Source organism: Achromobacter sp. ACM03 (genome assembly GCF_014851665.1).
In the GTDB taxonomy this organism is placed as follows: Bacteria; Pseudomonadota; Gammaproteobacteria; order Burkholderiales; family Burkholderiaceae_B; genus Achromobacter; species Achromobacter aegrifaciens.
On sequence record NZ_JACVAD010000001.1, the window covers coordinates 1,300,820 to 1,356,047 of the forward strand.

The following is a 55,228-nucleotide window of genomic DNA, read 5'->3' on the forward strand; positions in this document are numbered from 1 at the left end:
GCGATGGCCCGCGACAGCACCGAGGCCGCGCATACGCCCAGCGCCTGCACCACCCTGCCCGCCACCAGCAGCGGCAAGGTCGACGCCCACACGCACACCAGGCTGCCGGCGATGAACAGGACCAGTCCACCCACCACCGGAGCGCGCCGTCCCCAGCGGTCCGACAGCGGCCCGACGAACAATTGCCCGATGGCGAAGGCCAGGAAAAAGCTCGACAGCACCAGTCCCATATCGCGGGCGTCCACGCCCAGTTCGGTTGCCATGCTGGGAAACGCCGGCAGGATAATGTTGGTGGACAGCGCGCCCAAGGCCGCCATGCCGGCAAGCACGGCCAGCAGGCGCCCGGTCAGGCGCGCAGGCGCCGCACTGCCCGGCGCCGCAGCGGAGATGGCGGTGTCCATGGTTCAGACCGCGGCCGTGTAGCGTTGTGCAACGGCGCTGCTGGACAGATGGGGCGCCATGGCCAGGCGCGCGGCCTCGTAGGCGTCCCATTCCTCGCCAGCATGCAGCGAGGGAATGGTGACCTTCTCGCCGCGCGCGAAGCCCAGCAAGGCGGCGTCGACCAGGTCTTCGGCGCGCATCACGATGCGCTGGTCCAATGTTTCCACCGGCCGCCCGCCGATGGCCCAGAAGTCCGTGGCCGTGGCGCCGGGCAGCACAGCCTGGACCTGCACGCCAGTCCCGGCCAGCTCGTGTTGCAGCGACTGGCTGAACGCCAGCACGAATGCCTTGCTGCCGCCATAGACGCCATTAAGGACTTCGGGCGCAAGCGCCACGACGGAAGCGATATTGATGATGGCGCCCCGGCCTCGCGCGACAAAGCCCGGAACCGCCGCATAGGTCAGCCGCATCGGCGCGGTGACGTTCAGGTCGACCATGCGCGTCATCTGCTCCACGTCGCTTTGCAGCAGCGGCGTATGCGTGCCGATGCCGGCGTTGTTCACCAGCAAGGTAATGCTGGCGTCCTGGCGCAGTTGCTCTTCGACGCGGGCCAGCGACGCGCGGTCGCCCAGGTCCGCCGCCAATACCTCCACCGCGCGGCCGCTGCGGGTGCTGATGACGCTGGCCAGCGCGTTCAGGCGTTCGCGGTTGCGCGCGACCAGGATCAGGTCGTAGCCCTGCTGCGCGAGCTTTTCCGCGTACAGCGCGCCGATGCCGCTGGATGCGCCCGTAACGAGGGCAGTGCCGGGTTGGGTTTGTGCCATGGTGAGACTCCGTAGGGGTGATTGCGATGGAAGCCATATTGCGGCTTGCAGCCCATGGCGTAAATGACGTATATAGTCATAAATAAGGACATTGACGCAGGACATACGCGGGGCCATAGCCCGCAAGGACGCTCCCATGCACCGCATCGGTTACATACTTCCCGAAGGCTTCCAGATCATCGGCCTGGGCACGCAGGCCGTGTTCGAACTCGCCAATGTGGTGGCGCGCGAGCCCTTCTACGCTATGGAGAGCTACGCCCTGGATGGCGCGGTGCGCGCCTCGGCTGGCCTGACGGTACAGGCCCGTCCGCTCACCGTCCGCAGCCAGGCCGACACCTGGCTGGTGGCCGGCGTGCTTTCGCCCCTGTCCAGGCCCGTCGCGCCCGAACTCCCCCGGCTGCTGGAAAAACTCGCGCCCCGCTCGCGCCGCGTCGCCGGCCTGTGCACCGGCGCGTTCCTGCTGGCCGACGCCGGCCTGCTGGACGACCGGCGCGCCACCACGCACTGGTACTGGGCCGACGCCTTGCAGCAGCGCCATCCGCGCGCGCGGGTCGAGGCCGACCGCATCTACATCGCCGACGGGACGGTCTGGACCTCCGCCGGCATGACCGCGGAAATGGACCTGGCCTTGGCGCTGGTGGAAAAAGACCTGGGCGCGGATATCGCGCGCGCGGTGGCGCACCGGCTGGTCATGCATCAGCGCCGCTCGGGCGGCCAGTCGCAGCACTCGGAAATGCTCAGGCTCGCGCCCAAGTCCGACCGCATCCAGCAGGCGCTGGAACATGCCCGCCGCAACCTCGCCCGCCCCTTGAGCGTGGAGGATCTGGCCCAGGCCGCCAGCCTGAGCCCGCGCCAGTTCAGCCGCGTATTCACGGCCGAGACCGGCCAGTCGCCCGCCAAGGCCATCGAGGGGCTGCGGCTGGAAGCTGCCCGGCTGATGATAGAAAGCAGCCGGCATCCGCTGGAAGTCGTGGCCAGGGAAACCGGTTTTCGCGACCGCCGCCACCTGCGCGAGGCTTTTCTGCGCGGGTTCGGCATGCCGCCCCAGGCAGTGCGGCGCGACGCGCGGACCAGCCCTCCCGGCCCCTGACCGGCGCCAGATACCCCGCGGCCCCCTGCCTGCGGTCCAGTACAATTCGCGTTTGGCGACGTTGTGCTCGCCCATTTATCTGGACCAAAGATGTTGCGACTGTCTGAAATCAAGCTGCCGTTGAATCACGCGCCCGAAGAATTGCCCGCCGCGATTCTCAAGAAACTGGGTGTAGCGGCCAGCGATCTGCGCGGCCATACCGTTGCCTCCCGCAGCTATGACGCGCGCAAGAAGCACAACATCCTGCTGATCTACACGCTGGACGTCGACGTCGAAAACGAAGCGGCGCTGCTCAAGCGCTTTCACGACGACCGCAACGTCAAGCCCACTCCCGACACCGAATACAAGTTCGTCGCCCAGGCGCCCGCCAACCTGGCCAAGCGCCCCATTGTCATCGGCACCGGCCCCTGTGGCCTGTTCGCCGGGCTGGTCCTGGCGCAGATGGGCTTCAAACCCATCATCCTGGAGCGCGGCAAGGCCGTGCGCGAACGCACCAAGGACACCTGGGGCCTGTGGCGCAAGCGCATCCTGAACCCCGATTCGAACGTCCAGTTCGGCGAAGGCGGCGCCGGCACCTTCTCCGACGGCAAGCTGTACAGCCAGATCAAGGACCCCAAGCACTACGGCGAAAAAGTGCTCAAGGAATTCGTGCTGGCTGGCGCGCCCGAAGAAATCCTGTACGTCAGCAAGCCGCACATCGGCACGTTCCGCCTGGTCGGCATGGTGGAAGTCATGCGCGACACCATCACAAAGCTGGGCGGCGAAGTCCGCTTCTCCAGCAGGGTGGAAACGCTGCATCGGGAAAACGGCCGCGTCACCGGCGTGACCCTGGCCGGCGGCGAGCACATCGAGGCCGACCACGTCGTGCTGGCCATCGGCCACAGCGCGCGCGACACCTTCCAGATGCTGCGCGACCAGGGCGTGTTCATGGAAGCCAAGCCCTTCTCTATCGGCTTCCGCATCGAACATCCGCAGTCGCTGATCGACCGCGCGCGCTTCGGTCCCAACGCCGGCCACCCCATCCTGGGCGCGGCGGACTACAAGCTGGTGCACCATGCCAGCAACGGACGCTCGGTCTACAGCTTTTGCATGTGCCCGGGCGGCACGGTGGTGGCAGCCACCTCCGAACCCGACCGTGTCGTCACCAACGGCATGAGCCAGTACTCACGTAACGAGCGCAATGCCAACGCGGGCATCGTGGTCGGGATCTCGCCCGAGGTCGATTACCCCGAACATGTGCTGGCGGGCGTGGACTTCCAGCGCAAATGGGAATCCCAGGCCTTTGAGCTGGGCGGCCGCAACTACAGCGCGCCAGGCCAGTTGGTCGGCGACTTCATCGCCGGCAAGGCATCGACCGAATTCGGCTCCGTGCTGCCGTCATACACGCCGGGCGTGCACCTGACCGACCTGGCCACCGCGCTCCCCGAATTCGCCATCACTGCCATCCGCGAGGCGCTGCCCGTCTTCGACAAGACCATCAAGGGTTTCGGCATGCACGACGCGGTGCTGACCGGCGTCGAAACCCGCACCTCATCGCCCATCCGCATCAAGCGCGACAACGAAACCTTGCAGAGCCTCAACACCCAGGGACTGTTCCCGGCGGGTGAAGGCGCGGGCTACGCCGGCGGCATCCTGTCGGCGGGCGTGGACGGCATCAAGATCGCCGAGGCGGTGGCCTTGAGCATCATGAGCCGGCAGGCGTAAACAGTCGCACCTGCGGCGCCCGGGTTGAAGTGCCTGTGGCCGTCGCCAGGCCGGAGGTCGTTCTCAATCCAGCTTGGGATCAGGAAACGGCAGCTTATCCTGGGAAACGCTGGGCTGCGCTTTCCACTTGCCGTCCTGCTTGTAGAAATCCATCTGGTTCTCGCTGACCGCGGCCCCCAGGGTCACCGCGACCGTGCAGGCGACCTGGCCCGGATACGTGGCCTCCACCGCCGGGATGCAGGTTCCGAGCTTGACCTTGGACGGCCGGGGCATGCCCGTGTCCGCCAGCATGTCGACGATCGCATCCGTCGCTTCGGGAATGGAAGGCAGGACCAGATCCTGGGCCCGGGCCATGCCGCCCATTCCCAACAATGCAACCATCGACGCCACGGAAATCAAGGGCTTGAACATGCGCCAGCTCCATCAGAATTGAGACTCGCGGAGCTTAAAGGAAGCGCCCCTTTGTCACCGTAACAGAGCGCTACGCGTCTATTCCTAAGGCAGCATCCGAGGGTTGTAGACCACTTCCCACAAATGCCCGTCCGGATCCATGAAGTAGCCCGCGTAGCCGCCATAGAAGGTATCGCCTGCGGCCTTGACCACGGGTAAGCAACGCCTCAGTAATCCCTGGCCTCGTCGAACCAGCGCTGCGTCTGCGCTTCGCTTACTCCCAGCCGTTCGACCTGGGCAAGCTGGCTGAACTGCCACACCGCCTCGCCTATGTCTTCGCGCTCGCTGGTCTCGATCCCCTTCATGCTGTTGAAGTGGCGGGTAAAGACAGAGATTGCGGCTTGGACCTCAACGGTATTGTTTGCGCTTTCCAGCGCCGACCTGGCCGTGTCGTAGGCCGTATTCGCCGACTTCGCCATGCGGCTGTTCCAGCCCGAGAAAGGCCGGCCGTATTCGCTTTGCCACCACTCCCGCTTGCGCAGCTGGGAGACGGAGTTGTAACCGCCCCATGCGCGGACCTTCTCCCTTGCCTTCATCTGCGCCTTCAAGCGCTTGCCCGCGGCTTCGTCGACGTTGTAGGCGATGAACCTGTCCAGCGCGGGCCAACTGGCCAGTTCCGGCAAGCCATCCAGATCGGGCGTGAATCGGATCTCCAGACTAGTCAGGCGCGGCAGGCGGGCAAGCGCCTCCCAACCGCTGAAGCCGCCCCAGAGCGACAGGCTCTCCAACTCCGGAAAGCGATCGATTCCCTGCAGCGAAATGGGCTGCCCCAGCGGCGCGCCATGCAGCGCCAGCGCGCGCACGCCCCGCAGCGGGCCGAGATCGGGCAAGGCGTAAGACGCCACGCCAGTCCGGCGCCCCAGCGCCGGCCGCAGCGACAGCATATCGGGCAGTTCGCCCGCCACGGCAATGTGCGTCAGGTCGCCAAACAACTCCAGGTCACGGACCTGAGGCAACCTGGCTTCAAGATGCCCCGACACCTGGTCCAGCCGGATGCGCAGCGTCTGGATTCTTGCCGCGCCCGCGTCGATGGCGCGCCTGCCTGAGTATGCCGGCGCCCAGCTGAACTGCTCGATTTCGCGGCCCTGCGACCAGCCGAAAAAACCGCTGTCGTTGCCGTAATAATCGATATGCCGCGGCCACGGCGAGCCGGCAGGCGTGGAGAACGGTTCAAATGCAGCCCAGTTGATGGCCTCGTCGCCAGCCACGTGCAGATCAGCCTTCTTGCCCATGCTGGCCGGGCCGATGATCAGATTGCCGCGCCCTGCTTCGCGTGCGAAGACGTGGCTGCCCGCCGCGGTCAGGCTCACCTGATAATGCCCTGCCTCGCTCACCGAGCCCGCGGGATCGCCGGACACGTCTATGGGTACGGACATGCAACTCTCCTTTTGCTTGGCGGGATCCACTGATGGCGGTTCCGCCGATTCATTGACGCCTACGCAGGCTCGCCGTCCACGCGGAAGAACAGCGCAGTCTGCCCCTTCAGGCCGCCATCCAGGAACTCGAACTCGACGCGCCTGCCCGGTTCAACCACGTCGCCCAGGTATTCGACCCGATACATCACGCCGCCGATGCGGTAGTTGTGGACCAGCGAGACGATCGAGGAGTTGGGGCTGCGCAATCGATAGACCACGGCCTCTTCGACCACGCCCCGCACGCCATGTTTGTACAGCCCCCGCTGCAGTTTGCGGCTGCGCATGCCAAACAGCATTCCCAGGATTGCAAAGATCGCTGCGACGAACAGCAGCGGCGGCAGAAACAGCCCCCCCACCAGCGGCACAAGGGCAAAGATCAGCATGAACTTGCGCGCGTCCAACTCTTCCCTGCGCACGGCCGCACGGTCGGCATCGCTGATTTCCTCGACAGCGACCAGGGATTCCGCGCTCATGGGGTACTCCACCCGCAACAGCACGGGAGGCGAGTCTGGCTGCAAGGTCAGCAGGTGCAGGCGCACGGGCAGATTTGTCAGACCCACGGCCGTCGCGGGCCCGTGTCCGCTACGAGTGTCGCTGGCGATCTCGTTCCAGAACGGCAGGGCGGCGTCCACGCGCTGCTCGCCGAATCCGTAGCACACGCCCGGCGTCGAGGAAGCCGGACCAAATGACGTCAGCCGGCCTGAAACGATCTGCTTGGCCAGCCGCCCCTTCAGCGCCCGGTCGAGGCTGCGCCAGCCTGGCGGCATGCGCAGCAGCTTGCGTCCGAAAAACACCGCCAGCGCTCCCATCACCGCAATGCCCGCCAGCAGCACCGCGCCCACGCCGACGTCCAGCGCGCGCCACTCGGACAGACCAAGCACGACAAAGGTCAACACGGAAAGCGCCAGCAGCAGCACCACGAAGACGCCGAACACGGCCATCAACAGTCTGCCGCGGGAGCATCTGCGCAGCAGCAGGATGTCATCCTCGGTGAGCGGGGCATCCTCGATTTGCAGGGTCTGGCTCATGCGGTGGTCGTCGCCTCCCGGGCTCAATAGGTTCCGATGGGAACCTCGATCTTCAGCGGCGCGCCGCCCTTGGCCGGACGCAGGCTGTACGTGTACAGGCCGCCATCGTCATCAGCCAGCGTCGAATCCTTGCGCTCCACCGCGTAGCGCTGTCCATCGATTTCCAGCGAGCGGGCGGCGACGGCGTCGGCATGGTCGGGGACCAGCAGACCGCCCACGCCGTCGCCAGCATCGGCGAACTCGTAGTCGCGCAACTCGCCATCCACGCGCAGCAATTGCACCCGCGGCCGGTAAGGCGCCGCGTCCAGGTTCCAGCCATTGGTCAGATCGGTGATCCAGGGGCCCGGAATGTCGTACACGCTGCCCAGTTGCTCTTCCGACACTTCCGGCCCTTCCACCACCAGGCAGCACACCACCTTCCCCGCGCGGGAGTCGTACACCGCCCAGTTGCTGCCGATGGCCGCCACGCCGGGCAGCATCGAGAAATGGAATTGCCGGTTGAACTGGCTATCCGACACCTGGCGCCAGCCTCCAATATTGGGCGCGGCCGCAGGCGGTTGCGCCTGGCTGGCCGTTGCCATCAGGACGCCTGCGGCCAGGGCGCCTGCTCGGAACAATAAACGGTTCATCTCGGTGCCTGTCGTGGGCTTGTTGGGATCAGCGGACTTGGGCCTTGCGCCGGCATAGTACCAGTGCCGGCGCGGCGATCATGGCCTGCGCGCCGCCGCCCTGCCGGCTGCGAGCAAACTTCGCTACTATCGACGCATGGCTCATCTCGTTCCCCCCTCAATCGCCCCCCAGGTCGCAGCGGCCAGCAGCCTCATCGAACGGCATCTGGGCGCTGGCCTTGTCGCCATCCATCTGTTCGGCTCCGCCGTGGACGGCGGGCTGCAGCCCCATAGCGATATCGACCTGCTCGTTACCGTGACCCAGCCGCCGGACGAAGCCGTGCTGCGCGCGCTGGCCGCGGCGCTATTGGCGATCTCCGCGCCGCCCGGCTCATCACCCGATTTGCGCGCGCTCGAAGTCACCGTGCTGGCGCTGGAACACGTCGTGCCTTGGCGCCACCCGGCCAGACGCGAACTCCAGTTCGGCGAATGGCTGCGGACCGATCTGATGGCGGGCGTCGTGGAACCGCCCATGATGGACCACGATCTGGCCATACTGCTCACCAAGGTCCGTGGACACAGCATTCCCATCTTGGGGCCGCAGGCCGATCAGTTGCTCCAGGCCGTCCCCCGCGAAGACCTGAGGCGGGCGCTACTGGACACTGTCGCGCAGTGGAACACGCCCGAGGACTGGGCCGGCGATGAAAAGCACATCATCCTCGCGCTGGCGCGCATCTGGTACACGGCCGTCTCCGGGGGCATCGCATCCAAGGACCAGGCGGCGGCATGGCTGCTCGAGAGGTTGGAAGCGCCCTACCGCCCCGTCCTCGCCAAGGCGCGCGCGATCTATCTGGGACAGGAAGAAGACGACCTGGCGCAACGGCACGATGCCGAAACCGCAGCGTTCATTGCCCACGCCCGCGCCACTATTGAAGGACTGGCCGGCAGCCGATAACCCGGGGACACGTGAACGGCCTGCTTGCCTGCGCGGATGCAGCGGGCAGCCTTTCAGCCATCACGGCTTCAGGTCGATTTCCATGCGCACGAAATCGCCGCGATACGTCACTTCGCCCAGGTAGATGACGCGGCGGTCCGGCCCGGTGAATACGCGCCGGACTTCCGCCACGGGCGCGTTCACGTTGATGCCCAAATGCCGCGCCACCTCGACGTCAGCGGTCGAAATGGTCAGCACCTGACGGGCAGAGACAATATCCACCGAGGACATCCCCATCAGAATGGGAATGACGGTCTCCTTGCGAAAGCGCGCAGGGTGCTTGGCAAAGATGGCGGCGTCCAGGTAGATGTTGATGACGCAATACGGCTGCCCGTTGCGGGCATGGATGCGCCGCATGAACACGTACTTTTCCGCGGCGACGCCGTCCGACTCGTTCAGCAACGGCGTGCGCGTGGACTCGTCGATATTGAGTATGGTCGGGTGCGTATCCCGATAGACGCTGGACAGGTTCTCGAGCGTGGTCTCGACACGGAACCAACGGTTGTCCTGGGGCGCTCCCGTCACGAAGGTGCCGCGCCCCCGCTGCGGTGAAAGCAGTCCGTCGCGGGTAAGCCTTTCGATTGCCTGGCGCACCGTGACCTTGGCCACGTGGAACTCCTCTGCCAGCGCGTCGAGCGAGGGCAATTTTTCGCCGTTCTTCCACACACCCTTCAGGATCCGCTGCCGGAACAGATCCGAAAGTTGAACGTAGAGAGGGGCTTGGGCGGTGTCGAGAATCATGGCGTCAAAGTGTCCGCGACTATATCACGCGCTTGCGGCCGGGCAGCGCCGCGCGCGTCTTCCAGGATCAGCGCGGCGCCCTTCTCGCCGATCATGATCGCGGCGGCGTTGGTGTTCGTCGACACCATGCGGGGCATGACCGAAGCGTCGACGACGCGCAAGCGCTCCACCCCGCGCACGCGCAAGCGCGCGTCGACCACCGACCCGGCGTCGCCGCCCATGCGGCAGGTGCCGGCAGGATGGAACACCGTGCCGCCCTTGTCGCGCGCGAATTGCTCCAGCGCGGCGGCTGTCGTGACATCGTTTCCCGGCAGGTACTCAACTCCGGTTACCAGGTCGCGGAACGACGGCTGGGCATAGATGTCGCGCAACATGCGCAAGCCCGCGACCAAGACCTTCGCATCGCGCGGTTCGGTCAGGTAGTTCGAGACGATGCGCGGCGATGCGAACGGATCCGTGCCCACGATCTCGACGGTGCCGCGCGAATCGGGCCTGCATTGCGTCGCCGACGCGGAAAAGCCGGAAAACCGGTGCAGCGCGTCGCCTGGCTTGTCCACGGATAGCGGCATGACATTGAAAAGTATGTCCGCACGGCCGCCCACCGCGTGCTCGGTCGCCGCCAGCCCGCCTACCTGGCCCGCGCCCACCGTGAGCGGTCCCCTGCCCTGGAACAGCCACTGCGCCCCCATGCCTGCGAGGCTGAACGGATTGCGCACCGCGTCGTTGAGCGACATGCGCCGTTTAAGCTTGACGATCACGCGCGCCTGGTAATGATCTTGCAGGTTGCGGCCGACTTCCGGCGAATGCGCGGCGACGGCGATGCCGTGCCTGGCAAGCAGCGCTGCGTCGCCCACGCCCGAAAGCTGCAGTACCTGGGGCGATTGCAGCGCACCCGCAGCAAGTACCACCTCGACATCCGCCATCGCGCGCTTCAAATGGCCCTCTTGCACCCACTCCACGCCCAGCGCCCGGCCGCTTTCGATAAGGATGCGCGTGACATGGGCGCCGGTCTCGATCACCAGGTTCGGACGCGACCTGACCGGATAAAGAAACGCGGTCGCGGCGTCGCAACGCCAACGGCTGCCCAGCGTCAGCTGGTAGGGACCCACGCCCTCCGATTCGGCGCCGTTGAAGTCGTCATTGCGCCGGCAGCCGGCCTCGACTGCCGCTTCCACCCAAGCAGCCGTGTAAGGATGTTCATTGCGCAGGTTGGAGACACGGAGTTCACCGGAAGCGCCGTGATACTCGGACTCGCCCCCGTCGTAGCGCTCGGATTTCTTGAAGTACGGCAGTACGTCCCGATAGGCCCATCCCGTTGCGCCCAGATCGGCCCAGTCGTCGTAGTCCTCATGCTGACCACGGATGTACAACAAGCCGTTGATCACGCTTGAACCGCCCAACGCCTTGCCGCGCGGCCACAGGATGGCGCGATTGCCGGTTTCGGCCTGGGCTTCGACCGGGAACAGCCGAGCAAACCGCGGATCGTAAATGGTCTTGAAGTAGCCCACCGGCAGCTTGAGCCAGAAATTGTGCGCAGCCGCGCCCGCCTCCAGCAGCAGCACGCGCACCGCAGGATCGCGGCTGAGCCGGTTGGCCAGCACGCATCCGGCGGAGCCGCCGCCGACGACGATGTAATCAAAGCCCGCGCCAGCCGGAATGCTCATGCCTTGATCGCCTCCAGATAGGCCGAGGGATCGAAGTAGCGCGAAGCGGGAACCGGATTCGGAATATTCCCGGCCTGCGCGAAGAAATCGGTCACCTGCTGCAGCCAGCGTGTCACTGAGCCGTCCTCGTACTTGGTGCGCCATTCCGCCGTGGAGAAATACTTGGCCTGCTTGAACTGCGCCTTGAACTCGGCCAGCGGCACGTCCTTGTATTGCGTCTTCTGCAGCGTCTCCACCGCCGCGTCCGGAGTTTTTACGATTGCATCGTTGGCCTCGCCCCAGGCAGCGATGAGGCTGCGGATGGCCGGCTTCTGGGCCTCGTAGAAATCGTTCCTGGCCGCCCATCCGCCCATGATCGCCGCCTCCGGATAGAACGCGGACGCGTCGATCAGCATGCGCGCACTGGACACCTTGGACCGGACGATCGTGTCAAACGGAACCCAGAGCGCAACCGCGCTGACCGCGCCGGACACGAACGAGGTAACGGCATCGGCCATGCGCTGGTTGACGATCTGCACGTCCTTGCCCGGATCGAGCTTGGCGGCGCGCAAGGCCCGGTCCAGGAACACATGGGCGGTCGTACCCGTGGTCGTGGAGATCTGCTTGCCCTTCAGATCGGCCACGGTCTTGATCGACTCGTCGCGGACCCAAAGCTGGGCAGTACCGTACTCGATGTCGTTCACAAGAAAAACCTTGCCCTGCCCGCGCGCTGGAAAGTTCGACACAACCGCGCCGGTGGCCAGCACATCCAGGCTGCCGCCTATCATGGCCTGGAAGATCTCCAGCCCCGTGGTGAAGACAATGGGCTCCAGTTCCAAACCATGCTTGGCGTAGCTGCCCATCTGCAAGCCCAGCCACAGGTGGCCGTCGACGGCGGGCGTATGCAAGTAGCCTACGCGCAGTTTCTTGCGCGCCTGGCCGATGGCAGGCGCCGCGATTGCTGCGATGGAAGCGGCCATGCCGGCCTTGAGTAGGGTTCTGCGGTCGAGTTTCATGGAGTCTCCTTGTGGTGGGGCTGCTGACGCTGGCTCAATCCGTCGGGCGCACGGATTGGCGGGCCTGGGCTTCGTACTCGAACATGACCAGCTCCCGTATCTCGCGGCTCAACTCGACGAAGCGAGGGTCCTCGTGGACCCGCTCCGAACGGGGGTAGCCGAAAGGCACCTCTATCACCTTCCGGACCTTTGAAGGCCGGGCGGTGACCACGACGATCTTTGACGACAGGTAGACGGCTTCCTCCACCGAGTGGGTGATCAGCATCACCGTCTTGCCTTCGGTCTGCAACACTTCGAGCAGCAGGTCCTGCATGGCGGTCCGGGTCTGCGCATCCAGCGCGCCGAAGGGCTCGTCCATCAACAGGAACTGGGGCTTGACGGCGTAGGCGCGCGCAATCGCCAGCCGCTGCCGCATGCCGCCGGACAGATGCTTCGGAAAGTGATCGGCGAAGTCGCTCAGGCCCATCAGCTTCATGTAGCGCTGGCAGATCTCGGCGCGCTCCCGCGGGCTCGTCTTGTTGGCCGCGAGCTTCATGCCGAACTCGATGTTGCCGCGCACCGTCAGCCACGGGAACACGCCGTATTCCTGGAAGATCACGCCGCGGTCGGGCCCGGGCGCCGTGATGGGCCGGCCGTCCAGCGTCACGGAGCCGGCGGTGGGTTGCACAAACCCGCCGACGATATTCATCAAGGTCGTCTTGCCGCAGCCTGAAGGGCCGATGATGGAGACGAACTCCCCATCCCGGATGTCCAGGGTCACGCCATCCACCACCCTCATCGGGCCTGTGGCCGTGGGAAAGTCCACGGTGACGTTATCGAACCTGATCCTGACTTCCGGTTCCTGGGAAGGCTTAGGCGTAGCGGTGTCCACGCTGCGCAGTTGAGTGCTGATGGTCATGGTCTTGTATGTCCGGAACGGTCTCAGGCGATGCGGTCTTGCCACGCGACCAGGCGCCGGCTCACGGCCCGCAGCGCCAGGTCCATCAGCATGGCGATGAGGCCGATGCAGATGATCCCCACGTAGATCACGTCCAGCTGGAAGAACGACGATGCATTCTGGATAAGCGCCCCGAGCCCCTGCTGGGCCGCGATGAGCTCGGACGCCACCAGCGTGGCCCAGGCCACGCCCAACGCCACTCGGATGGCCGTCAGGATGTGCGGCACGGTAAGCGGCACGATGACCTTGGCGAAGATCTCCACGTCGTTGGCCCCCAGCGTGCGGGCGACGCGCACGAAGATCGGGCTGATCTGGGCGATGCCTTCGTACATCACGATGACGCCCGCAAAGAACGAGGCGTAGAACAGGATGACGGTCTTGGCCGATTCGCCGATGCCGAAATAGACGATCACCAGCGGAATCAACGCGATCGGCGGGAGCGCGCGAAAGAAGTTGATGACGGGATCGATGAAGACCCGCAGCCCGCGATACCAGCCCAGGCAAAAACCCACAGGCACTGCCACCAGGATGCCCAGCGCGACGCCCGTGAAGACGCGCCGGGCCGACATCCAGATGTCCAGCCACAGGCGGTCCTTGGAGAGCTCGATGAACTTTTCGACGACCGCGGCCGGCGAAGGCACAAGCGCGGGGCTGACGAGTCCGCTGGCGCGCACCGCCAGCCACAGCAAGAGGATGCATAGCCATGGCGCCGCGATGAGCAGCGGGCGCGAGATGAAGGACGGAAGGCGCATGGTGTGTATAGAGGGTTAGACCTGAGTTGCAATCCGTAAGTGCTAAACATACTATAGACCAGCACTTAATATCTTCATGCCATGACAAACCCTAATACGACTCAAGCCTGGTCCATCAAACCATTCACGCTGACGCGTATCGAGGCCTACGTCCTGCGATGGCCGGTCAAGCGTCCGGTACAAACCTCGTTCGGCACCATGCATGACCGCCCCGCCCTGCTCGTGCGGGTAGAGGACACGGATGGCGCAGTGGGCTGGGGCGAGGTCTGGTGCAACTTTCCCGGCTGCGGCGCGGAACACCGCGCCCGTCTGCTTGAAACCGTTGTCGCGCCGCTGGTCGTCGGTCAGCCTTACGCCTCGGCCCAAGCCGCGTTTGCCCACATGAGCGCGCGCACCGCGGTGCTCGCCATCCAGTCGGGCGAACCTGGCCCCACCGCACAGGTGATCGCCGGCATCGACCTGGCCTTGTGGGACATGCTGTCGCGCCGGGCGGGTGAGCCGCTATGGCAATTCCTGGGCGGCGTCTCGGACGTGATCCGCGTCTATGCAAGCGGCATCAACCCTGACCGCCCCGAAGATACGGTGCTCGCAAAACACGCGGAGGGCTATCGCGCTTTCAAGCTCAAGGTGGGCTTTGGCGAAGAGCGGGACCTCGCCAATGTCAGAACGGTGCACGCCCGGCTGCCTTCGGGCAACGAGCTCATGCTGGACGCCAATCAGGCCTGGGATCTGGCGGGTGCGCAGCGCATGGCCAGCCACTTCAGCGAGTTCGCGCCGCGCTGGCTGGAAGAGCCGCTGCGCGCGGATCGCCCACTATCGGAATGGGCGCAGTTGGCTGCTCAAACGGACATCCCCCTGGCAGCCGGGGAGAACCTCATTGGTTCAGATGCCTTCGAGACCATGATCAATAGCAGGACGCTTAAGGTCGTGCAGCCGGATCTGGCCAAATGGGGCGGCATATCCGGCTGCCTGCCCGTCATCGACAGGATTCACGAGGCTGGACTGCGCTACTGTCCGCATTTCCTTGGCGCGGGTGTCGGCCAGCTTGCGTCGGCGCACATTCTGGCGGCGCGAGGACGAGCCGGCGGCATGCTTGAAATCGATGCCAACGAGAACCCGCTGCGCGCGGCCCTCAGCCCGGCGTTGGGCGTCATCATCGAAGGAGAGGCCAAGCTCGGAAACGCGGCGGGCCTGGGCGTGGAGCCGGATCTCGCGCAATTGCGCGAGATCTGTGGTTTACGTTCATAACATCCCAGAAAGAAGGCCCGCAATTGTCCTGGCTGTAGGGTCAACAGGCCTTGACGTCAGCCGGCCGCGCTTGTCGCAAGACGCATCTGGAGAAAATCGAGGAATACCTGGACCTTTTTGGAGTGCCTGCGATTCGGTAGATACGCCGCATGGACGCACACACTCTGCTCTTGAGGATTGACCTCGTAGTCCTCGAAGAACCGGCGCAGCCGCCCGGCCCGCACGTCCTCCCGGATCAGCCATTCCGCCAGCAACGCGATGCCCTGTCCATCCAGCACAGCTTCGCGCAGCATGTCCGAGTTGTTGGCGGCCAGACGCCCCTGCACCTCCACATGCTGCACCTTGTCATCGCCCCGAAGAAACGACCAGCGCTGCGGCCCGGCCTGGTGGGCGAATCGCAGACAGTCGTGCTGTGTCAATTCCTCCGGCGCAGTGGGCGTGCCGTGCCGCTCCAGGTATTCGTGGCTGGCCACCACATAGCGCCGATGCTCGGCCAATTTGCGCACGATCAATTGCGGCTGCAAGTCCGGTGTGCCAATGCGGACGGCGACATCGATCCGCTCCGCCGCCAGGTCCACATACGCATCGGATAGCACCAGATCCAGTGACACGCGCGGATTCTCGCGCAGGAAACCCGAGATATAGGGTCCCAGGCACAAGCGCGCGAAGGTCACAGGCAAGGAAACTCGCAAGGGTCCGACCGCGACCGCGCCAACGTCCGACACGCTGCCGTCGGCCTCCTCCAGATCCGACACAACCCTGGACACCTGCTCCAGGTAAGTCACTCCTGCGTCGGTCAACGTTACCCGGCGCGTCGACCGGGTCAGCAGCGCGGTACCGAGAGACGCCTCCAAGGTATCGATCAGCCGCGTGACGGAAGACGTGGCGACCCCCAGGCGCCGCGCGGTTCTGGAGAATCCTCCTGACTCGGCCACGTCCAGGAAGACGCGCAAGGCTTGCAGTTTATCCATGGTTATCTTTGCGAAATACGCAATCCTACGTTGCGATACAGACCGATTCATTGATTTTTACGCAAAGACTAATCTGGCGTTCCTCTCAACGCAAGGAGCCACGCCGTGAAATCCCTGTGCATCGGCGATTCTCTCGTCAGCGGTGCGCAACCGCCCGCGGCGTTCCTGCAAGCCCTTCAACAGGCCGCCGTGGCGGCCGCCAACTGAGCCCCTGGAACACACCAATATGCCTTCCACGCAAATTACCGCCGCCGCCAAGGATCAGGATCCAGCCCCCCAATCGGGGCTGCCACTACGCTTGACCTTCATGCTGGCCGGCAGCGCCGGCCTGTCGGTCGCATCCCTGTACTACAGCCAGCCCATGCTGGGAGTGCTGGCGCCGGACATCGGCGCCTCTCCCCAGTCAGTCGGACTGCTGCCAACACTGACCCAGTTGGGCTATGCCCTGGGCATCCTCTTCCTGGCGCCGCTGGGTGACCGGCATGACCGGCGCAGGATCATCCTCACCAAGGCCGCCATCCTGTTCGCCGCGCTGCTGCTCGCGGCCCTGTCGCCCTCTTTGCCGACGCTGCTGGCCGCCAGCCTGGCCGTCGGCGTGTCCGCAACGATGGCACAGGACATCGTTCCGGCAGCCGCAACATTGGCGCCAGCCGCGCATCGCGGCAAAATCGTCGGCACGGTGATGACAGGCCTGCTGCTGGGCATCCTGCTGTCCCGGGTAGTCAGCGGCTTCGTTGCCGAGAACTGGGGTTGGCGCGCCATGTTCGCGGCCGCCGCCGCCAGCATCGCGCTCGTAGGCCTGGCCGCAAAGCGCCAGCTCCCGCGCTTCGAAGCCAGCACGCAACTGCCTTACTTTGCGCTGCTGCGATCGCTGGCCGCGCTATGGCAGCAACATGCCGCACTACGTCGCGCCACTTGGGCCCAAGGCCTGCTGTCGATCGGCTTCAGCGCCTTCTGGTCCACCCTGGCCGTCATGCTGCATGGCGAACCCTTCAACCTGGGCGCAGCCGCCGCCGGCGCCTTCGGACTGGCCGGCGCGGCAGGGGCCATGGCCGCTCCCATCGCCGGACGCATCGCCGACCGCCACGGCGCCGCGCTAGTCACCCGCCTGGGCGCAGCTCTGGTCGTCGTGTCCTTCGCCGTGATGGGTTTGACCCCGTTCCTGGCGCCCGGCGCGCAGCTGGGATTGCTGGTCGCCAGCGCCATCGGCTTCGACCTGGGCATACAGGCAGCGCTGATCGCGCACCAAACCATCATCTACGGTATCGATGCGAACGCCCGCAGCCGGCTCAACGCGGTGCTGTTCACCGGCATGTTCATCGGAATGGCCGTCGGGTCGGCGTTGGCAGCCTTGCTGTATGCACAGTTCGGATGGATGGCGGTGACGATGCTGTCCACTGCCACGGCGCTCGGAGCATTCTTGGTGCGATTGAGGGGATGACGGCAGCGCTTTCATCTCCCAACTCAAAATGAAAGAGGCGCCGAAGCGCCTCTTTCATTCACCGCACGACAACAGCGGGATCACTCCCACTCAATCGTCGCAGGCGGCTTGCTCGACACGTCGTAAACAACGCGATTAATGCCACGCACCTCATTGATGATCCGCGACGACACCCGCGCCAGCAGCGGATGCGGCAGCGGCGCCCAATCGGCGGTCATGAAGTCGAAGGTCTGCACCGCACGCAACGCCACCACGTATTCGTAGGTGCGCCCATCGCCCATCACCCCCACCGACTTCACCGGCAGGAACACGGCAAACGCTTGCGAGGTCAGCTCGTACCAGGTCAGGCCGCTGGCCTCGTCCTTGGTGTTGCGCAGCTCTTCGATGAAGATCGCATCGGCGCGGCGCAGCAGTTCGGCGTACTCATGCTTCACTTCGCCCAGGATGCGCACGCCCAGGCCAGGGCCGGGGAACGGGTGGCGGTAGACCATCTGCGGCGGCAGACCCAGGGCCACGCCGAGTTCGCGGACTTCGTCCTTGAACAGTTCGCGCAGCGGCTCCAGCAGTTGCAGGTTCAGCGTGTCCGGCAGGCCGCCCACGTTGTGGTGCGACTTGATGGAGGTGGCCTTGCCGGTCTTGGCGCCAGCGGATTCGATGACGTCGGGGTAGATCGTGCCCTGGGCCAGCCACTTGGCGCTCTTCTGCTTGCCCGCCTGTTCCTGGAACACTTCGACGAATTCACGGCCGATGATCTTGCGCTTGGCTTCGGGGTCGGCCACGCCGGCCAGCTTGCCCATGAATTGGGCAGTGGCGTCGACGTGGATGATCTTCACGCCCATGTTTTCAGCGAAGGTCTGCATGACCTGCTTGCCTTCGTCCAGGCGCAAGAGGCCGTGGTCGACGAACACGCAGGTGAGCTGGTCGCCGATGGCCTTGTGGATCAGCGCTGCGGCGACCGAGGAGTCCACGCCGCCGGACAGGCCCAGGATGACTTCGTCCGTGCCGACCTGCTCGCGGATGCGGGCGACGGCTTCGGCCACGTAGTCGGGCATGTTCCAGTCGCCTTCGCAGCCGCAGATCTCGTTGACGAAGCGGGCCAGCATGGCCTTGCCCTGGACGGTGTGCGTGACTTCGGGATGGAACTGGACGGCGTAGAACTTGCGGTCTTCGTCGGCCATGCCGGCGATGGGGCAGGACGGCGTGGAAGCCATCAGCTTGAAGCCCGGGGGCAGCTCGGTGACCTTGTCGCCGTGGCTCATCCAGACCTTGAGCATGCCGTGGCCTTCGGCCGTGGAAAAGTCTTCCAGGCCTTCCAGCAGCTTGGTGTGGCCGTGGGCGCGGACTTCGGCGTAGCCGAATTCGCGGTGGTCGGAATAGCTGACCACACCGCCCAACTGCTGCGCCATGGACTGCATGCCGTAGCAGATGCCGAGCACGGGCACGCCCAGTTCGAACACCGCATGCGGCACGCGCATGGAGCCTTCTTCGTAGGCGGAAGCGTGGCTGCCGGACAGGATGATGCCCTTCAGGCCTTGCGCCATCTGGTCGCGCACGAAGGCGTCGTCGACGTCGCCGGGGTGCACTTCGGAGTAGACGCCGGCTTCGCGGACGCGGCGGGCGATCAGCTGGGTGACTTGCGAACCGTAGTCGAGAATGAGGATGCGCTGGTGCATGGAGACTCTACCGGTAAAGAATAAAACCGCAGTAAATAAAACCGCACCGGCAGAACCGCTGATTCAGGTTGCGGTTCTGCCGGTGCGCGATGCATGACATTGTAGTTGACTGTACGGATCAGTCGGCGCGGTAGTTGGGCGCTTCCTTGGTGATCTGTACGTCGTGCACGTGGGACTCGCGCACGCCCGCGGAGGTGATCTCCACGAATTCGGTCTTGGTGCGCATGTCGTCGATGGTGGCGCAGCCGCAGTAGCCCATCGAGGCGCGGATGCCGCCGACCAGTTGGTAAATGATGGCCAGCACGCTGCCCTTGTAGGGGACACGGCCTTCGATGCCTTCGGGAACCAGCTTGTCGGCGTTGTTGGACGGATCCTGGAAGTAACGGTCGGCGGAGCCGTCCGTCATGGCGCCCAGGCTGCCCATGCCGCGGTAGGACTTGTACGAACGGCCCTGGAACAGCACGACTTCGCCAGGAGCTTCTTCGGTGCCGGCGAACATGCCGCCCATCATGCAGGCGAAAGCGCCGGCCGCCAGGGCCTTGGCAACGTCGCCCGAATAACGGATACCGCCGTCGGCGATCAGGGGCACGCCCGTGCCTTCCAGCGCCTTGGCGACTTCGGAGATGGCATGGATCTGCGGCACGCCCACGCCCGCGACGATGCGGGTGGTGCAGATGGAGCCCGGCCCGATGCCGACCTTGACGCCGTCGGCGCCGTACTCGACCAGCGCGCGCGCGGCGGCGGCGGTGGCGATGTTGCCGCCGATGACTTCAACCTTGGGGTAGTTCTGCTTGACCCAGCGCACGCCTTCCAGCACGCCCTTGGAATGGCCGTGGGCGGTGTCGACGATCAGGACGTCAACGCCAGCCGCAACCAGCTTTTCCACGCGTTCTTCGGTGCCGGCGCCCACGCCCACAGCCGCGCCCACGCGCAGCTGGCCCTGGGCGTCCTTGCTGGCCATCGGGTGTTCGGTGTTCTTGACGATGTCCTTGACGGTGGCCAGGCCACGCAGTTCAAAGCCGTCGTTGACGATCAGCACTCGCTCCAGGCGGTGCTTGTGCATCAGGGACTGCGCCTCTTCCAGCGTGGCGCCTTCCTTCATGGTGACCAGGCGTTCCTGCGGCGTCATGATGTTGCGCAGGGGCTGGTCCAGGTTTTCTTCGAAGCGCAGGTCGCGGTTGGTGACGATGCCGACCAGCTTGCGTCCTTCGACCACCGGCAGGCCCGAGATGCCATGCTGGCGCTGCAACGCGATGGCGTCGCGCACCTTCATTTGCGGGGTGACCGTGACCGGATCGATAACGATGCCGAATTCATGGCGCTTGACGCGGGCGACCTCGCGGGCCTGGGCTTCAGCCGACAGATTCTTGTGGATGATCCCGATGCCGCCCTCTTGCGCCATGGCGATGGCCAGGCGCGATTCGGTCACGGTGTCCATGGCGGCGGACACGAGCGGGATGTTCAGGGTGATGTTGCGAGTGAGGCGCGTAGCCAGGGAAGTGTCGCGAGGCAGGACCTCGGAATACGCAGGCACCAGCAACACATCGTCGAAGGTGAGCGCTTTTTGTACGAGACGCATGGGTAACTCCGGGCGCAAAGCAAGATTATACGCCGCTTGCGTGTTTTGCCTAGGTGTTGACCCTAGGTTCTCGGGGATATTTCTGCGCCGCGAAGCAGACTGCCGGCATCTCGCAATATTTTTACCCGGATGTATTGACGAATATTTTTATCCGGATCATAATTTGCCTGCAATTTTCACCCGGACAAAATAATGAATCAACCCTCCGCACCCCACCCCACCGACCCGCACACCGCCTTCGCCGGCCACCGCATGCTTGCCGCCGGCGCCCTGGCCGACGTGGCGCTCGCCGTGAAACGGGCCATGGATGCTGGCAGCGACGCCGCCATCCTGGTGTTCGACGATCAGACCGGCAAGCAGGTCGACCTGGACCTGAGAGGCGACGATGCCGCCGTTGCGCAACGCCACGGCGCCCGGGCCGAGCTCCCGGCCTCCGATACCCCTGCCGAAGCGGCAGCCGACGAGGCGCAACCGCGCGGCCGGGGCCGTCCCAAGCTGGGCGTGGTGGCGCGCGAAGTGACCCTGCTGCCCCGCCACTGGGACTGGCTGGGCGCGCAGCCCGGCGGCGCTTCGGTCGCCCTGCGCAAGCTGGTGGAACAGGCGCGCCGCGACAACGAGGCGCAGGACCGCCGGCGCGAACGCCAGGAGGCTGCCTACCGCTTCATGTCCAGCATGGGCGGGAACCTGCCAGGTTTCGAGGAAGCGACGCGGGCGCTGTATGCCGGCGACCGTGAACGTTTTGCGCGGCAGATCGCGGCCTGGCCCGAAGATGTGCGCGGCTACGCCATGCAATTGGCGTGGCACGGATCCGGCGAGGCCGCGGCGAGCTGACACCATCAACGCAGCATCGGCCACAGCGTCAGCGCCAGCAACACGCCCATGCCGATGTTGAACCACTTCAGGCGTCCGGGCTGCGCGAGGAATCCGCGCAGCGCCACGCCGAAGCCGGCCCACAGCGATACGCTGGGCAAGTTCACCAGCGCGAACACCAGGCACATCCAGCCCAGCGAAATCCAGGGCGCGGCAGCGTCGACATAGACCGCCACCGAGGCCAGCGCCACGATCCACGCCTTGGGGTTGATCCACTGGAACAGGGCCGACTCCATGAAGGTCAGCGGCCTGGCCGAGGCCTGCCCCGCGCCGATCGAGCGCGACAGCGCGATGCGCCATGCCAGGTACAGCAGATAGGCCGCGCCGCCGATCTTCAGCGCCACGGACAGCGGCGGCCAGGCCTGGAACAGCGCCCCCAGGCCCAGCCCTACCCCCAGCAGCAGCGTGGTGAAGCCGACGGTGATCCCCAGCACCTGGGGCAGCGTCCGGCCAAAGCCGAAGTTCGCGCCCGAGGTCATCAGCATGACGTTGCTGGGGCCCGGCGAAACGGAAGTCACAAAGGCGAACACCGCCAGGGCAAGCAGATTTTCAATGAACAAGACACCACTCCGGTAATGCGCCGCGCACGGTTGCGTCAGCGATCAGACAGCGGCATTGTGGGTCCGGGCCAGCCTTATTAATATTGGCGGTTTTGACATCTTTGATAGCGTTCTTGCCATGAAGATCCAGATCCTGGCCCTGGAGGGCGTGTTCGATACCGGCCTGTCGGCCATCCTGGACGTGTTCACCACGGCCAACGAGCTGGCGCCGCTGCTGCCCGAACCGGTCCGGCCGTTCGACGCGCGGATCGTCGGCATGCGCCGCAAGGTGCGTACCGGACAGGGATTTGGCGTGCCCGTCTCGGGCAGCCCGGACCCGTCGGCCCCGGACTGGCTCGTGATCCCGGCCATTGCCTGCAAGATGCCCGAAACCCTGCTGCCCGCGCTGGACCGCGCCGACGTGCGCGACGCCGGCCGCATACTGCGGCAGCGCGCGCCCGGCGCGAACACCGCCGCAGCCTGCATCGGCACCTTTGTGCTGGCGGAATCCGGCCTGCTGGACGGCCACAAGGCCACCACCACCTGGTGGCTGGCCCCGCTGTTCAGGCAGCGCTATCCGGCGGTGGACCTGGAGGACGAACGCATGCTGGTGCGTTCGTCGTCGCTGCTGACCGCGGGCGCGGCGCTCAGCCACATGGACATGGCGCTGTGGCTGGTGCGCCAGGCCAGCCCGGAGCTGGCCGCGCTGGTGGCGCGCTATCTGATCGTGGACCAGCGGCCCTCGCAGTCGGCCTATGTCATTACCGATCACCTGACGCATGCCGAGCCGATGGTACAGGCCTTCGAGCGCTGGGCCCGCGCGCATCTTGCGCAGGGGTTCTCGCTGGACGCCGCGGCGCAGGCGCTGGGCGCCAGCAAGCGCACGCTGGCGCGCCGCATGCAGGAGGTCCTTGGCAAGAGCCCGCTGTCGTTCTTCCAGGACCTGCGCGTAGAGCGCGCGGCCCATTTGCTGAAGACCAGCAACCAATCGCTGGAGCAGATCGCGGCGCAAGTCGGCTATGCCGACGGCGTCACGCTGCGCAACCTGCTGCGCCGGCGCCTGGGCCACGGCGTGCGCCAGATGCGCTGAAACCCGCGCCGCGATGCGGGCGGTGGGCGCTTGCCGCGATATGCGTTTTAATCGGATGTAAGAGGCAGGCGCGCCTTTCGCGCCCGCGCATTTCCACACGGTGCATCATGGCCATCGCAAAGAACTTCCTGCTCTACGACGGAGACTGCCCTTTCTGCTCGAACTACGTGCGGATGCTGCAACTGCAAAAGGCCGTCGGTCCCATCGATCTGCTGAACATGCGCGACCACCCCGACCTGGCGGTGGCCTACAAGGCGCAAGGCTACGATCTGAACCAGGGCATGCTGCTGCACCTGGACGGGCAGGACTACTGGGGCGCGGACTGCATCAACCGCCTGGCGCTGATCAGTACCGGCAACGACCTGTTCAACAGCGTCAACGCGGCCGTGTTCCGCAACCCCTGCCTGTCGACGGCGCTCTACCCCTTCATGCGCACCGGCCGCAGCCTGGCGCTGACGCTATTGGGCAAGAAGAAGATGCAGATGTAGCCGCGCCAGCCGCTGAGCCAACGCAGGAACGGTATCTGATTAAATACGGCGCGCCACGCTACGCGGCGCCGACGGCTCTCGCCAATGGCGCTTCGGCCGTTTCCGTGTGCACGCCCGCATCGGAGCGGCGCCACCCCGAAGCCGGGTCGCGCTTGTCGTAGAGATAATCCCAATCCGTGCCGCACGCCGCACAGGTGTACGCCTCGTGCTGCACGCCGCGTTGCTGCTGCCCCGTCGATCGCACCACGCCCAGGCTGATCAGGCTGTCATGACCAGGCGCGTCGCGCCGGTCCCTGACGATAGCCTCGCATTTTTCGCACGCCCCCATGCCTCTTCCCCTTTCAATATCCTTTCATCGGATATTACGAAGGGAAAAACGATTAAAGCTCAGCAATTCTCACCGGTTCGAGGCCGGCCGGCGCGGGAATTCAGCCGACCCCGGCGCTGGCGTCAGACCAACGTCACCTTGCCCGTTGCCAGGCTGTACACGCCGCCCACCACTCCCAACTTTTTCTGCTGCACCATCTCTTGCAACAGCGGCTGCGCAGTCTTCAGGCGTTCAACCGCAAGGCGCACATTGGCCAGCACGGCAGCCGACATCAGATCCCTTGCGCCCGACTTGCTCGCGATCTCGACAGCGGGCTTGATCGCGTTCACCAGCGCGGGCAGATGGCCTGGGAATTCCGTCTTGTCCTGCCACGCCTTCACCGTCGCATCGACCGCGCCGCAGTTGTCATGGCCCAGTACCACGATGAGCGGCGCCCGCAGAACCAGCGTGCCGTACTCCAGGCTGGCCAGGCCGTCTTCGTTCACGAAGTTGCCGGCCACGCGCACGATGAAGAGGTCGCCCGGCCCTTGGTCGAAAGCCAGTTCCGGCGCCACCCGCGAGTCCGAACAGCCCAGGATGGCGGCGATGGGCTTTTGCTTCACGGCGCGAGCGGCGCGTCCCGCGGAATAGTCCCGCATGTTCGGCTTGTTGGCGGCGTAGCGGGCATTGCCGGCCATCAGGCGTTTCAGGGCCTCGTCGGGGCCGATATCGTTTGTCGGCACGGCGGCTTGGGCATCGCCCAGCCAGCCTGAAGCGCCGGCCGCGGCGATCGCTGCGGCGCCGAACAGCAGGCGGCGGCGGTTGAATTGCGGGGAATGGGCGAAAGAGGAACAGTCGCACATGAGGCTCTCCTGAAAGAAGAACATCTGGGAAACCAGCGCAGGACCATTGTGCTGCCGCGGCCACTACAAATGCTCAAACATTGCGCTGCCACAATCAAAAAAAGCGCCGTAGCCGCAGCTTGAGAAACACGGATGAGGGGCGTAATGTGGAAAAGCGGCATATGCCGCGTCACCTGCTTGATAGGTACGCACCATGACGCCCAACACTCCCCACCCCAATCCCTCCCACACCGCGCCAGACACGCATGCCGACAAGGAACGCGCCCGCGCGGATCAACAGCATGAGGAAGCCCGGCGCAAGGCCCTGGTCGGCTCGCAGCACAAGGAAAACGTCCGCAGCGTCGCCGCACCGCGCTACCACGGGCACCGCGGCGGATGAGGCTTGTGCCGGCTAGATTCCGTAACGTCTTGGAAAAACATCAAACTGAAATAAGCGCCTGAAAGTTGGACCATCTTGCGTTGGACTTTGGACGGGACCAAAAGGATGAGTCTTGGTCCGGATGCCCTGCCCTGAATGGTTTTCAACGACAAAGGATGCTTATCGTGATTCCGATCAGAAAGACAGCCGCCGCCTGTGCCCTGGGTTTGGGCATGATGGTGGCGGCAGCCGGCCAGACCGCCATGGCGCAAGGCCAGGCCGACGCTCCCGCGCCCCTGGCCACCGGCCTGACCGATTCCGGCAGCGCGGAAGGCCAGGTCATCGAAGCGGTGCGCAGCGGTGACATCCTGTCCATCAAGATCCGGTTCAAGCCCATCGTCGACGGCAAGACGGAAATGATCTACTCGCAGATCAGCAAGGACGACTACGCCAACAGCTTCTACGTCATCGCCGGCAACAAGAAGCACCTGCTGCTGAAAGACAGCAGCGACAAGCCGCTGACCAATCCCAAGCTGCTCATCCGCACGTCCAAGGACACCCCCATGGCCGGTTCCTGGCAGGGCAAGTTCCCTGCCCCGCCCAAGGAAATCAAGGAGGTTTCGCTGACAATCCCGGGCGTGGAGACCTTCGACGCCATCAAGATCACCGACCGCTGACCATGGCCGCCGCCACGCGCGCGCCGACTCTCCTGGCCGCGGCGCTGCTCGCCGCCGCCAGCGGCTCCTGGGCGCAAGAGCCTCCCTATAAGGCCGAGATCCTGGATCTGCAGGCCACCATCCTGGACCTGAAGGGATTGCCTGCCGATGCCAGCGGCGGCATATCGGACCTGAACGCGCAGATAGACGGACTGGCCGCGCGCCACGACGGCCTGTCGGTGCGGCAAGACAAGAACGCCGTGACCGTCGCCATGCTGGGCGATGTGCTGTTCGATTTCGACAAGACCACGATACGCCCCGCCGCCGAACCTACGCTGCGTGACATCGCCAGCCTGATCAAATCCAGTTCGGCCGGCACCGTCCGCATCGAAGGCCACACCGACTCCAAGGGTTCGGCCTCGTACAACAAGGATCTGTCGTTACGCCGCGCGCAGGCGGTAGCGCAATGGTTGGCAAGCCATGGCGTGGACAAGTCGCGGCTGACGGTCAAAGGACTGGGCGATACCCAGCCGATCCAGTCGAACCGGCTGGCCAACGGTTCGGACAATCCGCAAGGACGGGCGCAGAACCGGCGGGTGGAGTTCGTGCTGCCCAAGCGCTGAGCAAGCCCTGCGTGGGGCCGGCAGCGGCCTCAGCCGGCCAGCATTCGCGAGGAGTCCGCAGCCGTCAGTGCCACGTCCATGCTGACCAGCACCGGCGCATTGCGCGGCAACTCGCGCACGCCAATGACCGAACGCGGATGCTCGCCCTGGCGGCCGAAGATCGCGACCAGCAGTTCCGATCCGGTATCGGCAATGGCGGATAGCCGCGTGCTGGCGCGCTCGCCCACCTGGAAGAAGTAGTTGACGCGCAATACCTGTTCCACCGCATCCAGGCTGCCCTGCGCGTGGTGGGCCACCCACGACAGCGCATGCAGCACGCACAGGCGCACGGCCTCGCGAGCCGCTGCTTCGCCGACCTGCTCACCCACCGCGCCTTGAACCAGCAACTGGTCCGCGCTGAGCTTCGGAATCTGCCCTGCGACGTACACCGTGCTGCCGTGCCGCAGCGCCGGCAGATAGGCATAGTGCGTCGGCGTAGGCTGGGGCAAGGCCAGGCCCAGGGCCTGCAAGCGCGCATCGGCTCCGGTCAGGATGCTCATCACAAACTGCCGGGCAGGAAGTTGACTTGTTTGGCCAGCGTCGCCCAGCGCTTGTTTTCGGCCGCGACGAAATCGGTAAAGGCCTGGGCCGAGCCGCCCTTGGTGCTTACCCCTTGCTCCTTCAGGCGCGAGGCCACTTCGGGCGACTGCAAGGCCCGGTTGAAGTCCTCGTTGAGTTTCTTGACGACTGCCTCGGGTGTACCAGCCGGAGCGACGATGCCCTGCCACGACGTGATGTCCATATCCACCAGGCCGACTTCCTTGTAGCTGGGAATGTCCGGCGCCGTATCTATCCGTTCAGACGAAGTGACCGCCAGGGCCCGCAGCTTGCCGGCCTGGACGTGCGGCAGCAAGGTGATCACCGGGTCCAGGATCAGACTGATATGTCCGCCAAGCAGATCGTTGATGGCGGGTGCGCTGCCCTTGTAAGGGATGTGCGCCATGCGGATGCCCGCCCGCTGCTTGAACAGTTCGCCGGCCAGAAAGGTCGAGCTGGACGCCGAACCGAAGGTCAGCGTGTCCGGCTTGTCCTTGGCATAGGCGATGAACTCCTTCATCGTCTTGGCGGGCACGGCGTTGCCGGTGGCGATGATGTAGGGTTGGTCGGCCAACAGGATCACGGGCGCGAAGTCCCGCGTGGCGGAGTACGGCAGGCTGCTGTACTGCAGTTCATTGATCGACATGATGGGCAGGTTGGCCAACAGCAGCGTGTAGCCGTCCGCCGGCGCGCGGGCCACGAACTCGGCCCCGATGATGCCGCTGGCGCCGGGTTTGTTCACGACCAGCACGGGCTGCTTGACGTCCTGGCCCAGCTTTTGCGCGACAGTGCGCACGACCAGATCGGCCACGCCACCCGGCGGGAACGGCACGACGATCTGTATGCTTTTGTTGGGAAAGTCCTGCGCGCTGGCGTTGCAGACGGCGCCCAGCGCCAGCGTGGCGCACGCAAGGATGCGAATGGCGTTCTTCATGTAAGTGCTCCGAGGTTGCGGCCGTTCAGGGATTGCGGGTAGTAGTGGCTTGCGGGCCGAAGCTTGCATCGAAAAAGCGCATCCAGTTGCCGCCCATCAATAGCGCCACCTCGTCCGCTGAAAACCCCGTGGCGCGCAAGCCCTGTTCGATGTTCTTGAAATCCCGGCTGTCCTGGAACCAGCCGGGCTGCGGCGGAAACCCCGGCTGCGCGGCCGAGCCTTCGCCGTAGTCGATGTTCTTGGTATAGCGGCCCGTGCGCATCCACTGGACCACCGAGTCCGGCTGGTCCTGGCACAGGTCCGAGCCCAGGCCCAGGTGCTCCACCCCCACCAGATCCGCGGTGCGCGCCACCATGGCGCAGAAGTCGTCCAAGGTACAGGCCGATTTGTTCTTGAGGTGATGCGGATACAGCGAAAAGCCGAACATGCCGCCCGCGCCAGCCAGCGCCTTGAGCACCGTGTCCGACTTGTTGCGCAGCGCCTGCGCCCAGGAATGCGGATTGGCGTGACTGATGGTGATGGGCCGCTCGGACAGTTCTATCGCTTCCAGCGTGGAACGTTCGCCCGAATGGCTCATGTCGATGACCAGCCCGACCCGGTTCATTTCCTTGATCACTTCGCGCCCCATGCGGGTGACGCCGCTGTCGACCGCTTCATAGCAGCCCGCAGCCAGCAAGGACTGGTTGTTATAGGTCAGTTGCATGAAGCGCACGCCCAGCGTGTGCACTACCTCGACCAGACCGATGTCGTCTTCGATGGGCGACGGGTTCTGCAGCCCGAAAATGATCGCGGTGCGGCCGGTCTCCCGGGCGCGCCTGATGTCGTCGCCACTGCGCGCCTGCACGATCAGGTCGGGATAGCGCTCGAACCACCGGTTCCAGCGTTCGATGTTGTGGATCATCTCCCGCAGGTTCTCGTGGTACGCGATGGTGACGTGGACCGCGTCCACGCCGCCTTCGCGCAGTTGGCGGAATATCTTTTCGGACCAGTTGCTGTACTGCAGTCCGTCGACGCGTAAGGCGCTTGCGCTCATTGCTTGCTTCCTTGAATGGCAGTGAGCGGTACTGTAGATTTCCGGCCAGAATTCAGTCAAACTAAAATAACTTTGTTCTATTTAATATTTTCTTAAATATGAAACTCGAGCATCTGCGCATGTTCATGGCCGTGGTCGATGCTGGCGAACTGGCGCAGGCCGGTGACCGCGTCGGCCGTACGCCGGCGGCGCTTTCCATGACCTTGAAGCAGCTGGAGTCGGAGCTGGGCGGCCCCTTGTTCGAAGGCGAACGCAAGATCCGCTTGTCTCCCCTGGGCCTTTATGTCCGCGCGCAGGCGCAGCGGGCCATTGCGGAATTCGACTCGGCCGTGGCCCACATGGTCCGCTATGCCAGCGGCGCGCTGGGAACGGCCAAGGTGGCCGCCGTGCCCTCGGCGGCCATCCGGCTGTTGCCCCAGGTCATCGGCTTGATGCGCAGGCAGTATCCGCAGGTACGGGTCGACCTGCGCGACATAGACTCGGCCGCGGTGGGCAAGGCGGTGGCCGATGGCGAGGTCGATTTCGGCATCGCCACGCTGCCGGCGCCCCTACCCGGCATCGTGACCGAACCCCTGTTCGAAGACCGTTTCGTGCTGGTGTGTCCGGCCGGGCACCACCTGACGAAATTGCGGCGCGAGGCGCGCTGGCGCGATATCGACGCCGCGGAGTTCATTGCGAACGGCCTGTGCGCCCGGTTCGACTCCCCGGAAGTGGCCGCGTTGGTGGAAGCCTCGCTGCTGACGGTGCGCAATACCACTTCCTTGCTAACCTTTGTCGAACAAGGCTTCGGCGTCACCATCCTGCCCGCGCTGGCGGTGACGGCAAGCGCAAAATTGGCGATCGTACCCCTGGCCGACCAAAGCGCCGTCCGCAGCCTGGAAGTGCTGACTCGCAGCGGCGAGACGCTCAGCCCGGCCGCTCAGGCTCTTCTGGGACTCACGCGCAGCATGGCTGCCGAGCTGGCACTGGCCTGGTCATGAACTTTTCAGGACATCGATGAAATTCGACATCTACGGCAGGTTTCAGCTCGACATCCAGCGCGAGGGCGCGGTGTGGACGGCGTACCGTTCGGACGCCGGCAAACGCGTACGTGCTGCGGACATTGCCATTCCTGCCGATGTGCCCGCGGACGGGCTGGCCGAATATCTGGATGACATCTATCACGAGTTGTCCGGTCCGGGCGACCGGATTGAGCGTATCGGCTAGGGCAGCCAGACTACTCCTCTTCACCGTAGCCGAAAGGCCAACGGCGCTTGTTCGGCTCGGGCGCGGGTTGCTGACTGTGCATGACGGGCTCCTGAGGTTCGATGGACGAATACTACCGGCATCCGCCAAATCGAACTGCAAAGGTTCGCAAAGATCGCGGCAATCATGCCGCAAGAGCCCCATCCGTGTTTCTAACACAAGGTAGACGCAGCCCGCATCGGGGCTAGAACGTATGCCATTTCCCCGACCGGCGCGTAGGATTGAAGCCGTACGGGAGAGCGCCATGCCAGATTCCAGCTGGATTTGCGGCAGCGAGCCGCCGGGTCGCCAGGGATTCTTCGAGACGGAATTCAATACTGGCCAGACCGAAGTCACGATGTACTCCGTATTGGGCTGGATGCCGCCAGCGCATCGCGGCTACGTCGTCAGGTGGCGCTCGCTGGAACCGGCGGTGGAACAGGCGGAAATCGAACGCTATCTGTATTACCGGCGCGAGGGACGCGGGCATTCTTGACGCCCCAGGCTGGCCGCTTCTCTCCCGTTAATGCTCGCAAAGCCCGCGAATGCCGACGCGGGCTTTTTCTTTGTCCGGCGCGGCGTACAGGCGCCACCGCCGCAAACCCTTGAAATAACTACCAGTTATGAAATTCCCTGATGAAAACCCCATCAGGGAATTTACTTATGCTCTTTAATTATTTGCAAAGCGCATACTTGCCGGGCAAGAATTCGTCCTTGGCATAAATCAAACCAGATGGAACTTCGTCAACTCGAGGCCTTCGCGGCCGTCATGTCCACGGGCAGCGTCACTGCTGCCGGCCGGCTATTGGGACGCTCCCAGCCGGCGATCAGCCGGTTGTTGCAGGAACTGGAAGCCGAGATCGGCTATCCCTTGTTTGCGCGCAGCGGCCCGCGCGTGACGCCCACCGAGCAGGGCTTCCTGCTGTATGACGACGTCGAGCGCGCGTTGGCGGGCATGCAGCAGATCCGCAGCCGCGCCGATGAAATCGCGCGCGGCCAGGCCCAGCCGCTGCTGATGGCCGCCACTTCCGCCTTGGCGGCGGGCCTGGTGCCCGACGCGCTCAAGCGCATCGAGGACCGGGTCGGCGCCGCGCGCATCCAGTTGCGCAGCGCCTCGCCCGAGCGCGTGGTGCACGCCGTGCTATCCGGCGCCGCGCAACTGGGCGCGACCAGCCTGCCGCTGGAGCATCGCGGCCTGACGGTGCACTGGATCGGGCAAGCGCCCTGTGTGGTCGCGCTGCCGGAAAACGATCCGCTGGCGCAACAAGCCGTGGTGCCAGTCGCCGCACTGGCCGGGCGCCGCATGATCACGATGGCCAATCCCTATCGCCTGCGCCGCCGCCTGGATGCCGCGCTGGCGCAGAACGCCCAGACGCTGGGCACCATGGAAACCAACTCGTCCGTCAACGCCCTGGCCGCCGTGCGCGCCGGGCTGGGCGTGTCGGTGCTGGAACCGATCACCGCCTACGGCGCCCCCATGCCGGGCGTGGCGATCCGTCCCATCGACCTGGACATACCCTTTTTCTTCGGGGTCATCACCCCGCAGTCGCAAACGCTGACGCCGGCCTGCCAGGCCATGGCGGACGCGCTCGCCCAAGCCGCCGCGGCCCTGCTGCCCGGCTTCGCCCTGCACGACGCCGCCGAGCATTCGGCCCTGCTGCAGTCGATCTATGGCGACGACGCCCCTCTTACGGAATCCCCTGCTATATGAATCAGCCTGTAGCCACCCCGCCGCAAGGCCTAGCCGCGCTGGAAGCGCGCCTGCGGCAAGACCTGTCCTGGCTGGAACTGCCCGCCAAGAACTGGGTCACGCCCCGCCTCGTCGACGGCCAGCCGGTGCTGGACGTGGCCATCATCGGCGGCGGCATGGCCGGCCTGGCCGCGGCCGCCTCGCTCAAGCACCTGGGCATCAACGCCCCGATCTTCGACCAGGCGCCCGAAGGCTACGAAGGTCCCTGGGCCACCACCGCCCGCATGGAAACCCTGCGTTCGCCCAAGCAGTTGACCGGACCCGCGCTGGGCCTGCCGGCGCTGACCTTCCGCGCCTGGTTCGAGGCGCAGTTCGGCGTTGACGCCTGGGAAGCGCTGGACAAGATTCCGCGCCTGCAATGGATGGACTACCTGCGCTGGTACCGCCGCGCGCTGGAACTGGATGTGCGCAACGAGCACCGCATCCTGGCCGTGCTGCCGCGCGCCGACCAGTTGGTGCAGCTGGACATCGAATCCCCCGCCGGACGCAGCACGGTGCTGGCGCGCCGCGTGGTGCTGGCCACCGGCCGCGACGGCCTGGGCGGCGCCTATGTGCCTGATTTTGCAAAGAAGCTGCCGCGCAACCGCTGGGCGCATTCGTCCGACGTGATGGACTACAACACCCTGGCCGGCAAGCGCGTGGGCGTGGTAGGTGCCGGCGCGTCGGCCATGGACAGCGCGGCCACCGCGCTGGAAGCCGGCGCCGCCAGCGTGGACCTGCTGATCCGCCGCAACGACATTCCGCGCATCAACAAGGGCAAGGGCGCGGGCAATCCGGGGCTGACCCATGGGCACCTGACCCTGCCCGACGAATGGAAGTGGAAGATCCGCCACTACATCAACGCCGCCCAGGTGCCGCCGCCGCGCGGCAGCACGCTGCGCGTCTCGCGCCACCCCAACGCCCGCTTCAACCTGGGCTGCGGCGTGCAGGACCTGGCGCTGGTCGGCGACGAGATCCACGTCACCACGCCCAAGGGCGTGTTCGTGCTGGACTTCCTGATCTTCTCCACCGGTTTCCGCATCGACTGGACCGTGCGTCCGGAGTTCGCCGCGCTGGCGCCGCACGTGCGCGCCTGGGGCGACCGCTACGTGCCGCCGGCTGGCGAAGAAGACCAGGAACTGCACGACTCACCCGACCTGGGCGCCGTGTTCGAACTCCAGGAAAAGACCCCGGGCGCCTGTCCCGGCCTGGACCGCGTGCATTGCTTCTCCTACCCCGCCGCGCTGACGCAAGGCACGATCTCGGGCGACATCCCGGCCATCAGCGAAGGCGCCAAGCGCCTGGCGCAAGGCATCGCCGGCCTGTTCTATCGCGAGGACGTGGAGACGCACTACGCCAATATGGAAGCGTTCTCCGAACCCGAGGTGTTCGGCGATGAATGGACGCCGGCCCCGGCCCCGCAAGCGGAGACCGCGCAATGACGGGCTGGTTGCTGCGCCGCATCGCGCAAGCCGCGGTGGTGGTCTTCCTGATGACGCTGATCGTCTTCGTGGGCCTGCACGCCATCGGCAATCCGGTGGACATCCTGATCGGCCAGGACGTGGACCAGGTGGACCGCGCCCGCATCATCGCCGAACTCGGCCTGGACAAGCCGCTGTGGGAACAGTACCTGGCGTTCCTGAACGGCGCCCTGCACGGCAATCTGGGCAATAGCTTCGTCTACAACATCCCGGCCGTGGAACTGGTGATCCAGCGCCTGCCGGCGACGTTCGAGCTGGCCATCGCCGCGATGATGCTGGCCGTGGTGGTGGGCCTGCCGCTGGGCCTGTACGCCGGCCTGTATCCGGACAGCCGTTTCGCCAAGATGATCATGGCGGGCAGCATCGTCGGCTTCTCGCTGCCGACGTTCTGGATCGCGCTGATGCTGATCATGACCTTCAGCGTGTCGCTGGGCTGGCTGCCGGCCAGCGGCCGCGGCGAAACCGTGGAGTTCCTGGGCTTCCAATGGTCCTGGCTGACGGCCGACGGCTGGCGCCACCTGATCCTGCCGGCGTTCAACCTGTCGCTGTTCAAGATTTCGCTCGTGATCCGCCTGACCCGCGCCGGCGTGCGCGACGTGCTGCCGCTGGACTTCGTGAAGTTCGCCCGCGCCAAGGGCCTGTCGCCCATGCGGGTGGTCTGTGTGCACGTGTTGCGCAACACCATGATTCCGCTGGTGACGGTGCTGGGCCTGGAGCTGGGCTCCACCATCGCCTTCGCCGTGGTCACGGAAAGCATCTTCGCCTGGCCCGGCGCCGGCAAGCTGATCCTGGACAGCCTGAACGCACTGGACCGCCCCGTCATCGTGGCCTACCTGATCGTGGTGGTGTGCCTGTTCGTGACCCTGAACCTGATCGTGGACATTCTTTATAAAGTGCTGGACCCGCGGGTGCGGCTGGAGGCCTCGGCATGAGCGCCGTATCGACAAACCCCACTCCCGCGCTGCGCCGCGAATCGCCGTGGCGCCGCAACCTGGCCGAGTTCATGTCGTCCAAGACGGCGGTGCTGGGCCTGACGGTTGCCACGTTGCTGATCCTGGCCGCCATCCTGGCGCCCTGGATCGCGCCGCAGAATCCCTATGACCTGCTGCAGATCGACGTGCTGGACGCGCGCCTGCCGCCGGGCAGCATGAACGGCCTGGACACCTTCCACTACTGGCTGGGCACCGACGGCCAGGGCCGCGACCTGCTCTCGGGCATTCTGTACGGCCTGCGCATCAGCCTGATGGTGGGCGTGGGCTCGGCCGTCATCGCCGGCATCGTCGGCACGCTGCTGGGCCTGCTTGCGGCCTACGCCGGCGGCAAGGTCGACGCGCTGATCATGCGCCTGGTCGACCTGATCCTGTCGTTCCCGTCCATCCTCGTGGCCATGATGATCCTGGCCTACCTGGGCAAGGGCGTGGGCAACGTGGTGCTGACGCTGGTGATCCTGGAATGGGCCTACTACGCCCGCACCGCGCGCGGCCAGGCCCTGGTCGAGCGCCGCCGCGAATACGTGGAAGCCGCCCGCTGCCTGGACATCCCCAACTGGCGCATCATGTTGAAGCACATCCTGCCCAACTGCCTGCCGCCGCTGATCGTCATCGGCACCTTGCAGATCGCGCGCGCCATCACGCTGGAAGCCACCCTGAGCTTCCTGGGCCTGGGCGTGCCCGTGACCGAACCGTCGCTGGGGCTGCTGATCTCCAACGGCTTCCAGACCATGCTGTCCGGCGAATACTGGATCAGCTTCTATCCTGGCATCGCGCTGTTGGTCACCATCGTGGCGATCAACCTGGTGGGCGACCGCCTGCGCGACGTGCTGAACCCGAGGACCCACAAATGAGCGCCGACCGCCATATTGCCGGCGCGCCGACGCTGGAGGTGCGCAACCTGCGCACCCACTTCCACACCCGCGCGGGCGTGCTGCCCGCCGTGGACGACGTTTCCTTCACGCTGGAACGCGGCAAGATCCTGGGCCTGGTCGGCGAATCCGGCTCGGGCAAGTCCGTCACGGGCTTCTCCATCATGGGCCTGGTCGACGCGCCGGGCCGCATCGTCGGCGGCGAAGTGCTGTTCCAGGGCCGCGACCTGACCAAGTTGGCGCCGCGCGAGCTGCGCAAGCTGCAGGGCAACCGCATCGCCATGATCTTCCAGGATCCGATGATGACGCTGAACCCCGTGCTGCGGGTCGATGCGCAAATGATCGAGACCGTGCGCGCCCACAACAAGATGAGCGCAGCGCAAGCCCGCGCCTTGTCGCGCGACACCCTGGGCATGATGGGCATCCCCAGCCCCGAGGAACGGCTGCTGGCCTACCCGCATCAGCTGTCCGGCGGCATGCGCCAGCGCGTGGCCATTGCGATTGCCATGCTGCACCGGCCCGACCTGATCATCGCCGACGAGCCCACCACCGCGCTGGACGTCACCATCCAGGCACAGATCCTGTCCGAAGTGCAGAAGCTTGCGCAGCAGCACGGCACCAGCCTGATCTGGATCACCCATGACCTGTCGGTGGTGGCCGGCCTGGCCGACGACGTGGCGGTGATGTACGCCGGCCGCATCGTCGAGCACGGCACCGTCGACGACGTGCTGGACCGTCCGCAGCACCCCTACACCGTGGGCCTGATCGACAGCCTGCCCAGCAACAACCGGCGCGGCCAACGCCTGCGCCAGATCCCCGGCATGACGCCCAACCTGCTCAACCTGCCCGCGGGCTGTGCCTTCGCGGCGCGCTGCTCGCGCGCCACCGCCGCCTGCGGCCAGCAGCCCGGCATCACCCAGGCCCTGCCCGAACACAAAGTGCGCTGCTTCCATCCCACGATCCAGACCAGCGAGGTAATGGCATGAGCACGACAGCCCCTACCCCGCTGATTGATCTCAGCCAAGTCAGCAAGCGTTTCGGCGAACGCCCCACCGGCCCCGCCACGCGCGCGATGCAGCGCCTGGGCCTGTCCAAGCCGCCCGCCGTGACCCGCGCCGTCGACAACGTCGACCTGATCGTCAACCCCGGCGAAGTGGTCGGCCTGGTCGGCGAATCCGGCTGCGGCAAGTCCACGCTGGGCCGCATCGCGGCCGGCCTCTTGACGCCCTCCGGCGGCGAGATCCGCATCAACGGCGTGCGCCCGGCCGACATGAACTCGGCCCAGGCCCATGCCGCGCGCCTGCAAGTGCAGATGATCTTCCAGGACCCCTACGCCAGCCTCAACCCTCGCCTGCGCGTGGACGAGATCGTGGGCGAAGCGGCCCGCATCCACGGCCTGGTCGGCAACGGCGACTTCGACGACTACGTCAGCGCCCAGCTGGAACGCGCCGGCCTGGACCCGGCCCTGCGCCAGCGTTACCCGCACCAGTTCAGCGGCGGCCAGCGCCAGCGCATCGGCATCGCCCGCGCCCTGGCCGTGCAGCCCACCATGCTGGTGTGCGACGAGGCCGTGGCCGCGCTGGACGTGTCGATCCAGGCGCAGATCCTGAACCTTTTCATGGACCTGCGCGAAGACCTGGGCCTGACCTATCTCTTCATCAGCCATGACCTCGGCGTGGTCGAGCACCTGTCCGACCGCGTCGTGATCATGTACCTGGGCCGCGTGGTGGAAACGGCCACGGTGGAAGAAGTCTTCCGCCATCCCAACCACCCGTACACGCAGGCCCTGCTGGCCGAGATCCCCAGCCTGAAGTCGCGCCACAAGACCTTTACCGCGATCAAGGGCGAGATCCCCAGCCCGCTGAATCCGCCGGGAGGCTGCCATTTCCATCCGCGCTGCCCGCATGCGATGCCGCGCTGCAAGACCGAGGTTCCCACTTTGAAGGGAATCGCTATCAACCACCTGAGCGCCTGTCACCTGAACGACATGGCGTGACCACCGCCGCCGCGCCGCGGCGCCCGAACCAACCGCCAGTTCCCCCTATACCAAGGACTCCGAACATGAAACGCCTGATTCTCACCACCCTGACCGCCGCCATCCTCGGCGCTTCCGCCGCCGCCAGCGCCGACGACCTGTCCATCGGCTTCGCCGACCCGCTGTCGTCCCTGGACCCGCAGCTGAACAACCACGCCGGCGACCGCTCGGTGGCCCTGCACTTCTGGGACCTGCTGATCGAGAACAAGTGGAACAAGCTGCAGCCCGGCCTGGCCGTCAGTTGGAAGCCGCTGGACGACAAGACCTGGGAGTTCAAGCTGCGCGAAGGCGTCAAGTGGCAGGACGGCACGCCCTTCACCGCCGACGACCTGATCTACTCCTACACCCGCGCGCGCGCCGTGCCGGGCAGCGTGGCCACCTACGCCGGATACCTGCGCACCATCGACACGATGACCGCCAAGGATCCGCTGACGCTCATCGTCAAGACCAAGGCCCCCAACCCCGACCTGCCGCTGAACCTGGCCTCGGTGCACGTGGTCAGCAAGCACGTCGGTGAAAAGTCCACCACCGAGGACTACAACTCGGGCAAGGCCATGGTCGGCACCGGCTCCTACAAGTTCGTCTCCTACACCCCCGGCGACCGCGTCATCATGGAACGCAACGACGGCTACTGGGGCGACAAGCAGATCTGGGACAAGGTCAACTACCGCTACATCAACAACGCCGCCGCCCGCACCGCCGCGCTCTTGGCCGGCGACGTGGACGTGATCGACAAGGTCTCGGTGTCCGACCTGGCCAAGCTGCAAAAGGCCGCCAACGTGTCGGTCTACCCCTACGACGGCCTGCGCGTCATGCTGCTGCAGCCCAGCTTCAACCCCGCGCCCAACCAGTACATCACCGACAACAACGGCAAGCCGCTGGACAAGAACCCGCTCCTGGACGTGCGCGTGCGCCAGGCCCTGAACCTGGCCATCAACCGCAAGGCCATCGCCGACCGCATCCTGCAAGGCGCAGCCACCGAAGCCAACCAGTGGATGCCCAAGGGCACCATCGGCTACAACCCCGACGTCAAGGACATCCCCAACGACGTCGCCCAGGCCAAGAAGCTGCTGGCCGAAGCCGGCTACCCGGACGGCTTCAAGCTGACCATGCACGTGCCCAACGACCGCTACCCGCAAGGCCCGGAAACCGCCCAGGCCGTGGCGCAGTTCTGGACCCGCGCCGGCGTCAAGACCCAGGTGGAAGTCGTGCCATGGGCCGTGTACTCGGGCCGCGCCAACAAGAACGAATTCGCGGTCAGCATGCTGGCCTGGGGCAACGGCACCGGCGAAGGCAGCTACGCGCTGGTCAACATCCTGGCCACCGCCGACGCCAAAAAGGGCCTGGGCGCGTCCAACTGGGGCCGCTACAGCAACCCCAAGGTCGACGCCGCGCTGGAGCAATCCACCTCGGAATTCGACGTGGCCAAGCGTGAAGCCATCCTGCGCGACTCCGTCAAGATCGTGTACGACGACGTCGGCATCATCCCGCTGTTCCACTACAAGAACATCTGGGCCACCAAGAAAGGCCTGAAGGTCACCCCCATGACCAGCGACCGCACGGCCGCCATGATGGTGACGAAAGAGTCGGGCAAGTAAGCCATGACGCCCACCCTGACCATCACCCCGGCCGTCGACCTGATCGACGTGCCGCGCCAGATCCGGGTCGAACACGTCGCCCCCGGCCAGACGGTGGAAATCACCGCCCTGACCCGCCGCAACGGCGTGCTCTGGCAAAGCCAGGCCGCCTTCGTGGCGGGCGCGGACGGCACGGTCGACCTGGGTCGCGACGCGCCCGTATCCGGCGACTACGCCGGCGTGGCGCCCATGGGCCTGGTCTGGTCGCAGTCCCCCGTGGACTCGTCCAGCCGCGAACACTTCAACCACCCGGTGACCGACGCCCTGGTCACCGACGTGGTGGCGCGCGTCGCCGGCGCGCAGGCCCAGGCCAGCTTCACTCAGCGCCTGGCGGCTGACGGCGTCACGCGCCAGGACGTGCGCGAGGAAGGCCTGGTCGGCACGCTGTACCTGCCGCCCGGCCCCGGCCCGTTCCCCGCCGTCATGATCCTGAACGGCTCGGGCGGCGGCATCAACGAACCGCGCGCGGCGCTGTATGCGTCCCGCGGCTACGCCGCCTTCGCGCTGGCCTACTTCAAGGCGCCCGGCCTGTCGGACTACATCTCCAACACCCCGCTGGAATACTTCCAGACCGGCCTGCGCTGGCTGCGCAAGAAGGTCAGCCCCAAGCACGACTTCGTCGCCATCAGCGGCCAGTCGCGCGGCGGCGAACTGGTGCTGCTATTGGGCGCGACCTTCCCCCAGGAAGTCTCGGCCGTGGTCGCCTATGTGCCCGGCGCCGTGGTCCACAGCGGCCAGAACGCCTGCGATCCCAAGATCGGCCGCGAAGGCCCCACGTGGCTCTTGGGCGGCAAGCCCATCCCCCACGTCTGGGAAAACAACCGCACCGCCACCTGGGCGCCCTTCGACGAAGGCCCCTCGCCGCACCGCCACGAGAAAGCCATCCTCACCGCCCTGCAAGACCCCGACGCCGTGGCCCGCGCCCGCATCAAGGTCGAAGACATCCAGGGCCCCGTCATGCTGCTGTCCGGCACCGACGACGGCTCCTGGCCGTCCAGCATCTATTCCAAGATGGTGCAGGACAAGCTGGCCGAGGTGAACCACCCCTACCCGGTCGAGTGGCTGGACTACGAGAACGGCGGACACTCCATCCTGTTCCCCTACGTGCCCACCACCCAGCTCGTCTACGCCCACCCCGTGTCCGGCAAGATCAGCACCAGCGGCGGCAACCCCAAGGACAACGCCCGCGCCGACCAGGAATCCTGGGAAGGCGTGAAGCAGTTCCTGGACGCCGCTGTCGCAGCGCGCGCCGCCAAGTAAAGCATCAAGGAGATCCGCATGGCTGAACCCATCGTCTACAACGTCACGGACGACCTCGTCGACCGCCTGATCGGCCTGGCCCCGGGCGCCAAGACCTACGAAGTGCGCCACTTCCGCGAGAAGGTGGCCGCCGCCACCCAAGGCAGCTACGACGCCCTGTTCGACCCCGCGCTGCCCGGTCTGTCCCTGGCCGAGCGCCTGCTGGTCGCGCTGTACGCCACCCGCATCACCCCGTCGCCGCTGCTGGCCGCGCACTACCGCAAGCGCGTGGCCGAGGCCGGCGCCACCCCGGCCGACATCGCCGTCGCCGAATCCGGCAAGCCGTCAGACGCCGCCACCCCGCGCCTGGCCGCCATCCTGGAATTCACGCGCAAGCTGATCGAGAAGCCTGTCGAAGGCGACGAAGCCGCGCTCAAGACCCTGCCCGCCGCCGGCGTCTCCACGCCCGCCGTGGTCACGCTGTCCCAGCTCGTCGCCTTCCTGTCCTACCAGGTCCGCCTCGTCGCCGGCCTGGAAGCTATGAAGGCCCTGGAAGGCCAGCCCGAGCGCGCCGCCGGCACCCCGCCCGCGCCCTTCCCCGCCAACACTGCCGCCACCGCACCCGGCGCCGTCATCAAGGCCCACGGCTTCACCAACGAATCGCTGGAATGGAAAGCCTGGCTGGACGTGGTCAACGTCGAAACCGCCACGCCCGAACAAGTCGCCGTCCTGGAAGAAAGCCACCCCAAGGCCAAGGTCTCGGACTACTACCTGTTCCTGGTGCATCAGCCCGAAATCCTGCGCCAACGCTCCACGGCCTTCAACGCCATCATGTACGCGCCGGGTGGACTGTCGCGTGCAGAGCGCGAACTGGGTTCGACCTACGTGTCGCGCATCAACGGCTGCGTGTACTGCGCGTCCGTGCATGCCCAGCGTTTCGAACAGCTGGCCAAGCGCAACGAGGTCATCGCGCAGGTGTTCGAGGATCCCGCCACCGCCGGCACCACGGCGCGCGAACTCGCCATCGGGAAGTTCTCGATCCAGATCACCGAAGCGCCTGCCGCGGTGAACGCCGACAGCATCCAGGCCCTGAAGGATGCGGGCTTGAATGAAGGCGAGATCCTGGATCTGCTGCATTCGGATGCGATCTTCGCCTGGGCGAATCGCTTGATGCTGAACCTGGGCGAGCCGGTTTTCCCGCAGGCTTGATCCGGCGGCGTCCGGCCGCTTGCGTGCTGGACGCTTTGCCTGGAGCTTGTCATCGCCGGCGCTGGCCGGCGCTGACATGCGGCCCCATCAACGTTGCCAGGTCAGCAGCTTGACGCCCGCAACGCCAAACACCACGGCCACCGTCCCTTCGATCCAGCGCCGCAGCCTGGCGTACAGCGCAATCATTGGCGCAGTCGAGAACGCGATCGCATAGCCGCCAAACACCATCACGCCGAGCAACGCGCAACCTCCAATAATCGCGGGCAAAGTGCCGTTCGACGCGCTCTCCCCCAGCCCCAGCGACATGATCGCCATCCAGGCCAGCACCGCCTTGGGGTTGCCGATATGCATCAGCACGCCCTGGCGGTAGAGCACCCGATAGCGCGGCGTCGCGCGCCCCGTTTCCACCTTCGCAAAGGCCGCGCCCCACCTCAACGCCGACCTGGCGCTGCGGAACGCCAGGTAGAGCAGATAGACTCCCCCCACCACCTTAATGATGAATAGCGCCTGGGCGGAAGCCGCCAGCACGGCGGAAATCCCAGTCGCAGCCAGCGTCGCCCAAAACAACGAGCCCGTAATGACGCCCGCCGCCAGCGCAAGCGCCGGCACACGGCCGTGACGCATCGCGGTTGCCATGATCGCCATATTGCTGGGTCCGGGACTGGCCGTGGCGATCAGATAGGTGCCGTACACAAGAGCGAGCTGACTCACGAGCATTTGCGTTTCCCCAGGGATGTCGGGCCTCTACGCCTTACAGCGGGAGGTCTCCGCGATGAACGATATGGACCTTGTTGCCGTCGGGATCGCGCAGATATGCGCCGAAGTAGCCGTCACCGTAATGAGGACGCGCGCCCGGCGCGCCTTCGTCAGTCCCGCCCTGCGCCAGACCGCCCGCATGGGCCGTGCTCACGGCTTCCTGCGTAGGCGCCAGAAAAGCGACCATGCTGCCATTGCCCGCCGACGCCGGCTCGCCGTCGTAAGGCATGTAGACGTAGAAGCGCGGCAGCAGCGCCTGACCGGTCACCCAGCAAAGCGCCAAGGGCCCGCCATCCGGCGTGACAACGCGACGCTTCAATCCAAGCGGAAGCAGCACCGCGTCATAAAAACGGCCCGCACGTTCAAGATCTCGCGTCCCGACAGTGATATGGCTGAACATTTGACGATTCTCCCTGCGCCTGCCCTGGGGGTCAGGCGCTTTCAGAAATGCATGACATGCCTCAATCGCATCGCGCATGTTACTCGCCTGCCAGATAATCTGGATCGCCAGATACCGCACAGTCCGCGGCTGGTTTTCCCGGTTCGCCAGCGTCGGCGGCGTTTTCGTTAAACTGACGCTTTCCGCCTACTCGTGCGCCCCGCCCATCGCGGGGCGCATTGCCTTACCCCATGTCCGACAAAACCCACGACATCCGCCCCGGCCAGTCGATCGAACTGCTCAAGGCCCTGCACATCCTGACCCGCGACGGCAAGATGAACCAGGACAGCCGCCGCAAGCTCAAACAGGTCTACCATCTGTTCCAGTTCATCGAACCACTGCTCAAAGACGTCCAGCAACAACGCGGCGCCGTCACCCTGGCCGACCATGGCGCGGGCAAGTCGTACCTGGGCTTCATCCTCTACGACCTGTTCTTCAAGGAACAGCCCGAGGCGCTGAAGAACGGCTCCCACATCTACGGCATCGAAACCCGCGAAGAACTGGTTAAGTCGTCGGAAGAACTGGCCAAACGGCTGGGGTTTGGCGGCATGTCGTTCCTGAACCTGTCCGTCGCCGATTCCATCACGTCGGACAAGCTGCCCGCCACGATCGACGTCGTCACCGCCCTGCACGCCTGCAACACCGCCACCGACGACGCGATCCACTTCGCCTTGGAGAAGAAGGCCAAGTACATCGTCGTCGTGCCCTGCTGCCAGGCGGAAGTGGCCTCGATGCTGCGCAAGAACAAGGCGAAGGCGCTGGCCGATCCGCTGGCTGAAATCTGGCGGCATCCGTTGCATACACGGGAATTCGGTAGCCAGATCACGAATGTGCTGCGGTGCTTGCAGCTGGAAGCGCATGGGTATCAGGTCAGCGTGACTGAGCTGGTGGGGTGGGAGCATTCGATGAAGAATGAACTCATCATTGCGCAGTACAAGGATTTGCCGCGGAGGAAGGCGGCTGAGAGGCTGACGGAGATGCTGGATAGGATTGGGTTGCAGGAATTGAAGGATCGGTTCTTTGTGCCGCAGCCGGCAGAGGCGGCGGCGTAAGCGCCTGTCCTGCTTCAGGCCGCAGCGTCAGCATCCGTGCGTGCCGCAGTCTTCCGCCAGACGCACTGCATGACACGCTGAACGCCATTCAAGCAGCTATCCCCACATGCCCTCTCGCCCGCGCAAGGCCGCCCCTGAGCAGACGGCGCTGCTAACAGCGGCCTTCCCAGCACGATTGCGAGCCGAAACAACACATATCGCCGAGGAGATCTGCCCCTCGGTCATGAGCGGCCGCGGTTTGTCCGTCATTGTGCAGGACGAGCCCTTGGCACTGCCCTATCGCGTTCAGCATGAGGGCAGCGACTCCTTGTCCTCCAAGCTGGACGAACCCCAGGCACTGATCTACGCGTGCATACAGTCACGCCATCATGACGGCCACGTACGCCAGCGCCAAATTGAGCGGCTGGCAGGGGCATCCGAGCCTTGGGTTGTACCGTTCGTGGTGCAGCTCTGCAGCGAATACGTCGTTGAAATCCTGCAGGACATCGAGGCGCGCTTGCCCTTGCTGGACAAGCGCGCCTATGGAACGGTTCTTCGGGACAATCCGGCCTTTCTGGATCTGGCGCAACAACGCATGACCAGCTACTGGGATTGCTACTACCGGCGGCGCTGGCTCAGGAGCGAAACCTATGTGGGGTTTCGCTTGTTCAAGCAGTTTCGCGACTGGCAAGTCTCTGGCTAGGACCTCACGAGCTTAGAAAGCTCGATCCGTGGATCAATTGCCGGAGCTTCGGCGCAACCGATCAGTCGAGTCCTTGTTCAGACGCTTCGCCTCAGCTTCCGCGTAATCTTCCTCGCCCGGTTCATACTTGCCGTCATACATGCAACTGCTGCGGTTCCATGTGCACTCCCCGCCTAACGAGCAACCTGAGCTCAAGGCGGCAAGGAACAAGAGGATGCTGCAACGGCCTAATTTTTGAATCGACATATCGCTCCCTGGTGATCGGGGTAAGTGTAAGGGATGGAGATGACGACTGAGCCGGCGTGACCTGGGCCTGAATTGGAAACGGCCGCAACACATGGCGTGGATTTCGGTTCAAGTGCGCTCAATTTGGCACGGGTCACGCTTGATTGCGATGCCCGTCGGACTCGATACTCGCATCGCAATCCCTCAAAGATGGCCCAGATTGACAGCTGGAAAAGACGGACGACATGGTCGCTGCAATGGCGACTGCCTTCTCTTTATTACGTCAATACTGGAGCGACTCTGATGGACGATCACCCTTTGACTCATGACCGATGGGCTACGCCAGACGATCCAGAATTTTGCACTGTGCGGTTTGCTGATCTTCGAAAAATGGAACGTGCGAATGCCGCGATTTGGGCTATTGCTCGAATCGTGGGGAACAGGGTGAATGAGCCTGAGACTAGTGGCGCGCAACCGCTGGATGCTTGGATAATGTCAAATTTGATCAGCGGAATTGAAAGCCTTTGCGATCATATGGCGGACCTTGTGGGGTTGAATCTGGACGAATCCAATTTTGGGCAAAGTGCGCTGGGCGACGACTGACTACATACGGTAGACGAAATGGTATTTTGACACCATTATTTCCTGACTCGCGATAGCACACCCAGAGCGTCAGATACACGAGAGTCAGCTTACGCCCCTAGCGGACATCGGCTCTGTTCCTTGAACTATTTGCAGCAGCTAAAAGTGGCTTGACTACACGTGGCAGCCGTCGCGTCAGGATTCTGGAAAGTCGTTGGCCGCCGCAGCAGCGTCCGTTTTGCCAGGTCGTGGTGACTGATACTGATCCCGCAAATGAATGGCGGTTTGGTCGATGCTCGGATAGACGGTTGTGGCGTTGATGTTAATTCGATCAAGCTGTTCAAGAATGTGTGCCTTGTTCCGGATCGTGACCCGAGTAATTTCAATACCATCTTGGCCGGCATCAGGAAGCGCAGCCTCGTGCCCGAACAGCAGGAATGCGCCGGACTGTGATTTGATGCGCGTATTCGTGCGTTTTGCCTTCACGCAGATGATCGACCTTAGGTCGTCCGGGACAATCCGCCCTTCGAAAAACCCCTTCTCCGCCTTGATATGGTGGAGCAATTTCTTTGCGACGGCCGTTACATTAAACGCGTCTCTATCGAGGCCAAGATCGATGCCGTTCTTCTGTGCATATGTGAGGTTAGATAGATTTGAAAGGCAACTAACGGTGTCCGAGTCATAGTATTTCACCAATTCCGACACGACTTGGAAGACGATGACCTCACCGTCAAGTCCCGCTTGGTCCGCTTTGCAAGAGCAGGCAAAGAAAAGCGCCACCAGGGGATTGCTAGAGATGTCAAGCAGTCTCGTTGGTAATCCGTAGTGCTGCATGCGCACGAGACGGTCAAAGCAATACTGATCACCTTGAAACTCATCGTGGTGCGCAATTAGTAGTTCCTTGCAGAGTCGGTCCTCTCTCGGCATGAACTGCCAGTCACCATTTTCCCATTTGCGCAGCACTGACGGCGTCAGCTCATAACGGGCATCACTATGGCCTCGGAAGAAAGCTTCGGTCGCGACTTTTTCCGGTGAGGCGTAGAGCAATTGAAGGAAGGACTCCACGCTCTCGGCGACGCCAAGGATTTTTTTGTCGCGCGGCGGAGGCTGGGCCGTTGCATCATCGGCGCGGGGCGTCTCACGCTTCACGACGAGATGAGCAAGGGCGGGATTGATAGTGGCCAATCGTTGCAGCACCATCTGCGGGTCGCCTTCACGGACAGCCCAGTGAGTGCGGTGAAGCTGGAATCGATCCGCGCCAAATATCATCCGAGCTGCGTTGATGTCGCTGAACTCGATCTCACCGAAATCGATCAATGTGTTGAAAACGGTGGAAACTTCCTTCGGCCCGGGCGTAGTGTGGGAAATTCGACCGTATTTGATAAACATCGAGACGCCGTTTCTAGCTTGCTCGATCTCGCTACACAAGAAGGTCGGCAGCTTTTCGAGAAAGGTGATCGCCGCGGAATCCAGGCTTTCAAGCCGCTTCTCGATATCGGATGGCGTGTATTCGAACATGCGCCCGCGGCCCATTGTGATCTCATTGCCCTTCTCCGCGAGATACTCCCAGTTCCCGAAAGAGATGTAATTGAAGCTTTGCACTATGTGTCCTTGTCCCGTTCTTTCTTGCGTAGATCAACGTCGCAGCACAGTCTTGCCAGCACTTATATTTTCATTTCGCTCTGTTGAAGAGAGGATGAGCGGGCAAGTTGGAAATGTCGAGGCTCATTGCGTTCGCCGTTTTGTCGACAAGGCCCCGTGGGCGCCTGCTTAGACAATCCGGGCGTACTGCCGCGTAGACAGCAGTAGTACGAGCTACTTGGTCTTTGTGCTTTCACGCTGCCGGTACGTCTCTGAGACGAAGTCAATGAATGCAACTGCGGACGCAACCGCAAGCCGTGCGTGTCGCGGCTGAAGACCACGATGATTTCCATCCCGACCATGACCAGTTCCATACAGCCCGCGCAGTTGCGCAAGGTTGTTTGTTAGCTGGGTCAGGTTACGGAGTATCAGCTTAATGTTCTCCGCGCCTTTTGCCTCATCGGAGATGCCCTCGGGCACCAACTGCAATTCCTTGGTCAGTTTCTTGGTCAGTTCCCCAAGGTCTTCGGACTTTGTGAAAACAACGCCACGCTTGGTGAGAATTGTCTTGCAACAAGTTTCAACTAGCTCTTTGGCGGTTCCAATAGCCAGAGCTGGATCGCGGTCAATTCCATTCTCAAGACGTTCAATCTCCTTAGCCATCCAGCCAGCATTCAGAGCGTCAGCAACGTTCCTGGCCCGAAGGACAGCATGGCCTCCATGGTGGTGTGTCAGTTCGGCGAATGCAAACCGCGGTCGACCTGCAATCTGTTCAATCTCATAAATCTCCCATCCAATTTGCCGCAACTGCTTATTGAAATGGGATACGAGCTTCACGGCCTCTTCACGGTCGGGGCGGACAACCGGATGGACCACTTCACAAAGAAATCGGAGGAACTGCTCCGTCGAACCGTCTTTGAGGCCGAATCGCTCATCCGAGAAGATCCAGTCCTGATCCCAGTCGTCGTTGTTGAACCGGTGCTGCCAAATATCCCCTGCTGCATCTTTGAATCGACTATCGTGCGAGGGTAGTGCTTGCAAGTCATAGAGCCGGCTCAGGAACTCGACGTCATCGAGGGCGCCATTCCATGCTACGCGCTCCAATCTCAGACCATCCAAAATGTTGGTCCTTACCTCGCGTGGAATGCCCAGGTTATCGGTACGCCAATCCTTACGCTGTTCGCGTTGAGGAAGAATCTTTGCTGTGTACCAGTTTTGCGTCTCTGACTCCAAAACTGTCTTGATACGCGCTGAAATTTGCTCCTCAAGCTGAGGACGCTTCGCTCCCAGTCGAGCGAATTCTTTCGCAGGTACGGATATCTGTATCTCCCAAATTTCCGTACCACCGTTCCAGTTGTCGTAACCGGTTTGCTCCGCACGCGCAGGGTAGTTTCGAACGAGAGCCGCGGCTTCGAACATTCCCTCTGAACTGAGAAGGGCGTGTACAGTTGCTAGCGTTTCCTCAAGCGCGGAGTTCTCCAAGGGGCTATCCTATATATCTGTGTCGAATGAGAGCAATCGAAGCTTAGCCTACGTACCCGTTTTAATGTCCAATTTCGGCGCCCGTCGGGATTTTATCCGATATAGAAAGGGCTATCCCCAGGCTGAAGCAATAATTGAGTTGACGTATTCCGACGGCAGCGATTGGCCGTCAACCACTCTTAGTGACCAGCCGATGACACCCCAAAGCGGGTGCCGGAAGTAAAACTGCCACATAAAAAGGAGATATTAGGCGGCCAGATTTTATCCATCTAAGAGATCATCGAGTATGCCATTAATCCCTGATGCCTGTTCTCTAGCTGTATCGAACAGATCCTTCAGCGCAGGCGAGTATTGAGTTGACTCCCAAATTACTCTTTGCTGGTCATCTACAATGCAGAAGCCAATGCCCTCCGACCAGGAAAACACGTCTTCATCATGAAAGTACTTTGATCTAACCTCATAGAGGCCGAGAGATTTTCCTTTGTACTCTGTTTGCAAATACAGAGGGACAACCTGTTCGGTAGCTTGGTTGAGCGATTTTGGGGCGTCTCGGACCTCCCAACGAACTTTCCCGGTAGATGTTTCACGGATCAGCTTCGTCAAAAGCAGCGTAGTCTTGCTCTCAGTGTTCATTTTTTTAATCCCATTTCGAGTCTTTAATAATCTGTTCAAGTGAAGTAACCAGGCCACTTAGATCTGTATATAAATTCCATACAGAGTCCTCGCTCATTTGGGCAATGTTTGCTTTTATGAAGAAATATTTCCGAGGTTCAAGTCGGGATAAAAATATCAAGACTTTCTTCCTCTCTTCAGTCGGCAGCTTTGGCTCAATGTTTTCAAGAAGTGCTTTAACTTTCGAAAATGACTCGAGAGCGGGAGCCTTGTCGACGCCCCAGTTCTTAAGATGCTTGGAAACCTCTGAGGTCATCTTTGCCAACTCTTTGTTCAGCTCTGGTAAACGAGCGCGCCTGATAAATGAACCTCGAATTTTCCTAGCCTCAATAAATAGGAATACCGTAATAATCAACCCTAGAATCGAACTTATTGAGCTTATGTTTGTTAACCAATCCTGCATATCTCCCTAGTCTCCAGTTGTTCGCTTGAAAATCACTTGTGATTTTATCGATAGGATATAAATTTTTTCATAAATTCTATTTGTAAAATAAGTGGTGATTAATAGGCAATCAGCGCGTCGATATCGAACGACAGCTAGTGGCCGGGAGCTGTCTTGGAGACAGACCGCTTCCGACCCAATGAAGACAATTGACGTGTTATCGCCGATGTCCGATAGAAAATCTATGCCACCGGTCGCCGCTGGCACTTTACGACTTTTTCTGCTTTTTCTTACCTGCCGATTTCGACAACTTTGGTGTTGTATGTGCGATAGTTTCGCCTGGCGTCACTGAGCGCATGTCCGCTCTGTACTTCTTCCACGCCTTATCACTGAGATTATCGACGCGAACCTCCTTATAGTCATCCCTGAGTCTGGACAAGATACCCGAGAGAGCTTTAGCCATTTCACGGCGAGCAGTCTCGATAGCCCTCCATGCCTTCTCTTTGCCTGGCGAGAGCGGGAGATCACCTAGATTGGTGAACACATGCAGGCGGCTGTCCGGAGTATCGTGGTAGTGTTGATCGAATCCGAGCGCCGTTTGCCAGGCGTCGTGAAATCTCTCTACGCTGTCACGCAGTACACTGTCATAAAGACTAAATCGGCTGCTACTTGCAACCGCGTCGAAGCCCTCCCAAAACCACAACGATTTCGTCGTAAGGTGTTTTGGAAGACCCTTGATCAGTTCGTCGACCGTCGGGATGTGAAGATTCGACATCAGCCACTTCATGTTCGCGACGTCGTGCGCGTGTTCTATCTTTTCAGGACTTAATCCGCGCAATTGTATGGGTGTCTTCGGATTTGGATCGATGACGGCCCTGATCGCCGCAGTCATAAGACTAGCAAGGTTTTTACGCGCGTCGGCCGAAATAGGTTCGGACATCTTGTAGGGACTCGCTCTGTTCTGTACAAAGTCGAAGGGGAGATCTCCTGGGAAAGAGCCAATCGCTGTATTGAACAGCATTACGATCCGGTCTTCCCCGAGCAGCGCCGTCGCAAACCCCAGTTCGTAAGTGACATTTGGGTTTGGGCAACGCCGTTTGGCTTCTGGATCGATCGTCGTTATGTCGCAGACAAGCATGTCTGCCTCGTTTATCTTTTTGAGAATCTTCGTCGCAATGTTGGGACTTCCGGACGTGTTGCGAGTGGCCTCGTCAACTACGATCGTTTGATCAGGATATACGGACTTTAGGGACATCGCGGCGCACTTCAACGCATCACGGATAGCGTTGGAGTTGGTCTTCTTTGGTGAATCACTCTGCCATGAAAAAAAACCCGAAACTCTTTTTTGCTCTTGGTGGCCACGGGGCGCTCCAGTTGTTATAAAGGATTAACGCTCGGCTCCTATCAACATGTGAGAGCGCAAGCAATCGGTCAACGGCATCGTTCACGCGGTGCGCGGATGGTACCGGAAGAAATTGCCGTCACGCACTTGCCGCCTATTCACGTTTAGTCGGCACCAACGTTGGACGGCGGAGAGTCGTGTGCAACGCGACCGATGCGGTTGCTAGTTGCGCAAAGTAGCCGGCACCAAACGCGGCAAATGACCGAAGCACTTCGAGTTTCAGCCGTACGCAATACCAACCGAACGTCGCTTCGTGGCCGAAAGTAGACATTTAGATGAGAAAAGGTGTCTGACTACAATTTGGCCATTTAAATTGTAGTCAGACACCTTTATTCACAGCTTCTTTTATTCCTTAGACACTTGTCATTGGCTGGGGAGCAATCACATTTTGCACTGCATCCTGTTCCGTTGCAGTTTGAATCGACGTTATGCCTAGCAGGTTGTGTGTCTGCAGAAGACCGGGTTGTGCCACGGGCACCATTGCGCTTATCACTTCCAGCACAGGAAAGTCGCGGCGATCTTCGAGGAACTTTGCAACCATAATATGAGCACCAATTGGAAGGGATGCGGGAGGTGGTACTTTTGCATCGGCCGCCAAAAATTGCTGCACTATTGTCCACCCTGTATAGAAAATTTCCATGAACTCGCCATCATAAGGGAGCGGACAAATCACGAGATTTTTAGCGTCATCGAAGCTAATTCCGTCTCCTGATCCGTGGCGTGCCGGTACGATGCCAATCCGTAGCCCTGCTGCGCCTTCTAAGTGAGCCCTGTTAATTTTGACGGTGGTTCCTACCCACCGGTCACTATCGCGATTACCGAGGAAAAGATCTGCTTTCCAAAGCCCCGAGATACTACTGGGGAGCAACTCGCGCTGAGAGCTCCGCCGAAAGGCATCTGTCAGCGTCTGAATGTACTGTTTTAGCTTTGGCGGCTGGGCTTGAACACCTGTTAGAACTCTAGACTCGTCCGTCAATAAATTGGCCGGGGACCCAATTACCTGCAAAGCACCCGTCTTTTCTGCTCCGAAGAGGATCGACGCAGTATCGCTTCCCGGAACTCGGCAGTACCGAGCAAGGCTTTCGGACACCTTCTCCACGACCGATGGAACTTTTCTATTAATAGCGTCGTGTGCCGCATACTCGAAGCAAATTCCACAATCACCAAAACCCGGGCGGTACACCCGCGGAAGCATGAAAAGGCGGATATTTTCTAAACCACCACATTCAGCGACCACTTCGCTTTTCAACCCGAAGAGCAAACCCTGAAGAATGGGACGGACCACGGCCATGAGAGCAGAAACCTCATCAGCCACAGCTGAAGTTTGAGTTTCAACTTGGAGAGCGATTTGGTTCATTTTTTTTAAATCCCTGAAAAACAGTATCAGACCACAATTTCTCCAGCCAAATTGGAATCTGACAATTATTTTTCATTAAACGTGACACGACCAATATGTTCTAAATCATTCACCGCCAAACCTTAACTGTCTTGGCATCATAAATATGCATCTTGCAACGAAATTTACCTGCAATTCCTTCTATATATTCTCTATCTGCATCCGAATAGACTCCGATATATAAGCTCCAAAGCTTATTTGGCCCTTTTCGTTTCGAAGCCCTATTTATAGCATCTATAATATGCTCGTCATAGGGACCAAATCCAAAACCAAACGTCACCAATGACCCCTCAGCCTGGCAAAAGCTGTCATAACAGTAAGTAAGATATTGATTGTGCGTAATATGCGTTAACTTCTGCCGACCATCCCCGGCGGTCACAAATATGGGATACTCCCCATTTTCCATTCGCCTACTAATATTTTCGAGAATATAATTGTATACAGTATATTCTTCCTTGATAACTTCGACCCCGTTATCAAAAAACGGCAAGGCACCATGGAGATAAAAAACATTCTGCGTGCTGCGGTGCTTCCCCCATATAAGATCAGACCAAATTTGATCTTCGAGCTTCATATACTCGCCTGTATCGTTCACCAACTCCCTTCCGCAACCATCAACATGTTTGAATAGATCATTACGCATCAAAACCCAGTACAGCAATAGATCGTAATTGGTAGAGAATAGATTTCCACCAGTCTTGACAAACGTTTGGAGAAATTCGGCACATGTCCGACTCTGATCTTCCGGTACTTTGAAAACATGCTTGGGATGTAACGCCTTGACTGCGTCCAAAAGGCTTGTTTTTAGTTTGGCACTGGCGGCTTCGACACGATTTTTGAGCGCTGGGTCTGCACCGAATGCGTCTATCAAAGCAGAAAAATTATCAAGATATTGCATGATCAATTCGAAATTCTGCGTTTCAATAACGCCGAGAATTGCCGAGAGATCTTCGTTGTCTATTTTCGTGACAAAATTATGCAATGCGTTATATGAGAATATTTTCGCATCATACGCAACACTAAAACCGTTCCCAAGAAGCAAATTAAAATTGCGCTTCGGGTTCTTTTTTATAGATGCAAGAACATCATCAAAACTCTCCAGCTTCATCAGAGCACCATTTCCCTTGATTCATAATATTGAAAACATCAAGATCGAAATAAAGGTGTCAGACTACAATTTGGCCGGGTAAATTGTAGTCTGACTGCCTATTTTCCATGGCAAAATCGACAGCTACACTAAGCTGCCAAATCTGTTTCATAGAACCCCACTGTTTTCCTAAGCGCATCAGAGAAATTGTAAATTTCATCAATAGATGAGATAGGATGCCGAGTTTCACTCTTACTCTCGTCAAATACCCCCACATACTTCTGTGCACGATTGAAGTGAAGACGACAAATGGGCTTCCTGTTGTTGTCATCCAGAAGTATGCCCATATAGCTTTGCGTATCTCGTTGAACGACCCGTTTCACGTCGACCACAGCTCGGACAATTGCTTTGACCACGTGGTAGCCTTCGATTTCCTCCAGCGTCGTGGTAATCAAGTCGTCTGACTTATCCCCGATATCTTCAGCTTCAGGCGTATCGGCCACAACCGAGGTGACCGCATTACTATTCATCGCAGACTTAAGTCGCTCATTGATCTGGTCATTCAAAAATTGACCAAGCGCACGTTTCGTCAATGAGGAAAATTGATCTCGAACTCGTTGTGTGATCACGCCCTCATAGACTCGCGAAGCGAACAGCTTGACGAAATCTTCTTCAGGGGCAACGAATTGATTGGCGACGATCTTCTTGATCTGACTCAGATATTTAAGCTCGCCGGCAGCACTAATGACCGACTCCAGATCAAACGCGCCTTTAGTCAGCTTCTTCAGTTCGGGGACGATGTAGTCGTCGATATCGAGTAGGTCAAGCTCCAGAAATGGCTTCTGGTCCATCTTGTTGGGCGCATCAAGATCGGTATAGAACTGATAAACCTGCCCATTGGTAAGAATGGAGACTCTCGCGGTCGTGACATGAAAGTAGCGGAACAGCTGAGAGGCGTGATTTATGTTCAGCGGATCACCAAACTTCTTGCACTCAATCAAGATCTGGATCTGTGAATTCTGAAGAATCGCGTAGTCGACCTTCTCACCCTTCTTGGTACCAACGTCGGCAATGAACTCGGGCGTCACCTCGTTGGGATCGAAGACGTCGTATCCCAATATGTTGTGAATGAACGGCATCACAAACGCATTCTTCGTCGCCTCTTCGGTCTTGATGCCAGGGCCTTGTTGACGAATTTTTTCGGAAAGGCCTCTGAGTTTTTCCATCAACTCCATGCTCTGCTCCAATTTGCGTACGAGCTATCGCTCGCGTTGGTTCACAATCTCGAGAAAGTATCTAAGCGCCTAGGTAAAAGTGATCGCGAACAGGCCAGTTCGTGACAAATATCTACAGATATTACCCGAACTTTACTTTAGGGGCAGAGTGAGGATGGGGCGCTGGAGCAACGCCAAAAAATACGCCAACCAGCACAAGCAGCGTCTTGTCCCACCAACACCGCTCAAGCTCTAGTACGGCTAGTAGGTCTCCGAGACCTTAGGATCCGTCACTAGGTGAGAAATCATGCTCGGGCTGGTGCCTAAGTCCACCCCATGCTTTACCATTTTCCGCATATTGGTTTTGCTGGCTGCGCGGAATCTCATCCACGTTAAGGAGACGATCCATGCCAAAGTTTGTAACGATCGGATATGGCGACCAAGAGGGTTACGATCGCACCCCAGTCGCGATTAGAAACGCAGCGCATGCGCACGACTCAGAATTGCAGAAAGACGGCGTATTGATGGGCATTGCAGGCACGCCAATACAGGTGCGTAACCACGGGGCTGTTCGAACTGAAACAGCCCCCGGCCCATTCATGCAATCCCCCTTGCCCGTAGCCGGCTTCGCCATCATCGAAGCCGCCGACATGGCCGAAGCTATAGCGATGGTGTCGCAAACACCCTGCGCCGTCGCGCACGGGGTCGTTGAGGTGTGGCCGCTGGAACAGCCGTAGCGGCAGTTCTCATTCGCACCGTGGGTTTATGTCTTGCAAGAACAAGGCAATGGCAGCCCAGCAGCCTATCCCCTACCCCGCATTCACAAATGCCGATGGCTGCAAACCATGACCAGCCCGGTCAGCCTCTCGATCAGCCTGGCCAGCCCCCTCGCGCTGCCATCATCCAACCATTCCGTCCGAACCATCCGAAACCCCATCGTCAGGCTGTACTGCCAATCCAACTCCAGTATCCGGTAATCACGACCATTCTCCGCGCAATGCCACTGCGCCGCCGGATCCTCGTAAGCCG

Annotated in this window: 58 protein-coding genes and 1 pseudogene (2 of these 59 cut by a window edge); 27 read left to right on the forward strand and 32 right to left on the reverse strand. The window is 62.4% G+C overall.

Features of this window, described 5'->3' with window-relative positions; genetic code table 11:
* Positions 1–401: the 5' portion of a multidrug effflux MFS transporter gene (locus tag IB257_RS05905; RefSeq protein ID WP_119451366.1), read on the reverse strand. Its footprint begins 814 nt before the window's first position; only the first 401 of its 1,215 coding nucleotides appear in the window; its start codon is at positions 399–401; its stop codon lies beyond the left edge, outside the window.
* Positions 402–404: 3 nt separating this feature from the next.
* Positions 405–1,205, reverse strand: coding sequence for an SDR family oxidoreductase (locus tag IB257_RS05910; protein WP_175213555.1), 801 nt, complete (start codon positions 1,203–1,205; stop codon positions 405–407).
* 136 nt (positions 1,206–1,341) lie between these two features.
* Here IB257_RS05910 and IB257_RS05915 point away from each other — a divergent pair, with 136 nt between their 5' ends.
* Positions 1,342–2,295, forward strand: a complete 954-nt coding sequence (locus IB257_RS05915; RefSeq protein WP_175213556.1) for a GlxA family transcriptional regulator — start codon at positions 1,342–1,344, stop codon at positions 2,293–2,295.
* 90 nt (positions 2,296–2,385) lie between these two features.
* Positions 2,386–3,999, forward strand: coding sequence for an NAD(P)/FAD-dependent oxidoreductase (locus tag IB257_RS05920; RefSeq protein WP_175161458.1), 1,614 nt, complete (start codon positions 2,386–2,388; stop codon positions 3,997–3,999).
* 63 nt (positions 4,000–4,062) lie between these two features.
* Here the strand turns inward: IB257_RS05920 and IB257_RS05925 are convergent, their stop codons facing one another.
* From IB257_RS05925 to IB257_RS05945, 5 genes and pseudogenes are all read right to left on the reverse strand, one after another.
* A complete protein-coding gene (locus tag IB257_RS05925) occupies positions 4,063–4,410 on the reverse strand; it encodes a hypothetical protein (RefSeq protein WP_054456346.1) in 348 nt (115 codons plus the stop codon).
* Between the two features lie 84 nt (positions 4,411–4,494).
* Positions 4,495–4,599, reverse strand: a pseudogene (locus IB257_RS05930) (VOC family protein); the annotation flags it as partial.
* 17 nt (positions 4,600–4,616) lie between these two features.
* A complete protein-coding gene (locus tag IB257_RS05935; protein ID WP_192492005.1) occupies positions 4,617–5,825 on the reverse strand; it encodes a hypothetical protein in 1,209 nt (402 codons plus the stop codon).
* A gap of 59 nt (positions 5,826–5,884) precedes the next feature.
* Positions 5,885–6,892, reverse strand: a complete 1,008-nt coding sequence (locus IB257_RS05940; protein ID WP_119451361.1) for a hypothetical protein — start codon at positions 6,890–6,892, stop codon at positions 5,885–5,887.
* Between the two features lie 23 nt (positions 6,893–6,915).
* Entirely contained in the window at positions 6,916–7,521 is a 606-nt protein-coding gene (locus tag IB257_RS05945) for a hypothetical protein (RefSeq protein WP_175161463.1), read from the reverse strand.
* A gap of 136 nt (positions 7,522–7,657) precedes the next feature.
* Here IB257_RS05945 and IB257_RS05950 point away from each other — a divergent pair, with 136 nt between their 5' ends.
* Positions 7,658–8,455, forward strand: a complete 798-nt coding sequence (locus tag IB257_RS05950) for an aminoglycoside adenylyltransferase family protein (protein WP_192492006.1) — start codon at positions 7,658–7,660, stop codon at positions 8,453–8,455.
* A 60-nt stretch (positions 8,456–8,515) separates the two neighbouring features.
* On the opposite strand, the gene IB257_RS05955 is transcribed toward IB257_RS05950, so the two are convergent.
* Genes IB257_RS05955 through IB257_RS05975 form a run of 5 tightly spaced genes read right to left on the reverse strand, consistent with a single transcriptional unit; the run spans position 8,516 to position 13,583 of the window.
* Positions 8,516–9,235 (reverse strand): GntR family transcriptional regulator, encoded by a 720-nt coding sequence (locus IB257_RS05955; RefSeq protein WP_054456341.1) that lies wholly within the window; start codon positions 9,233–9,235, stop codon positions 8,516–8,518.
* The gene (locus IB257_RS05960) at positions 9,232–10,899 is read right to left on the reverse strand and encodes a GMC family oxidoreductase (RefSeq protein WP_192492007.1); all 1,668 of its coding nucleotides are present in this window, start codon (positions 10,897–10,899) and stop codon (positions 9,232–9,234) included. Before IB257_RS05960 ends, IB257_RS05955 begins: the two co-directional genes overlap by 4 nt.
* A complete protein-coding gene (locus IB257_RS05965) occupies positions 10,896–11,894 on the reverse strand; it encodes an ABC transporter substrate-binding protein (RefSeq protein WP_192492008.1) in 999 nt (332 codons plus the stop codon). The genes IB257_RS05960 and IB257_RS05965 overlap by 4 nt, the downstream gene beginning before the upstream one ends.
* A 34-nt stretch (positions 11,895–11,928) precedes the next feature.
* On the reverse strand, positions 11,929–12,792 hold the full coding sequence (locus tag IB257_RS05970; protein WP_192492009.1) for an ABC transporter ATP-binding protein: 864 nt from the start codon (positions 12,790–12,792) through the stop codon (positions 11,929–11,931).
* A gap of 23 nt (positions 12,793–12,815) precedes the next feature.
* Positions 12,816–13,583: an ABC transporter permease gene (locus IB257_RS05975; RefSeq protein WP_054456338.1), complete on the reverse strand. Its 768-nt coding sequence runs from the start codon at positions 13,581–13,583 to the stop codon at positions 12,816–12,818.
* An 81-nt stretch (positions 13,584–13,664) separates the two neighbouring features.
* Between IB257_RS05975 and IB257_RS05980 the strand changes: the two genes are divergently transcribed.
* Complete coding sequence (locus IB257_RS05980; RefSeq protein ID WP_192492010.1) at positions 13,665–14,831, forward strand: mandelate racemase/muconate lactonizing enzyme family protein; 1,167 nt, start codon at positions 13,665–13,667, stop codon at positions 14,829–14,831.
* 56 nt (positions 14,832–14,887) lie between these two features.
* On the opposite strand, the gene IB257_RS05985 is transcribed toward IB257_RS05980, so the two are convergent.
* On the reverse strand, positions 14,888–15,802 hold the full coding sequence (locus tag IB257_RS05985; RefSeq protein ID WP_192328285.1) for a LysR family transcriptional regulator: 915 nt from the start codon (positions 15,800–15,802) through the stop codon (positions 14,888–14,890).
* A 226-nt stretch (positions 15,803–16,028) separates the two neighbouring features.
* Here IB257_RS05985 and IB257_RS05990 point away from each other — a divergent pair, with 226 nt between their 5' ends.
* Positions 16,029–17,243, forward strand: coding sequence for an MFS transporter (locus IB257_RS05990; RefSeq protein WP_192492011.1), 1,215 nt, complete (start codon positions 16,029–16,031; stop codon positions 17,241–17,243).
* A gap of 80 nt (positions 17,244–17,323) precedes the next feature.
* On the opposite strand, the gene guaA is transcribed toward IB257_RS05990, so the two are convergent.
* On the reverse strand, positions 17,324–18,916 hold the full coding sequence (guaA, locus tag IB257_RS05995) for a glutamine-hydrolyzing GMP synthase (protein ID WP_119451346.1): 1,593 nt from the start codon (positions 18,914–18,916) through the stop codon (positions 17,324–17,326).
* Positions 18,917–19,034: 118 nt separating this feature from the next.
* Positions 19,035–20,495 carry an IMP dehydrogenase gene (guaB, locus tag IB257_RS06000; RefSeq protein WP_054456333.1) on the reverse strand — a complete coding sequence of 487 codons (1,461 nt, stop codon included), beginning with the start codon at positions 20,493–20,495 and terminating at the stop codon, positions 19,035–19,037.
* A 192-nt stretch (positions 20,496–20,687) separates the two neighbouring features.
* Between guaB and IB257_RS06005 the strand changes: the two genes are divergently transcribed.
* Positions 20,688–21,326: a DUF2239 family protein gene (locus IB257_RS06005; RefSeq protein ID WP_192354440.1), complete on the forward strand. Its 639-nt coding sequence runs from the start codon at positions 20,688–20,690 to the stop codon at positions 21,324–21,326.
* 5 nt (positions 21,327–21,331) lie between these two features.
* On the opposite strand, the gene IB257_RS06010 is transcribed toward IB257_RS06005, so the two are convergent.
* Complete coding sequence (locus tag IB257_RS06010; protein ID WP_192492012.1) at positions 21,332–21,925, reverse strand: LysE family translocator; 594 nt, start codon at positions 21,923–21,925, stop codon at positions 21,332–21,334.
* A 118-nt stretch (positions 21,926–22,043) separates the two neighbouring features.
* Between IB257_RS06010 and IB257_RS06015 the strand changes: the two genes are divergently transcribed.
* Both IB257_RS06015 and IB257_RS06020 read left to right on the forward strand, forming a co-directional pair.
* Positions 22,044–22,994, forward strand: coding sequence for a GlxA family transcriptional regulator (locus tag IB257_RS06015; RefSeq protein WP_192492013.1), 951 nt, complete (start codon positions 22,044–22,046; stop codon positions 22,992–22,994).
* Between the two features lie 107 nt (positions 22,995–23,101).
* Positions 23,102–23,482, forward strand: a complete 381-nt coding sequence (locus IB257_RS06020; protein WP_013394373.1) for a DCC1-like thiol-disulfide oxidoreductase family protein — start codon at positions 23,102–23,104, stop codon at positions 23,480–23,482.
* 58 nt (positions 23,483–23,540) lie between these two features.
* On the opposite strand, the gene IB257_RS06025 is transcribed toward IB257_RS06020, so the two are convergent.
* Both IB257_RS06025 and IB257_RS06030 read right to left on the reverse strand, forming a co-directional pair.
* The gene (locus tag IB257_RS06025) at positions 23,541–23,810 is read right to left on the reverse strand and encodes a hypothetical protein (RefSeq protein WP_192492014.1); all 270 of its coding nucleotides are present in this window, start codon (positions 23,808–23,810) and stop codon (positions 23,541–23,543) included.
* Positions 23,811–23,932: 122 nt separating this feature from the next.
* Positions 23,933–24,652: a carbonic anhydrase gene (locus IB257_RS06030; protein ID WP_192492015.1), complete on the reverse strand. Its 720-nt coding sequence runs from the start codon at positions 24,650–24,652 to the stop codon at positions 23,933–23,935.
* Between the two features lie 193 nt (positions 24,653–24,845).
* Here IB257_RS06030 and IB257_RS06035 point away from each other — a divergent pair, with 193 nt between their 5' ends.
* The 3 genes from IB257_RS06035 to IB257_RS06045 all read left to right on the forward strand — a co-directional run bounded on the left by IB257_RS06035 (position 24,846) and on the right by IB257_RS06045 (position 26,289).
* Positions 24,846–25,031 carry a hypothetical protein gene (locus IB257_RS06035; RefSeq protein ID WP_054456325.1) on the forward strand — a complete coding sequence of 62 codons (186 nt, stop codon included), beginning with the start codon at positions 24,846–24,848 and terminating at the stop codon, positions 25,029–25,031.
* Between the two features lie 155 nt (positions 25,032–25,186).
* Positions 25,187–25,687 (forward strand): hypothetical protein, encoded by a 501-nt coding sequence (locus IB257_RS06040; RefSeq protein ID WP_225588745.1) that lies wholly within the window; start codon positions 25,187–25,189, stop codon positions 25,685–25,687.
* A 2-nt stretch (positions 25,688–25,689) separates the two neighbouring features.
* A complete protein-coding gene (locus IB257_RS06045; protein WP_192492016.1) occupies positions 25,690–26,289 on the forward strand; it encodes an OmpA family protein in 600 nt (199 codons plus the stop codon).
* A 29-nt stretch (positions 26,290–26,318) separates the two neighbouring features.
* Here the strand turns inward: IB257_RS06045 and IB257_RS06050 are convergent, their stop codons facing one another.
* The 3 genes from IB257_RS06050 to IB257_RS06060 are packed head-to-tail and all read right to left on the reverse strand — an operon-like array spanning position 26,319 to position 28,832.
* Complete coding sequence (locus IB257_RS06050) at positions 26,319–26,828, reverse strand: RidA family protein (RefSeq protein WP_192492017.1); 510 nt, start codon at positions 26,826–26,828, stop codon at positions 26,319–26,321.
* Positions 26,828–27,799 carry a tripartite tricarboxylate transporter substrate binding protein gene (locus tag IB257_RS06055; protein ID WP_054456322.1) on the reverse strand — a complete coding sequence of 324 codons (972 nt, stop codon included), beginning with the start codon at positions 27,797–27,799 and terminating at the stop codon, positions 26,828–26,830. Before IB257_RS06055 ends, IB257_RS06050 begins: the two co-directional genes overlap by 1 nt.
* A 25-nt stretch (positions 27,800–27,824) precedes the next feature.
* Entirely contained in the window at positions 27,825–28,832 is a 1,008-nt protein-coding gene (locus IB257_RS06060) for a membrane dipeptidase (RefSeq protein WP_192492018.1), read from the reverse strand.
* A 98-nt stretch (positions 28,833–28,930) separates the two neighbouring features.
* Between IB257_RS06060 and IB257_RS06065 the strand changes: the two genes are divergently transcribed.
* The 12 genes from IB257_RS06065 to IB257_RS06120 all read left to right on the forward strand — a co-directional run bounded on the left by IB257_RS06065 (position 28,931) and on the right by IB257_RS06120 (position 41,247).
* Entirely contained in the window at positions 28,931–29,812 is an 882-nt protein-coding gene (locus tag IB257_RS06065; RefSeq protein WP_192492019.1) for a LysR family transcriptional regulator, read from the forward strand.
* A 16-nt stretch (positions 29,813–29,828) separates the two neighbouring features.
* Entirely contained in the window at positions 29,829–30,038 is a 210-nt protein-coding gene (locus tag IB257_RS06070; RefSeq protein ID WP_119451334.1) for a hypothetical protein, read from the forward strand.
* A 283-nt stretch (positions 30,039–30,321) separates the two neighbouring features.
* Complete coding sequence (locus IB257_RS06075; protein ID WP_054456318.1) at positions 30,322–30,552, forward strand: hypothetical protein; 231 nt, start codon at positions 30,322–30,324, stop codon at positions 30,550–30,552.
* A 237-nt stretch (positions 30,553–30,789) separates the two neighbouring features.
* Positions 30,790–31,767 (forward strand): LysR family transcriptional regulator, encoded by a 978-nt coding sequence (locus tag IB257_RS06080; RefSeq protein ID WP_054456317.1) that lies wholly within the window; start codon positions 30,790–30,792, stop codon positions 31,765–31,767.
* Positions 31,764–33,227 (forward strand): NAD(P)/FAD-dependent oxidoreductase, encoded by a 1,464-nt coding sequence (locus IB257_RS06085; RefSeq protein ID WP_192492020.1) that lies wholly within the window; start codon positions 31,764–31,766, stop codon positions 33,225–33,227. Before IB257_RS06080 ends, IB257_RS06085 begins: the two co-directional genes overlap by 4 nt.
* A complete protein-coding gene (locus IB257_RS06090; RefSeq protein WP_054456315.1) occupies positions 33,224–34,198 on the forward strand; it encodes an ABC transporter permease in 975 nt (324 codons plus the stop codon). The genes IB257_RS06085 and IB257_RS06090 overlap by 4 nt, the downstream gene beginning before the upstream one ends.
* Entirely contained in the window at positions 34,195–35,109 is a 915-nt protein-coding gene (locus IB257_RS06095) for an ABC transporter permease (RefSeq protein ID WP_042793948.1), read from the forward strand. Before IB257_RS06090 ends, IB257_RS06095 begins: the two co-directional genes overlap by 4 nt.
* Positions 35,106–36,113: an ABC transporter ATP-binding protein gene (locus IB257_RS06100; RefSeq protein ID WP_059373245.1), complete on the forward strand. Its 1,008-nt coding sequence runs from the start codon at positions 35,106–35,108 to the stop codon at positions 36,111–36,113. Before IB257_RS06095 ends, IB257_RS06100 begins: the two co-directional genes overlap by 4 nt.
* Entirely contained in the window at positions 36,110–37,123 is a 1,014-nt protein-coding gene (locus IB257_RS06105) for an ABC transporter ATP-binding protein (protein ID WP_059373250.1), read from the forward strand. Before IB257_RS06100 ends, IB257_RS06105 begins: the two co-directional genes overlap by 4 nt.
* A gap of 65 nt (positions 37,124–37,188) precedes the next feature.
* Positions 37,189–38,760: an ABC transporter substrate-binding protein gene (locus IB257_RS06110; protein WP_192492021.1), complete on the forward strand. Its 1,572-nt coding sequence runs from the start codon at positions 37,189–37,191 to the stop codon at positions 38,758–38,760.
* 3 nt (positions 38,761–38,763) lie between these two features.
* Complete coding sequence (locus tag IB257_RS06115) at positions 38,764–40,059, forward strand: acyl-CoA thioesterase/bile acid-CoA:amino acid N-acyltransferase family protein (RefSeq protein WP_192492022.1); 1,296 nt, start codon at positions 38,764–38,766, stop codon at positions 40,057–40,059.
* A gap of 18 nt (positions 40,060–40,077) precedes the next feature.
* Positions 40,078–41,247 carry a CMD domain protein gene (locus IB257_RS06120; RefSeq protein WP_192492023.1) on the forward strand — a complete coding sequence of 390 codons (1,170 nt, stop codon included), beginning with the start codon at positions 40,078–40,080 and terminating at the stop codon, positions 41,245–41,247.
* A gap of 87 nt (positions 41,248–41,334) precedes the next feature.
* Here IB257_RS06120 and IB257_RS06125 read toward each other — a convergent pair whose 3' ends face one another.
* The gene (locus IB257_RS06125) at positions 41,335–41,964 is read right to left on the reverse strand and encodes a LysE family translocator (RefSeq protein ID WP_192492024.1); all 630 of its coding nucleotides are present in this window, start codon (positions 41,962–41,964) and stop codon (positions 41,335–41,337) included.
* 34 nt (positions 41,965–41,998) lie between these two features.
* A complete protein-coding gene (locus IB257_RS06130) occupies positions 41,999–42,403 on the reverse strand; it encodes a VOC family protein (RefSeq protein ID WP_192492025.1) in 405 nt (134 codons plus the stop codon).
* Positions 42,404–42,633: 230 nt separating this feature from the next.
* On the opposite strand from IB257_RS06130, the gene IB257_RS06135 reads away from it, so the two are divergent.
* From IB257_RS06135 to IB257_RS06145, 3 genes are all read left to right on the forward strand, one after another.
* Positions 42,634–43,494: an SAM-dependent methyltransferase gene (locus tag IB257_RS06135; RefSeq protein WP_192492026.1), complete on the forward strand. Its 861-nt coding sequence runs from the start codon at positions 42,634–42,636 to the stop codon at positions 43,492–43,494.
* Positions 43,495–43,600: 106 nt separating this feature from the next.
* A complete protein-coding gene (locus IB257_RS06140) occupies positions 43,601–44,176 on the forward strand; it encodes a hypothetical protein (RefSeq protein WP_192492027.1) in 576 nt (191 codons plus the stop codon).
* A gap of 528 nt (positions 44,177–44,704) precedes the next feature.
* Entirely contained in the window at positions 44,705–45,004 is a 300-nt protein-coding gene (locus IB257_RS06145; RefSeq protein WP_225588747.1) for a hypothetical protein, read from the forward strand.
* Positions 45,005–45,178: 174 nt separating this feature from the next.
* Here IB257_RS06145 and IB257_RS06150 read toward each other — a convergent pair whose 3' ends face one another.
* From IB257_RS06150 to IB257_RS06185, 8 genes are all read right to left on the reverse strand, one after another.
* Positions 45,179–46,585 (reverse strand): FRG domain-containing protein, encoded by a 1,407-nt coding sequence (locus IB257_RS06150; RefSeq protein WP_192492029.1) that lies wholly within the window; start codon positions 46,583–46,585, stop codon positions 45,179–45,181.
* Between the two features lie 213 nt (positions 46,586–46,798).
* Positions 46,799–48,046 (reverse strand): abortive infection family protein, encoded by a 1,248-nt coding sequence (locus IB257_RS06155; protein ID WP_225588748.1) that lies wholly within the window; start codon positions 48,044–48,046, stop codon positions 46,799–46,801.
* A gap of 261 nt (positions 48,047–48,307) precedes the next feature.
* Positions 48,308–48,679 (reverse strand): hypothetical protein, encoded by a 372-nt coding sequence (locus tag IB257_RS06160; protein WP_192492030.1) that lies wholly within the window; start codon positions 48,677–48,679, stop codon positions 48,308–48,310.
* Between the two features lie 4 nt (positions 48,680–48,683).
* Complete coding sequence (locus IB257_RS06165; RefSeq protein WP_192492031.1) at positions 48,684–49,121, reverse strand: hypothetical protein; 438 nt, start codon at positions 49,119–49,121, stop codon at positions 48,684–48,686.
* Positions 49,122–49,368: 247 nt separating this feature from the next.
* A complete protein-coding gene (locus tag IB257_RS06170) occupies positions 49,369–50,238 on the reverse strand; it encodes a hypothetical protein (RefSeq protein ID WP_192492032.1) in 870 nt (289 codons plus the stop codon).
* 616 nt (positions 50,239–50,854) lie between these two features.
* Entirely contained in the window at positions 50,855–51,859 is a 1,005-nt protein-coding gene (locus IB257_RS06175) for a hypothetical protein (RefSeq protein ID WP_192492033.1), read from the reverse strand.
* A gap of 109 nt (positions 51,860–51,968) precedes the next feature.
* Positions 51,969–53,006 (reverse strand): DUF4917 family protein, encoded by a 1,038-nt coding sequence (locus IB257_RS06180; RefSeq protein WP_192492034.1) that lies wholly within the window; start codon positions 53,004–53,006, stop codon positions 51,969–51,971.
* 128 nt (positions 53,007–53,134) lie between these two features.
* A complete protein-coding gene (locus tag IB257_RS06185; protein ID WP_192492035.1) occupies positions 53,135–54,220 on the reverse strand; it encodes a type I restriction endonuclease in 1,086 nt (361 codons plus the stop codon).
* Positions 54,221–54,606: 386 nt separating this feature from the next.
* On the opposite strand from IB257_RS06185, the gene IB257_RS06190 reads away from it, so the two are divergent.
* Entirely contained in the window at positions 54,607–54,936 is a 330-nt protein-coding gene (locus tag IB257_RS06190) for a YciI family protein (protein WP_192492036.1), read from the forward strand.
* A gap of 83 nt (positions 54,937–55,019) precedes the next feature.
* On the opposite strand, the gene IB257_RS06195 is transcribed toward IB257_RS06190, so the two are convergent.
* A protein-coding gene (locus IB257_RS06195) for a hypothetical protein (protein ID WP_192492037.1) crosses the window boundary here: on the reverse strand, positions 55,020–55,228 show its 3' portion. Its footprint extends 592 nt past the window's final position; only the last 209 of its 801 coding nucleotides appear in the window; its start codon lies off the right edge, out of view — the gene reads right to left on this strand; its stop codon occupies positions 55,020–55,022.

What these genes read in the sequence shown, in the direction of transcription:
- IB257_RS05910 (WP_175213555.1), bottom strand. Translation starts at nt 1,205, where the DNA reads ATGGCACAAACCCAACCCGGCACTGCCCTCGTTACGGGCGCATCCAGC.
- IB257_RS05915 (WP_175213556.1), top strand. Translation starts at nt 1,342, where the DNA reads ATGCACCGCATCGGTTACATACTTCCCGAAGGCTTCCAGATCATCGGC.
- IB257_RS05920 (WP_175161458.1), top strand. Translation starts at nt 2,386, where the DNA reads ATGTTGCGACTGTCTGAAATCAAGCTGCCGTTGAATCACGCGCCCGAA.
- IB257_RS05925 (WP_054456346.1), bottom strand. Translation starts at nt 4,410, where the DNA reads ATGTTCAAGCCCTTGATTTCCGTGGCGTCGATGGTTGCATTGTTGGGA.
- IB257_RS05935 (WP_192492005.1), bottom strand. Translation starts at nt 5,825, where the DNA reads ATGTCCGTACCCATAGACGTGTCCGGCGATCCCGCGGGCTCGGTGAGC.
- IB257_RS05940 (WP_119451361.1), bottom strand. Translation starts at nt 6,892, where the DNA reads ATGAGCCAGACCCTGCAAATCGAGGATGCCCCGCTCACCGAGGATGAC.
- IB257_RS05945 (WP_175161463.1), bottom strand. Translation starts at nt 7,521, where the DNA reads ATGAACCGTTTATTGTTCCGAGCAGGCGCCCTGGCCGCAGGCGTCCTG.
- IB257_RS05950 (WP_192492006.1), top strand. Translation starts at nt 7,658, where the DNA reads ATGGCTCATCTCGTTCCCCCCTCAATCGCCCCCCAGGTCGCAGCGGCC.
- IB257_RS05955 (WP_054456341.1), bottom strand. Translation starts at nt 9,235, where the DNA reads ATGATTCTCGACACCGCCCAAGCCCCTCTCTACGTTCAACTTTCGGAT.
- IB257_RS05960 (WP_192492007.1), bottom strand. Translation starts at nt 10,899, where the DNA reads ATGAGCATTCCGGCTGGCGCGGGCTTTGATTACATCGTCGTCGGCGGC.
- IB257_RS05965 (WP_192492008.1), bottom strand. Translation starts at nt 11,894, where the DNA reads ATGAAACTCGACCGCAGAACCCTACTCAAGGCCGGCATGGCCGCTTCC.
- IB257_RS05970 (WP_192492009.1), bottom strand. Translation starts at nt 12,792, where the DNA reads ATGACCATCAGCACTCAACTGCGCAGCGTGGACACCGCTACGCCTAAG.
- IB257_RS05975 (WP_054456338.1), bottom strand. Translation starts at nt 13,583, where the DNA reads ATGCGCCTTCCGTCCTTCATCTCGCGCCCGCTGCTCATCGCGGCGCCA.
- IB257_RS05980 (WP_192492010.1), top strand. Translation starts at nt 13,665, where the DNA reads ATGACAAACCCTAATACGACTCAAGCCTGGTCCATCAAACCATTCACG.
- IB257_RS05985 (WP_192328285.1), bottom strand. Translation starts at nt 15,802, where the DNA reads ATGGATAAACTGCAAGCCTTGCGCGTCTTCCTGGACGTGGCCGAGTCA.
- IB257_RS05990 (WP_192492011.1), top strand. Translation starts at nt 16,029, where the DNA reads ATGCCTTCCACGCAAATTACCGCCGCCGCCAAGGATCAGGATCCAGCC.
- guaA (WP_119451346.1), bottom strand. Translation starts at nt 18,916, where the DNA reads ATGCACCAGCGCATCCTCATTCTCGACTACGGTTCGCAAGTCACCCAG.
- guaB (WP_054456333.1), bottom strand. Translation starts at nt 20,495, where the DNA reads ATGCGTCTCGTACAAAAAGCGCTCACCTTCGACGATGTGTTGCTGGTG.
- IB257_RS06005 (WP_192354440.1), top strand. Translation starts at nt 20,688, where the DNA reads ATGAATCAACCCTCCGCACCCCACCCCACCGACCCGCACACCGCCTTC.
- IB257_RS06015 (WP_192492013.1), top strand. Translation starts at nt 22,044, where the DNA reads ATGAAGATCCAGATCCTGGCCCTGGAGGGCGTGTTCGATACCGGCCTG.
- IB257_RS06020 (WP_013394373.1), top strand. Translation starts at nt 23,102, where the DNA reads ATGGCCATCGCAAAGAACTTCCTGCTCTACGACGGAGACTGCCCTTTC.
- IB257_RS06025 (WP_192492014.1), bottom strand. Translation starts at nt 23,810, where the DNA reads ATGGGGGCGTGCGAAAAATGCGAGGCTATCGTCAGGGACCGGCGCGAC.
- IB257_RS06030 (WP_192492015.1), bottom strand. Translation starts at nt 24,652, where the DNA reads ATGTGCGACTGTTCCTCTTTCGCCCATTCCCCGCAATTCAACCGCCGC.
- IB257_RS06035 (WP_054456325.1), top strand. Translation starts at nt 24,846, where the DNA reads ATGACGCCCAACACTCCCCACCCCAATCCCTCCCACACCGCGCCAGAC.
- IB257_RS06040 (WP_225588745.1), top strand. Translation starts at nt 25,187, where the DNA reads ATGCTTATCGTGATTCCGATCAGAAAGACAGCCGCCGCCTGTGCCCTG.
- IB257_RS06045 (WP_192492016.1), top strand. Translation starts at nt 25,690, where the DNA reads ATGGCCGCCGCCACGCGCGCGCCGACTCTCCTGGCCGCGGCGCTGCTC.
- IB257_RS06050 (WP_192492017.1), bottom strand. Translation starts at nt 26,828, where the DNA reads ATGAGCATCCTGACCGGAGCCGATGCGCGCTTGCAGGCCCTGGGCCTG.
- IB257_RS06055 (WP_054456322.1), bottom strand. Translation starts at nt 27,799, where the DNA reads ATGAAGAACGCCATTCGCATCCTTGCGTGCGCCACGCTGGCGCTGGGC.
- IB257_RS06060 (WP_192492018.1), bottom strand. Translation starts at nt 28,832, where the DNA reads ATGAGCGCAAGCGCCTTACGCGTCGACGGACTGCAGTACAGCAACTGG.
- IB257_RS06065 (WP_192492019.1), top strand. Translation starts at nt 28,931, where the DNA reads ATGAAACTCGAGCATCTGCGCATGTTCATGGCCGTGGTCGATGCTGGC.
- IB257_RS06070 (WP_119451334.1), top strand. Translation starts at nt 29,829, where the DNA reads ATGAAATTCGACATCTACGGCAGGTTTCAGCTCGACATCCAGCGCGAG.
- IB257_RS06075 (WP_054456318.1), top strand. Translation starts at nt 30,322, where the DNA reads ATGCCAGATTCCAGCTGGATTTGCGGCAGCGAGCCGCCGGGTCGCCAG.
- IB257_RS06080 (WP_054456317.1), top strand. Translation starts at nt 30,790, where the DNA reads ATGGAACTTCGTCAACTCGAGGCCTTCGCGGCCGTCATGTCCACGGGC.
- IB257_RS06085 (WP_192492020.1), top strand. Translation starts at nt 31,764, where the DNA reads ATGAATCAGCCTGTAGCCACCCCGCCGCAAGGCCTAGCCGCGCTGGAA.
- IB257_RS06090 (WP_054456315.1), top strand. Translation starts at nt 33,224, where the DNA reads ATGACGGGCTGGTTGCTGCGCCGCATCGCGCAAGCCGCGGTGGTGGTC.
- IB257_RS06095 (WP_042793948.1), top strand. Translation starts at nt 34,195, where the DNA reads ATGAGCGCCGTATCGACAAACCCCACTCCCGCGCTGCGCCGCGAATCG.
- IB257_RS06100 (WP_059373245.1), top strand. Translation starts at nt 35,106, where the DNA reads ATGAGCGCCGACCGCCATATTGCCGGCGCGCCGACGCTGGAGGTGCGC.
- IB257_RS06105 (WP_059373250.1), top strand. Translation starts at nt 36,110, where the DNA reads ATGAGCACGACAGCCCCTACCCCGCTGATTGATCTCAGCCAAGTCAGC.
- IB257_RS06110 (WP_192492021.1), top strand. Translation starts at nt 37,189, where the DNA reads ATGAAACGCCTGATTCTCACCACCCTGACCGCCGCCATCCTCGGCGCT.
- IB257_RS06115 (WP_192492022.1), top strand. Translation starts at nt 38,764, where the DNA reads ATGACGCCCACCCTGACCATCACCCCGGCCGTCGACCTGATCGACGTG.
- IB257_RS06120 (WP_192492023.1), top strand. Translation starts at nt 40,078, where the DNA reads ATGGCTGAACCCATCGTCTACAACGTCACGGACGACCTCGTCGACCGC.
- IB257_RS06125 (WP_192492024.1), bottom strand. Translation starts at nt 41,964, where the DNA reads ATGCTCGTGAGTCAGCTCGCTCTTGTGTACGGCACCTATCTGATCGCC.
- IB257_RS06130 (WP_192492025.1), bottom strand. Translation starts at nt 42,403, where the DNA reads ATGTTCAGCCATATCACTGTCGGGACGCGAGATCTTGAACGTGCGGGC.
- IB257_RS06135 (WP_192492026.1), top strand. Translation starts at nt 42,634, where the DNA reads ATGTCCGACAAAACCCACGACATCCGCCCCGGCCAGTCGATCGAACTG.
- IB257_RS06140 (WP_192492027.1), top strand. Translation starts at nt 43,601, where the DNA reads ATGCCCTCTCGCCCGCGCAAGGCCGCCCCTGAGCAGACGGCGCTGCTA.
- IB257_RS06145 (WP_225588747.1), top strand. Translation starts at nt 44,705, where the DNA reads ATGGACGATCACCCTTTGACTCATGACCGATGGGCTACGCCAGACGAT.
- IB257_RS06160 (WP_192492030.1), bottom strand. Translation starts at nt 48,679, where the DNA reads ATGAACACTGAGAGCAAGACTACGCTGCTTTTGACGAAGCTGATCCGT.
- IB257_RS06165 (WP_192492031.1), bottom strand. Translation starts at nt 49,121, where the DNA reads ATGCAGGATTGGTTAACAAACATAAGCTCAATAAGTTCGATTCTAGGG.
- IB257_RS06170 (WP_192492032.1), bottom strand. Translation starts at nt 50,238, where the DNA reads ATGCTTGTCTGCGACATAACGACGATCGATCCAGAAGCCAAACGGCGT.
- IB257_RS06175 (WP_192492033.1), bottom strand. Translation starts at nt 51,859, where the DNA reads ATGAACCAAATCGCTCTCCAAGTTGAAACTCAAACTTCAGCTGTGGCT.
- IB257_RS06180 (WP_192492034.1), bottom strand. Translation starts at nt 53,006, where the DNA reads ATGAAGCTGGAGAGTTTTGATGATGTTCTTGCATCTATAAAAAAGAAC.
- IB257_RS06185 (WP_192492035.1), bottom strand. Translation starts at nt 54,220, where the DNA reads ATGGAGTTGATGGAAAAACTCAGAGGCCTTTCCGAAAAAATTCGTCAA.
- IB257_RS06190 (WP_192492036.1), top strand. Translation starts at nt 54,607, where the DNA reads ATGCCAAAGTTTGTAACGATCGGATATGGCGACCAAGAGGGTTACGAT.